The following is a 53614-nucleotide window of genomic DNA, read 5'->3' as shown; positions in this document are numbered from 1 at the left end:
TATATTCCGTTTAATCCTATCCAAACTTTTCTCTACAAACTTACGATGACAGGTAGGATAGTCAATTCGCCTTGTAATCGCCTTAAAAAATATTTCAAAAAGTTTGGATGATAAATTTATTTCTATAAATTTGGTTAACCAAATATTGGTCGACCAAAAATTAGTTAACCAAAAACCAATTGTATGAACAAGCAGAGTTTGCTTCTAGTTTCATTAATAGCGTTGTTTTTTAGCTGTAGCAAGAAGAAAACTAGCAGTACGCCAGAAATTCTAAAATCTGAGGAACAGGCTAAAACCAGTACCGATGGCCCAACGCTTAGCGCCAATGGTACTACGGATACTTATCAGCTCATCAACAGTGTGTTTGGTGGGACAGGAGACGTAATTGAAGCGCCTGATTGCAGTCATCTTGGTTTCGGTAAGCACATTACTCAAGTTTACGATAATGATTTGAAACGCAATGTATTCGCATTTTTGATACATGTGAGTCCAGACAACGATAAATGCGAAGACTCAGATCGTCAGCGTAATGAAATTAAAACATACGATAGGTCGCCAGAAAACTTAAAAGCAAGTAGAGACGAACGTGTGCTCTACCGGTGGAAGTTTAAACTAGATGCCAATTTTAAGCCCTCGAGTGATTTTACCCATATCCATCAATTGAAACCGATTGACGGCGATAACCAGCTGCCAATTATTACCCTTACTCCGCGTTATCGTGCAGCTGGAGATGTGATGCAGGTGATTCATACAGGGGAAACCGACGCCACCTCCCAAAAGTACATTGTGAGTGTACCTCTTTCTGATTTCAAGGGGCAGTGGGTAGAGGTAATAGAAAGGGCAACTTTTTCTTTCGATGGTAAATATGAAATACAAATCAATAGAATTAGCGACGGAAAGGTTTTGGTGAAACAGGCCTTTACCAATATAGAAATGTGGCGCAAGAACTGTACAAGTAGCAGACCAAAGTGGGGAATTTACAGGCGCCTACTACAAGCAGATGCGCTTAGAGATGAAACAGTGCTCTTCAATGATTTCAATATCACAGAATATTAGTGGAATAAGTGATTATGCTGGTTAACAAGGCTCCAGCAGATTATCCAGAATTAACGCTTTTCAGATTAGTAATTAACTGGAGGTTTTAAATCTCCTTAACCTATAACCAAAAATATAAAATGTATGAAAAGACTTTTACTACTATTGTTTTTTAGCTGTTTTGCGGCAGTTAGTTTTGCTCAAACTACTTATTATTGGGTTGGAGGAACTTCCGAAGCTAATATTGGAACGGCTTCCAACTGGAACACGCAATTGAACGGTACCGGCACAAGTCGATCAACCATTTTATCTACTGATGTTTTAGTGGTAGATGGAACCAACATTGGAGGTGCTGTACAAACCACTGGTACGGCGTTAATACACGTTAACGCAGCAACTACAGCGCAACTAAAAATTATCAACGGTGCTTCGGTAAATCTTGTTCGAGTGGCAAGTTCCAATGGTACACTTACCATTGCAAATAACACTTTAGGTGAGGCGGGCTTAACTATTGATGCTACGTCGTCTTTATTAGTGAACAATGCCAGTTATGTAGGTAATCTTTATATCGATTTTCCCGCTACTGCTACTGGAAGCATTGCCGGTACGTTTAAAATCACTCAAGGAGGATCCACCGTACCATCTTCTAGCCCACGTGTAACCTGCCGTACAGTAGGAGGTTTGGTGTTTACTAGTGGTGCTACATTTGACTATGATAACACGTTAAACTATCCGTTTGGCTCGGTAGGTTCAGGCACCAGTAACTCTTCAAATGGAGCGGTAGTGTTTCAAAGTGGTGCAAACCTAATATGTAATAGTGTTTTTAGTCCCTTTGGAAGTAGTTCTACTAATGCAATTGTTGATTTTAGACCAGGAAGTAACTACTATATCAAAAAAACAATAACCACGGGTTCAGTAACTAACGCAAAAACATTTGGCAACGTGTTTCTTCAAAATGGAGCTACGCTTACCACTGATGGCGCCGCAATGAACAAAATCGAGAATTTTACTATTGATGCAGGCTGTAACGTAAATGTGAATGGATCTACAAGTACACCAATTCCATTGTTGGGAAACTTAGTGGCTAATGGCAATATCAACGGTACAACTTCAGGAGCTGGGAACTTTATTTTGTCGATGTCTGGAAGTAGTCCTCAAACTATCAGTGGAAGTGGAAACATTGCCGTAACTGGCTTTGTAGTGGGTGATCACTCGACGGTTACTTTAGAAAAAAATATTACCGTGGTAGGAAGTTCTAACATTTATGGAACGCTGAATTTTGGTACTTTTCAAATAGATGGTGCAGGTAGTTTCACTTCAAGAGTCGCATTCGAATCAGCTTCTGGTACTAGCTATACTAACGCAGCTAATACAATTACCGATGGGTCTTATCAAATTACTATCCCAGTAAGTTTAGGTTTGTCATCGTTAACAGGATTGGAAATTACTGGTCCGGGTATTCAGGCAAATACAAATATCGTGTCGTATTCGAGCGGCAATGGCCAAGTTAACCTTTCTAAACCAGCTATAGCAAGTTCTGTAGGCGCAACAATTTCGTTTAAAAGCAATACATCTACTTTAATCACCAGTAACGTTAATGGACTTAGTGCAACTGGAAGCATTGCCGCAAGCGGTACCGTTAATAATAACGCCGGAACAAACGTTGTTTTTAATGCTGCAACGGTTAGTCCGTTCACAACAAGTAATAACGCATTAGGTAACGTTACATTTAATGCGGCGGCAACTACTAACAAGAACATTACAGTTACTGGCAAGCTTACATTGAATAATAGCAAACTTACTATCCGAGAAGCCGATGTATTGACTATGGGTGCTGCTGCTACTTTTGATAGTGGGCTAGGTGCCAATGCCTATGTCGTAACTTCTGCAAATACGAGTACAGGCGATGTTGGAAAAATTAAATTAACTGACATAACTACAGGCACCGTAATTCCAGTTGGTACGGCTACAAACTATTTGCCGGTAACTTTAAGTCCAACTACGGCTTCTACCTTTGAAGTTAACGTTTTTGCCGGCGCTACTGCTGATGGAACACCTAACGGAACTGCATTAACAGCGGCTCAAAAATTACGAATGGTTGATGCCGTTTGGAACGTAGTGCGCACTAGCGGCTCAGGCAATGCCGATTTAACAGTTAACTGGCCAAATGCGCTGGAAGGAGCTGATTTTTCTCTGTTTGGAAATACTTCAATCGGCATAGCGAATTATAACGCAGGTGTTTTTGGTACTTTCGCAGGACTGGGCAACGCTGTGGCAAATACAGCTGCCATTAACACAGGTAACTTCTCAGCTTTTATAGTTGGCGAAGCCAATACTACTTTGCCTTTAACGATGTTGGGCTTTTCGGCAAAACAGAACTTAAATACTGTAAAGTTAGATTGGAGGACAACCGACGAGAAAGACCTGAAAAATTATGTTTTACAGCATAAAAGAGATGGCAATTATGAAACTATTTACACTGCCAATCCAAATAATAAACCGGGCATATTTAACTACAGCTTTGTTCACCCTACGCCATTGGCTGGTACAAACTATTACCGTTTAGTGGCAGTTGATCTTGACGGAACTACTCACACATTTGATGAAGCTGTTAAGGTGAATTTAACTAATGCCATGAGTGTTTATCCGAACCCGGCAATTGGCAACAGCATTACCGTTTCTGGAGTAGTTAGGGGAGATGTGATTAAATTGCAAAATATTCAGGGCCAAGTGATTACTAGAAAGGTGGCAAATAACAACACAGAACAAATTGATGTGCAGTCAATAGCTGCTGGTACATATTTGATCTCCATAGAAAATGAAGGTAAAACTACAAGCACTAAAAAAGTGATTAAAATTTAAAATATGTTTTTGATTGCAAGTCTGAATGTTTATTTTTGGTAGACCAGTTAATTGGTCTACCAAATTAAAAATGTAAAATGAAATCATTAATAGAAAATATAACCGCTATCCGTTTAGAATCTCCAGTAGATAAAATCATCGGCCAGCTTAAACAACTGATTGTTTCCGGACAGTTAAAACCAGGTGATCGACTTCCAGCTGAAAGAGTACTTTCTGAGCGTTTTGGCGTAGGGCGAAGCTACATCCGCGAAGCGATTTTGAAATTGGAGTTTTACGGTTTGCTTAAAACTAATCCACAAAGTGGAACTTATGTAGCAGGCCTAAGCATTAGTGTGATAGATAACATCATTTCTGACATCATTAAGTTTAATAAAGATGATTTCAATGCTTTAATCGAAGCTCGTTATCACCTTGAATTGAATGCGGTAAAACTAGCTGCTGAACGTCGTACCGAGGAAGATTTGCAAAGCCTTCGAGAGGCAATGGAAGCCTACGAAAAGAAAGTGGCAATTGGTGGCGATGCAGTAGAAGAAGACATGGTATTCCATATCAAAATTGCAAAGGCAACTAAAAATTCGGTGATTGAGTCGATGATTTTGATCTTAGTTCCAGATTTGATTAAGAACATTGTGGAGAATAAGATTTGTGGCGATAACAGAGCGAAAACTGCCATTGAAGAACATAGGATGATTTATGCCGCTATCGAATCAGGTCATATGGCCAAAGCTGAAGAAGCCATGGCAGGTCACCTAGATGAAATATGGCAAATTAGTAAAGCAGGATTTGCGGCTCAAAATATCATAGAAAAAGCAGAAATATAATTCAATATAGGGATAACCTAGTTTAATCATTTTATATCAAAACAAGCGTATGAACTACTTCAAAAAAGTGGTATTAGTATCTTTTTGTGTCCTATTTTCCTCGGTTGCTTTAGCTCAGGTACATCCTAGTTTGATGCTTACCAAGGCTAATGTAGCCGCGGTAAAAAAGGGTATAGCCAGTTATCCATTATTAGGTCAATCGTATCAAACGGTTAAAGCAGCTGCTGACAAGGCATTATCAGAGCCAATTACTGTTCCGGTACCACAGGATGGTGGAGGTGGATATACTCACGAGCAGCACAAAAGAAATTATAGCAATATGCTCAATTGCGGCATCGCTTATCAAATATCAGGTGATAAAAAATATGCTGACTATGTAAGCAGGATGCTATTAAATTATGCCGCTCAATATCAAAAATGGCCGTTACATCCAAAGAGCAAAAACAAAGCCGATGCCGGTCGTATTTTTTGGCAATGTTTAAACGATTTTGTGTGGCAAATTTATACCATACAAGCTTATGATTTGGCATATAACGGAATTACCGCTTCAGAAAGAAAGACAATTGAAGAGCAGTTGTTTATGCCAATTTTAAAGTTTTTTACGGAAGATAAAGTGGAAGTTTTTAATAAAATTCACAACCACGGAACTTGGAATTTAGCTGCAGTGGGTATCACCGGTTATGTGTTAAACAAAAGAGATTATGTAGAAAAAGCATTGAAAGGATCTAACAAGGATGGTAAAAGCGGTTATCTGGCACAAGTGGATCAGCTCTTTTCGCCGGATGGCTATTATATGGAAGGCCCTTATTACCAACGTTACGCCTTGCTGCCGTTTATCCTATTTGCTAAAGCAATCAACAATTACGAACCGCAACGCAAAATTTTCGAATACCGAAATCAGTTGCTAGCCAAGGCGATACAAACTTCCTTACAAACGTCTTATACAGATAAAACTTTTTTTCCTATTAATGATGCTATCAAAGATAAAACCTATGAATCCGTAGAGTTGGTTTATGGAGTTGATTTGGCGTACGCCGATATCAAACCAGAGGTGGATTTATTAGATATCGCTCGTCAGCAAAACAGGGTAATTGTTTCTGATGCAGGTTTAAAGGTAGCCGCTGATTTGGCCGCAGGTAAAGCAAAGCCTTTCAAGTACCAATCTTTATGGATTAGAGATGGTGGTAAAGGCGATGAAGGCGGTGTTGGGATTTTGCGCTACGGCGCCAATACGGATCAGCAGGCAGTGTTGTTGAAAGCCTCTTCGCAGGGAATGGGACATGGTCACTTTGATCGTTTGAACCTGCTGTACTACGATAACACTACGGAGATATTTCCTGATTACGGATCGGCTCGTTTTTTAAATATCGATACTAAAAATGGGGGCGGTTACTTGCCCGAAAACAATACTTGGGCCAAACAAACAGTAGCTCATAATGCCTTGGTGGTTGATGAAACTTCTCATTTTGATGCCGAGTTGGATCCGGCTAGTTTAACTAGTCCTCAATTACTTTATTTCAATAATGCACCTCAACTGAAGGTAGTAAGTGCTACAGAGCCGAATGCCTATAAAGATGTGCAAATGACGAGAACGGCTGCATTAGTGAAATTGGAGGGGATGGAAAAACCACTTTTGATTGACGTGGTACAGGCGAAATCAGATAAAAACCACCAGTACGACCTACCATTTTGGTATAAAGGACAATTGGTAAATACCTCTTTTCCGATGAAGGCGGTTACCAACCAGTTGAGTGCTTTGGGCAATAAAAATGGCTACCAACATTTATGGTTAAATGCAAGCAATAAATTGGCTAGTAAAAGCGGTTTAGTTGGACTTTTGGTGAAGAAAAGATTTTACACTACGCATTTTGTATCTAACAATCCTTTAGAGGTGAAGCTGGTTTCGATTGGCGCAAATGATCCTGAAATGAATTTAGTAGATGGAAAGGCTTTTATGTTGCGCAGCAGCGGACAGCACCAAACTTTTGTAAATATTACAGAAACACATGGCGGTACTGATCCAATTAATGAAACCGTAGCTGCGGCGTTGCCCTCTATCAGCGAACTGAAACTGTTGCAGTCGGACGAGCAAAAAACAATAGTGACTTTTAAGTTTAAAAACAGAAGCTATACCTACGGAATCAATTATACAGACAAACAGAATTATATCAATTTTAAATAGGAATTAGTAGCTAGGAATTAGGAAACTAGTCGAAAAACCAAACAACCATCCAAAAAAGCAATTAACCAAACACCAATTAACCAAACACCAATAACCAAAGAGCAATTAAACAATATCAATATATGCAAAGCGAATTATTTCAAATAGAAACTGAAACAACCTGGGAAGATTTAGGAAACGGTATACAGCGTAAAATTTACGGTCACGATGATCAAATTATGTTGGTGAAAGCCAAGTTTGAGGCAGGTGCAGTGGGCACTTTACATGAGCACTACCACGTACAAGTAACTTATGTAGAAAGTGGCGTTTTTGAAATGACCATTGGCGATGAGAAAAAAATCATCAGAAAAGGAGATGGTTATTACGTGCCACCTCATGCTGTGCATGGCTGTGTTTGCATTGAGCCAGGGATTTTAATTGATGTTTTCGCTCCTCATCGTGAGGATTTTATCAAATAAATGGACCAATTTTTAGCGCTCTCATCAAATATAATCAACCAATTAAACCTAAAATATTTGAACATGAAAAAACTAATAATGAGTTGCTTTTTGATAGCAGCTGTAAGTTTTTGCAAGGCACAGGAAACCGCTGAGTTTAAAAAAGTGACCTACCCAACTGGTTATACAGAGCAATTGAATGTGGTATATGCTAAAGTTGGCGACTGGGAAGGTAAAATGGATCTTTATTTAGCTCCACAAGAGAAAGGCCCTTCGCCTATCGTCATCAACATCCATGGTGGAGGTTTCAATAAAGGCAGCAAAGAATCTCAAACGGGTTTCAACACTTTTTTCAAAAATGGCTACTCAGTAGCTAACATTGCCTACCGTTTGGTGCAAGTAGCGCCAGCACCAGCGGCGGTACAAGATGTACGTTGCGCATTAATTTATCTGATCAAAAATGCAAAATCCTTAAATATTGATCCAAATCGTATTGTAATTATGGGCGGTTCAGCAGGAGGTCACTTAGCTTTAATGGGCGGTTTACTAGGTAACGATACTAAGTTCGATAACAATTGTCCTGGCGTAAAAGATGTGAAAGTTGCTGCCATTATTGATAAGTACGGCATTACTCATGTAGGCAATTGGAAAAGTCGCTCGGCTACTTGGTGGTTAGGAGAGAGGTCTAACGATCAAGCATTTATCCAATCGGTTTCGCCGCTTTATCAGGTGAAAAAGAATAGTCCGCCGGTATTTATTGTACACGGAGATGCTGATCCGGTTGTGCCTTATCAGCAATCTGTTGACTTAAAAAATAAGTTGGACGAAATGGGGGTGAAAAATAAATTCATGACCGTACCGGGTGGTGAGCATGGCAAGTTTCCGGCAGACAAAAACTCTGAAGTAAACAAAGCCATCATCGATTTCTTGAAGGAGCTAGGTATCCACAAATAAGCCTAAGGCGATATTCAACTAATGAAAAAAATCTTCAACATATATTTGGTTATGGCTGCTATTGCTAGCTTGAGCTTAGGTTTAAGCTATGCAATACAGCCTTTTTCAACAAGAGTAGCTCAACCAATTATTGTGGCCAATAGCCTACAGCTTAAGCGAGTTTTAGCTACCGCCAAGCCCGGGGACTCAATCATTTTGAAAGATGGCACCTATGATGGCAAATTTGTAATTGAAGCAGAAGCTAGTGGTACGGCCAAACAACCTATTGTGCTTATTGGCGGCAGGGGCGCAATTTTAGATGCTGGAAATAACCAAACTGGGTACGTGCTGCATTTAAAAGCCAGTTTTTGGAAGCTTAGAGGATTTACCGTAAAGAATGCATTGAAAGGCATTGTAGCAGATGGTGCCTGCAATAATTTGATTGATGGTCTGTTGGTAACCGATTTAGGGGAAGAAGGTATTCACTTCAGAATGTTTTCCAAACACAATGTGGTACGCAACTGCGAAGTTAACCATACGGGCAAGAAAAATCCAGGTTATGGTGAGGCAATATACATCGGCTCTGCTTATAGCAATTGGCCAAAATATACTGATGGAAAACCAGATCAATGTGATTCCAACCAAGTCATCAATAATAAATTAGGTCCTTATGTTGCTGCCGAGTGTATCGATGTAAAAGAAGGTACTACAGGCGGGATCATCAGCGGAAATACTTTTGAAGCACAGGGTATTACTGGTGCAAATAGTGCTGATAGTTGGATGGACATCAAAGGCAATCATTACCTCATCATCAACAACACGGGTTATAATACGCAGCCTTCGGTACTTACGGATGGTTATCAGGTGAATTGTGCCTACGAAGGATGGGGGAGTTACAATAAGTTCGTCAATAACACTTGCCATGTAAATGCCGATGGTTACGGCATTAATGTACGCTTAAAAAGCGGCAAAGGTGAGGCTATTGGCAACTTGGTTTATGCCGATAATAAAGTAAATGGCGCTGCAAAAGGTGTCACTAATATTGATATAAAAAATAAATAAATGAAAGTAAAAGGCTTAAGGTGGTGGATTATTGCCCTTATTGGTTTAGCAACCGTAATTAATTATGTTGACCGAAGTGCGATCAATATCCTTTGGCCTTATATCTACAAAGAGTTTGGCATAGCCGATGTGGACAATAAAAGTGCGCTGGCATTAATTACCACATTTTTTATGATAGCTTATGCATTGGGGCAAACCTTTACGGGCAAGCTGATGGATGCAATTGGTACAAGATTAGGCATGGCTTTTTCTATTATTGCATGGAGTGTTTCTATCGCCTTGCATGCGTTTGCAAAATCACTAATGTCTTTTAACATTTTTAGGTTCATGTTGGGTTTCAGTGAAGCTGGAAACTGGCCTGGCGCTACAAAAAGCAACGCAGAGTGGTTCCCGGCAAAAGAAAGGGGAATTGCTCAAGGTATTTTCGGTGCAGGAGCTTCTTTAGGTTCGGTGGTTTCGGCACCAATTATTGCTGCGCTATATTTAATGTTCGGCTGGAAAATGACCTTTGTGCTTATTGCAGTTTTGGGCTTAATTTGGATTATTCCGTGGCTGTACATCAACAAAGCTACGCCTGATCAGCATCCTTGGATTACAGAAGAAGAGCGTAACCACATTTTAGCAAAACCTGAAGTAAAAGAAGTAAATGCTGCGGTAGATCAAGCGCCAGTACTTACTTGGAAAGAGCTGCTGAAGTTTAGAAATACATGGGGTATTATTACTGGTAGGTTCTTCATTGATCCGGTTTGGTGGTTGTTTGTGACATGGTTGCCAACTTTTTTAAAGGAGCAGTTCATGTTCGATATCAAACAAATTGGAGCTTTCACTTGGGTGCCGTATCTATTTGCTGCCATCGGTAGTTTATTAGGTGGTTATCATGCTTCCATGCAAATTAAAAAAGGTATCGAGCCACAAAAAGCTCGTAAAAATGCCATTGCCGTGGGCAGTGTAATTATGCTGGCTTCTTTGGTGGTTATTGTGTATCAACTTGGTACTTTAAAGGATACACCAACCTTGGCAATGGTGTTAATTGGCCTAACCTTGTTTGGTTTTCAATACCTCATTGGTAACATCCAAACGTTACCTAGCGATTATTTCAACGGTAAAAATGTAGGTACCGTAGCGGGTATGGGCGGTACTGCAGCGGTAGCGGGTACCTTGCTTACTACTTGGGCGGTTCCTGTAATCACACAAACCAGTTATGTGTCCTTTTTTGTACTGGCTGCGGTTTTAGTGCCAGTATCTTGGTTATGTATCAAATATATTTCATCTAAATAATAAAGAATTAAATAATAACAATATGCGTTTAAAAAACAAAGTTGCAATAGTTTCTGGTGGTTCTAGAGACATAGGAAGAGCAGTTTCTTTGCAATTGGCAAAGGAAGGTGCAAAAGTGGTAGTTAATTACTTTGATAATGAGCAATTAGCCCAAGAAACCTTGCAAATGATTAAGGATTTAGGAGGCGAAGCGATTATAGTAAAAGCAGATATGACCAAAGCGGCCGATGTAGAAGCTTTAGTAGAGCAAGCTAAAACTGCGTTTGGTAACGAAATTAACGTTTTGGTAAATGTTGTAGGTGGCTTAGTGGCTCGTAAAACAACTGCTGAAATGGATGAAGATTTCTGGGATTTCGTGATGAACGTTAATTTGAAGTCGGTGTTTTTAGCGGTTAAGGCCGCTTCACCTTATATGCCTTCAGGTTCTTCTATCGTTAACTTCTCTTCATTAGCTGCCAGAGATGGCGGAGGCCCGGGAGCGAGTGCCTATGCTACTTCAAAAGGTGCAGTAATGACTTACACCAGGGCTTTGGCAAAGGAGTTTGGCCCCAAAGGGATTCGAGTAAATGCTTTAGCTCCGGGAATGATTGCCACTACTTTCCACGATACTTTCACTAAAAGCGAAGTTAGAACAAATGTAGCCAACGCTACTGCTTTAAAAAGAGAAGGCGATGCTAAGGAAGTAGCTGACTTAGTAGCTTACCTAGCTTCAGATGAATCAAGTTTCCTTACAGGTAATAACATCGATATTAATGGCGGTTTGGCATTTTCATAATGCTGCTACGCCTCAACTGTTGCTGATCATCAATTGGTTAGCAACAGTTTAATACACTCATAATTTCCCCTCCATCATTTAAAAGTGCTCTCTTTTAAAGCAACCAAACCAAAATATTCCATTTAACCATCAAATATTTTTGGAATATAAATAATAATGATATATTTGGTAAACCAATTTTTGGTCTACCAATTTAAACCAAGCATTAGTTCGATATTAATGCACTAACCAATATAAAACTGATTACTATGACATTAAAAAATCGCGTTAGCAGCGTTGTTTTTTTACTGGCTTGTGTGTGGACTATTTCTGTGTGGGCACAAACAACGGTAAAAGTCAAGGGCGTTGTCAAATCTGAAGATGGACAGGGAATTCCGGGAGTTTCTGTAACTATCAAGGATTCCAACAAAGGTGTTTCCACTAACGAAAAAGGTGAATACGAAATATCCGTTCAGAAGGGCAAAATACTCGAATTCAAATCATTGGGTTACAAAAGTTTTTTTCAAGCGGTAAATAACAGCACTACCATTAATGTTACGTTGCAGGAAGATGTTAATTCCATGAGCGAAGTGCTGGTGGTAGGCTACGGAACACAGAAAAGATCTACCGTAAGTTCTGCAGTTAGCAAATTAGAGAACAAAAATCTCGATGAAATTCCGACGTCAAGGCTAGATAACGCTTTGATTGGTAAAATTGCAGGTTTAACGGTGCAAAATAACAGTTCAGAGGTAGGCTCTGATCCGACACTGCGTATTCGTGGAGCGGCATCTATTAATGCAAATGCTGAGCCTTTAGTAGTGGTGGACGGACATCCGATTGCCGATGGTTTAGCCTTTATCAATCCTTATGATGTGGAGTCGATTGAGGTGCTAAAAGATGCGGCATCGTCAGCAATATACGGCTCTAGAGGTGCCAATGGCGTTATTTTAGTAACCACCAAAAAGGGTGTTGCCGATAAGCCTAAGTTCACGGTTAAATCATTCTATGGCTTAAAAGAGGCCTATAAAGTATATCCAATTTTATCAACTTCCGAATACACCGAATTACTTTTTGCGGAAGCTAAATTGAGGGAGAATGACCCTAGTGTACCCGTTGCGTCACGAAATTTGATTACTGCTAATGAGCGTGCTGCTTACATCATCGAAAATCAAATTAGCGGGTCACCTACAGATTGGCAACAGGAAGCGCTACGTAATGCTGGTATTTACAACCTGCAGCTCAATGTTGCTGGCGGTAAAAAAGATATGCGTTATTACGTTTCTGGAAACCTTCAACAAGATCAGGGTGTGATGAAGTACAGCGAAAACAACAAAGGCAACTTGCGTGTCAAACTAGATATCAATTTATCGCCTAAATTGATGCTGAATGTGAACATTAACCCAACCTACACTAAAATTCAACGTCCATCAGAAAACTTTACCAATTATTATCGTTTTCCTTCGTTTTTGCCAGTTTTCCACTCGGCATTTACCTCAGCTTTCGTAAACCAAAATGCGCAATGGGCTAATTTAAGAGCGGGAGATTGGGCACAAGCTCGTCACTTCACCAACTTAAACTACGCAGGTACTATGCCCGATGGCTCTTTTTGGCAAAGTACAGGAGCGGTTTCCCCGTTTTCTTCTACCAACAACACGCCATTGTCGCATGCACAAAGGGAAGAAAGATATTCGGAGAGTTACCGTTTTCAGGCTGGAACCGATTTAACTTATAGCCCAACAAAAAACTTGTCTTTCAAATCATCGGTTGGTACTTATTATCTATCAAGAGAGGATAAAAACTTAATAAGAAGTGAAGCACGTAAAGATGGTGATGTGAATTCAGCCACAATTACGAACGGAACTACTGTAGATATTTTATGGGAAAATACCATGAACTACAACAAACGACTTGGCAATCATAATTTTACGGGTTTGTTAGGTTTTACCATGCAAAGTAACTCCGTAACTGGTTCGCAGCAAATTGGTTATAACTTCCCTTCAGATGATTTTACTACTTTAAATCAGGCAGCTTATTTTGACCAAGCACCTGCATTACCTGTCAATGTAAAAACAGGCTTGATTTCTTATTTAGGGCGTATCAATTACGATTATAAAGGCAAATACATTGCTACCGCAAGTTTGCGTACTGATGAGAGTTCTATTTTTGGACCAGGTAACAGGAGAGGTTGGTTCCCTGCTTTTTCTGCTGGTTGGAATATCGCAAGTGAACCATTTATGAAAGGTTCGAGAAAGTGGCTGGAAACCTTAAAATTAAGAGCAAGTTATGGCGGTACAGGTAACAACCGAATCACACCATTTTCTTACTTAGATTTATTATTCCGCTCTAATTATGTTTTTGGAGATGGAACAGGGCAGGTTAGTCCAGGCCAGTCGCCTAACAACGTAGTAACTTTCGGAAGGGATATTACTTGGGAAACAACCAACTCTACCAACATTGGTTTAGACTTGGGCTTGTTCAAAAATAAAGTACAGTTGAGTTTAGAGTTCTATCGTTCAATTACCAACAACTTATTGTTACAACAGGCGCAGCAAGCCATTACAGGTTCTGATGCTTTCTGGACAAACAACGGTAAAATCAGAAATCAAGGCTTTGAAATTGAATTTACTTCAAATAACATCGGTACCAAAAACTTTAACTGGACCAGCTCAATCAACTTTTCTGCTAATCGTAACAAGTTGCTAGGTTTAGGCGGAGATCAACCTTATCTATACAACTACGGTGAGCGTAGCGAAATTTATGCTTCCATAGTGGGCCAGCCTTACGTTCAGTTTTTTGGTTATAAAACCGATGGGGTTTGGGTATCACAAGATGAGGCCAACGCAGCACAGGCAGCAGGGCAAACTTCAATTTTGCAAAGCTACTACAGAGAAGGTGGCGTGAAACTAAAAGACATCAACGGAGATAATAAAATTGATGTGAACGATAGGGTAATTATCGGATCTCCTTTCGCTGATTTTACTTGGGGCATTACCAATGCTATCCGCTATAAAAAATTCGATCTAAATGTGTTGATCCAAGGTTCGCAAGGTGGTCAGTTAATTAACGGCGATTTGTTCTACAACGAATCTAAACGTCAAAATGCAAACTACATTAAAAATCGTTGGGTAAGCCCGGCTAATCCAGGTGATGGAAAAACGCCTTACTCAACCAATGGTATCGCTGCAGATTTGCTATTAACCGATTACGGGGTGGAAAGTGCTACTTATGCCTACATCAGAAATGTAATTGTTGGTTATACCTTACCTACAAAGGCAACCAAAAAATTGAAGATAAATAGCTTAAGGCTCTATGCTTCGGTTGATAACTTGTTTTTCCTAACGGGAAGTTCCTACAGGGGTATTAATCCGGAGTCGAGGCTAACCACGGCTGATTATGCTTCGCCGGTAATTGTTGGCTACCAACGTGGTGGTTTCCCAGTTAACCGTACTTATACATTTGGTCTTGATTTTAACTTTTAATGCCATTTTATCATGAAACAATTCAATAAACTATCAATTCGCTTCATCATAGTGGTATCTCTGGCTTTGGCATCTACTTCTTGTAAAAAGCTTGTAGATCAAGAGCCTATATCTAATGAGGTGGTTGACAACTACTATAAAAATTATAAAGAAGTAAATGTTGCCTTAAGTGGCTGTTACAATGGGATGCAGGAGCCTTTACTAACCGAATGGCAATTCACGGAACTAAGATCCGATAATGCTCGTCAGCGTTCAGTAAATAGTACCACTAACGTTAACATGGAGCTTAACGTGCTTAATTTGTATACGGCAGGTCCATCGCATCAGCAAATTTACAACTACTGGTTAGCGGTTTACAAAAATATCCGTAACGTAAACTATGTGTTGCGTAGTTTGGGCGTAAGCTATCAAAACAATCAATTGGTATTTGGTAAGCCTACGGCTGATGTAACCGATGCACAACGCAATGAATTGGCCGGACAAGCATTGTTTATTAGAGCCTATCATTATTTCAACTTGGTGCGTTTGTACGGTGGCGTTTTTATTGTAACCGAACCTGTAGATGCTGCACAAGCCCGTAAAATTAATCGCTCTTCGGTTAATGAGTGCTACAATTTAATTGTTAAAGATTTAGAAGCAGCTGTTAACTTAGCTAGCGCTAGGCCATTTGGCCAAATTCCATCTACTGATTTGGGTAGAGCCAATTCTTGGGCTGCAAAAGGCCTTTTAGCAAAGGTGTTTTTAACCTTGCCAGTGCCACGCAATGCTGATGCTTTAACGTTACTAAACGATATCATTGCCAACAGCGGTTATGGTTTAGAAAGTACTTTTCCTCGTGTTTTCGCTGTCAATAACGAAATGAATAAAGAGATTTTGTTTGCAGTGCGTTACAAAGCGGGCTTGGTTGGTTTAGGAAACCCAATGCCAAATTTATTTGCTCCTGCAAGCAGTGGTGATGCCATTATCAACGGAGATGGTAGCGGTTTTAATTACCCAAGTACAAGTATTTACGGCGCATTTACCACTGGTTCAGCTATCGCTAATGATACCCGTAGAGATGCTACTATCTCTATTTATGCTAACAGTACCACACCTTACTACGTCAACAAGTTTTTTTCAAAAGTAGTAGTGGCTGGTGATGGTGAAAATGACTTTACGGTATTGAGGTTTGCAGATATTTTGTTAATGAAAGCCGAAGCGCAAGGCTACGATGGCCCAGCAGGTTCTTCTATGGCGATTATCAATCAAATCCGTGAAAGGGCAGGAGCGGTGAATTACACCACAGGCACATTTACCTCTGCATTTTACAAATATCCAGCAAGCGGGGCACCGTCAATTGCAACCAATACCGATTTCCTAGCTGCTCTACTTAAAGAACGCCGCTTAGAGTTTGCATTTGAAAATCAGCGCTTGTTTGATTTGATACGTTTTGGTCAGGCGGTTAGCACTATACAAACACATTATGCTAATGAATATCAGGAGTACTACAGAAGATTTACGCCAGTTATTCCTTTGGCCACTTTGCAGGCAAACGTTACCAATGAAAAGTTATTATTACCTATTCCGCAACGCGAAATAGATACGAATACGGATATAAAAATTCAACAAAACCCAGGATATTAAAGAATTAAACAATGAAAAAAATCCTTAGCATATTATTGTTTTGCTGCTTAGCCATCACAATAATTATTGGTTGTAAAAAGAATGAATTTTCTGATGTTGGCGATGGAACTGTGAGTACCCAAGAGTACACGTTTAACCGGGCAACTAAAACATTTGATTTAGGTGACGAGCTGAAAAGTGATATCTCGGCAGCAGATGGAGTAAAATTTGTTTACTGCTATTTGGTACGTACCAATAAAACAGATTCGCTAATTCACGTTACTGATAACAAGGGAGCAGTTACGCCAACTTATCAATTATCCATTCCGTTAACAGCTTTTCCGGTGAATAACATGAGCGCCGTTAAAGGGGTAAAGGTTTTAGTGAAACAAGGTAACAATAGCTCGTTGGAAGGTTTTATCACTATCAAGTATTTTGATCCAACGGTACCTCAGTTTAGTGCATTTCCAGCTAGCCTCACTGCTGATTTAAACGGAGGCACTACATCAATTACTGGAAATATCACCTCTGACTATGGCATAAAACAGGTGGATATCTTAGATGATTTCCAGACTGAAAATGTGTACGTCTTAGTTAATAGCATTACTGGTATAAATAATGTAAAGCAATATGCGCTAAACTACGCTTATACTTATCGCAAGGCTGCACAACATATTAAGGTTAGGGCCACAGATATTTACAATCAAACAAGTGAAATCATTGTCAACATGCCTGTTGATGTTTCTATTTTCAAGCCTAAGTTTCTGAACTTCTCTGCTTCAATTACGCCAAACACTTCGGGTGCTACGGCGGTAAACGGGCAAATTACGTCAATTACTGGTTTAAAAAGAGTAGATATTTATGATGATAGGGATGGCACTTATAAGTTGTTGGGTTCTACAAGTAATTTAAATGCTGTGAAAACGTATACTTACAGTGGTAGTTACAACTACGCTATGAGAGCAGAGCATATCAAATTAATTGCCATAGATACAGATGATTTACAATCGGAATTAATTATACCGCTAAATGTTACTTATTTCAGTAAAGTGTACAGGGATGTAACCATGAATGCTCAAACTACTGGTACCAATACCATTTTCTTCGATACTGACGGTAGCACCAAAGGCAACTGTGAATTAAATGCAAGCGAACTAACAATGGCATTCTTGTTTTACGCTACAAGCAGTGGCCCAACATTTTATGCACCTACCAATACCACTAACGTAGCATCAAATTTTAGGTGTAACGGGGTGTCGTGGGTACTTTCACGTCCAGCTGCAGATATGCGTGCCACAAGATTTAGGGTGTTATTGCCAACTGTAACGGCTGAAAAACTAGTTTACGACGACCTAGCGGCTGGTAAGTTGGATGATCTCGCTACAAGAGTTGGAGCTTTGTCTATCAGCAGTAGCGGACCTAGATACGATGCTGCTGCAACGCCTAGCAGTTCAATTTTTAATGCTACTAACGCAAACTTAATTGCAGTGAAAATCCCTGACATCGGCAATCCGAGTTCTTCTAAATTAGCGGTAATTCATGTGAAGGAGTGTGTAGTAGCTAATCCAGTTGGAAACTCTACAATTAAATTCGATATCTACATACAGAAATAAGATTTTTTTGGTTTATATGTGCTTGCATGCATTTCGATCGGCTTGAAGATTGTTCTTCTACCGATCGATAGCGGCAGGTTAATATCCAAAATATTTAAAATGACCAATAATCAATAATCAATGATCAATAACCAATGATCAATAACCAATGACCAATAATCAATAACCAAAATCCAATACCCAAACAACCAACCAACCAAAAATGTCCAAGTTTCTTTGCTCAATCTTTTTCCTGTTCGTTGCCGCTTTTTCCCTTCATGCCGAAGAAATTTTAGTAAGTACATCATCAGAATTAAAAACAGCCGCCGCTAAAGCTAAACCAGGTGATGTGATTTTATTAAAGGATCAGGTTTGGGCCAACGTACAGTTGGTAATTTCTGGTAAAGGCACTAAAACGCAGCCTATTTGGGTAAAGCCCGAGAAAGGCAATAGCGTAAAAATTACGGGAAAATCAAACCTTAAAATTGGTGGCGAATACATTTACATTAAAGGATTTCACTTTAATAATGGCTACAGTCCAAAAGAGCATCTCATCACTTTCCGTGTGGATAACAACAATTTGGCTAATCACTGCCGTATCACGCAGTTTGCCGTAGAAAATTTCAGTCAGCTGGAGCGTTTTGCAGCTGATTCATGGGTGGCACTTTGGGGTAAAAATAATCGTGTGGATCACAACACATTTACCAATAAACTAAATGCTGGGCCTGTAATTATTGCCGAATTGAATGATGAAAGAAGCCAGCAAAACTATCATAGCATTGATTCCAATTATTTCAACGGTCGTCAACGCTTTGGTTCCAACGGTGGCGAAACTATCCGAATTGGCGTTTCTAGGTATTCGTTAACCTCATCTCGCACTCAAATTGTTCACAACTATTTTGAAAGATGCAGTGGCGAAGTTGAAATTGTGTCCATCAAATCTGGCGAAAATAACATCAGTTTCAATACTTTTTTTGAATGTGAAGGAAGTTTGGTATTAAGGCATGGCGCTAAAAATGTGGTGCAGGGTAATTTGTTTTTGGGCAATAACAAACCTTTTACTGGCGGCGTAAGGGTAATCAACCCTGGTCACAAAGTGATAGATAACGTATTTAAAGATTTAAAAGGTACTGCGTTCAGGTCGCCGCTTGCTTTAATGAACGGTGTGCCAAATTCGCTGATCAATAGGTATTATCAAGTGGTAGATGTAGAAATCACCAACAACACCTTTATCAATTGCCAAACCTTGTTGTTTGGTGCTGGTAAAGATGCTGAACGTACGCTGTCACCACAAAAGGTGCTGTTTTCAAAGAACTTGCTTGTTAGTCCAACAGTTCCAATTTACGCTGATGAAAATAACGATAGGGGCGTAGTTGTAGCTAGCAATGCACTAGGGTCAAATGGAAATGCTCCAAGTGGTTTCGCTTTTCAAAAACCGGGTTCGGTAACCATCAATGGTATGGTTTTTCCTTATTTAGATGGTTTTGGTGCGCCGCTTAAAAAAATGGGCTTCGTTCAAAAAAATGATGTTGGTGCAACATGGTACAAACAGGAGATAAAAACTACCAACGCCAATCAGAAAACGGTTCGTGTTGCTGCTAAAGAAAGTAAAAAGCTACCGCAAATGATAGCAACTTTAACAGATGGAGATGTGTTGGAGCTAACTGATACTGGCTTTTACGAACTAGAAGATGAAATCATTGTCGATAAATCCATCATTATCAGAGCCGCTGCAGGTTTAACAGCAAAACCAGTGCTGGTAAATAGTAGCACTAAAACCTTGGCCGCATTTATCACTATCGAAAATGGAGCATCGGTTAAAGTTAAAGGTATTGCCTTTAAAGGCGCTTTCGGTAGTAGTGGGGATGTTCGCTGCGGCATTCGCTCTACAGAAAAACCAATGAACAAAACTTACAAAGCATTTATTGATGGCTGCGAATTTTACGATTTTAATGAGAGTACCTTCGCTGGCTTTAAGGGAAGTAAATCAACATTGGCGGATAGTTTGGTCATCACCAATTCCTTATTTAGAAATATTTCTGGTTCGGGTATTAACTTGGCGGAAGAGAAAGATGATAAAGGAATTTACGGTTCAGAATATACCATCATCAAAAACTGTGTTTTCTCGCAAATTTTGGGAAGCGCCATCAATGTATATCGTGGAGGAAATGACGAGAGTACTTTAGGTCCTTTCGTAACCATTGAAAACTGTACCATTAACGAAGTGGATAATAGGGAACAAGGCGCTGCGGTTAAACTTTTGGGTGTACAATACGCAAGGGTAATCAATACTAATTTCGTCAATAGCGGAAAAGGTGGCAGGTCCCTAGATTTTAGGGAGTTCCGCTGGGATGATATTCTGGTGAACAATTGTAATTTTTATCAATCTGGTAAAATAGATTCGTTTTATGGCAAATTGATAGGTCCAAATATTTTTAAACTACAGCCAAACCAAAAGCTTTTGGTAAAAAGTCCTAACGGAAAAACAATTGGCGCAAATTTACTTAGCAATTAAACATGAAAAATTATAGAAGCTTAGTTTGGGGCTTTATGCTCATTAACCTTATTGGTTTTAGTTCGTGTGCAGCATCTAATGTTGATGATGCTGTTAAGCAAAAGGAGCAGCAGGTACAGCAAAATAACAATAATGTGTACACGGTGAGTTCGGCAACGGAATTAAATGCACTTAATTTGGTGGCAGGCGATAAAGTGATCATGAAAAATGGCGACTGGAAAAGTCAGCAGGTTAACTTTAAAGGTAAGGGAACAGCTGAAAAACCGATTACCCTGGTTGCTGAAACAAAAGGGTCGGTAATTCTTAGCGGCAACTCCAATTTAAAGATTGACGGAGAGTGGCTCACGGTGGATGGTTTATCATTTAAAAATGGTTTTTCGTTGAAAGATGATGTGGTGATTTTTACTAAAACCAGCAGTAATTGCCGCCTCACCAATACCAGCATCGAAGATTACAATCCTGCTGACAAAACCGTTGACTACAAATGGGTTTCCTTGTATGGTACAAAAAATCGCGTAGATCACTGCTCCATCTCCGGCAAAACTCACCAAGGTACCACACTGGTAGTTTGGTTAGATGATAAAGCAAATTATCACCAAATTGATCATAATTATTTCGGCCCACGACCAGATTTAGGCGTCAACGGCGGAGAAACCATTCGTATTGGTACAAGCACTTACTCCATGAATGATTCTTACACCACTGTGGAGAACAACATTTTTGATAAGTGCAACGGTGAAATTGAAATCATATCCATCAAATCTGGCTACAATAAAATTCTCAATAACTTGTTCTACGAATGCGTTGGTACGGTAACTTTTAGGCATGGTAATCACTCAGAGGTAAGCGCTAACTATTTTGTTGGGAATGATGTGTCGAATACTGGTGGCGTACGTATCATTGGCGAAAATCAAAAGGTATACGATAATTACCTGTACAAAATAGCGGGTACTTCGTTAAGAGCTTCGATATCTATCATGAATGCCTTTGAAAATCCGGCTTTAAGTGATTACTGGCAGGTAAAAAATGCCGACGTTCAAAGAAATATCATTGTGAATAGTAAAGAAGCCTTTGTGTTGGGAGCAGGCAAAGATTCCAAAAGGGTGGTAGCGCCAGATGGCGTTAATATTAGCGGTAATTATGTGCTTAATCCTGGTACATTAATTACCATGACCGATGAACCTGCAAATTTGAAAATACAAAATAATCAAGCTGATGGTACTAGCTTAAGCACTGGTTTTGTAAAACTGGGCACTGATTTGCAACTTTCAGATGGGATTTGGCAACGAAAATCAGCCCTTAAAAAACCTTTTTGGCTTGATGTTATTGTAGGTCCGGAGTGGAAAAAGGATAATCGCAGCTTCTTGTTTAAATAGTCAGTTTTAAACTCTCTTCAAAACTATTTTAAATTACTGTTTATCTGACTGGTAAATAATAAATAGTTTCGTATATTTACGATTATTTCGTAGTAATAGATGGAAAAACTAACACAACAAGAAGAGGAAGCAATGTTAGCCGTTTGGCAGGTAGGTCCTGGTTTTATTAAGGATTTTATGGATGCCATGCCCGAACCAAAAGCGCCATACACTACCGTAGCATCAACCGTGAAAAATTTGGAGCGTAAGGGTTATTTAAAAGGTGAGCGTTATGCAAACGCAATAAGATATAGCGCTAAAGTAAAAGAAGCCGACTATAAAAAGAGGTTCATGAATGGCTTTGTGAATAGTTATTTCCAAAATTCTTATAAAGAGTTGGTTGCCTTTTTCGCCAAAGACAAGAAAATTAGTGCAGCGGAACTAAAGGAGATAATTGACCTTATCGAGAAACCTCAAGATCAGTAGCAATGCCACAGCTTTTTATCATTCTGTTAAAAATTAATTTGGTGCTGCTTTTGTTTGCAGCAACTTATCATTTAGTACTCCGAAGGTTAACTTTTTATATCTTAAATCGTTGCTTTTTGGTGCTAGGTATTCTGTTTTCAACGGTTTATCCTTTTATTGATTTAACAGATTTTTTCCATCAGCAACAAATGGATAGCGGCGTGGTTGCTTATTTGCCTCAACTCAATCAACAGGCCGCTGATTTAATGCCAAAGGGTTTTTTCATCAATAATTGGCCTATACTAAGTGCAGTATTTTATTTAGGGGTGCTTTTGATGACTTTACGCTTGGCCGTACAGTTCTTATCATTGTATAAAATCCATCGTAAATCAAGCCCGGGTAAAGTGGCCAATTATCAAGTACGTTTATTGAAAGATAGCGTGAGCCCGTTTTCATTTTGGCAAACAGTGTATGTAAATCCAAATTTGCATAGTGATAATGAGCTGGATGCAATTTTAGCGCATGAAATGGTACACGTTAAACAGTGGCATACCCTGGATATCATTTTGGCCGAGTTAAGTGTGGTGTTCTACTGGTTCAATCCAGGAGTTTGGTTAATGAAAAAGGCGGTTAAAGAGAACTTGGAATTTATCACCGACCAGCGCATACTTAAAAAAGGCATGGATAAAAAGGCTTATCAGTACAGTTTACTGGGAGTTGGGCAATTAAATGCATCGGTTGCAATTGTCAATAATTTTAACCTTTCTGATTTAAAAAAACGTATTCAGATGATGAATTTGAAGCGTTCATCAAAAATTAATTTGGGAAGATATGCGCTAATTATTCCTGTTTTGGCGGTTACGTTGGCTTTTACGGTTTCAAAAAAGGATATCAAAACCCATATCCCAATGTTATCAAAAATTGTGGGTATAGATACCATTCCAACGATAACTAAATCCAACCTTAAAAAAGCCGAGGCAACACTAGTGAAAAGCGGTGTTAAAAAAATAGCTCATCCGAAAAGCAATAATAACGATACGGTTCCCTTCGCAAATGTTGTTGTTAACACTATCAGCATAAATAGGGATAGTTTGAAAAAAGGAATGCCTAATTTAGATGAACTGGTTGCTCAACTACGCGTAAAATTCAACATTCCTGAAGATGCGAAAATCATTCGTCATTCTTTGGAAAAAAACTTCATTTTCGTTAGAGCGGACAGCACCGGTAAAGCAAATCAAGCTGTAATTAATGATATAAGCGTTGGTTTTAGAAAGGCGAGAACAAATGAAATGCCTCCTCCAGACGGAGAAAAGAGGATTGTAATTAGAGCCGTTAAAATAAGTGATACCGCTAATATCAGTAAGCAGCAAGTGGAATATTTAGTGAATGGTAAAGTAGCAGATGTCGCTGATTTCAAAAAGATTAATCCTAACGAAATTGTTCAAGTTAACGTAATGAAGAACAACTCAAACAAGCCTCAAATTTTTATCGAAACCAAAAAGAACTAAGTTCGGAAATAAGGTTAGCGTATTTAAGGCATCAAACTAGTTTTTACTGGTTTGATGCCTTTTTTGTAGCTTTATTTTACTTCATTTAACACAACATTTCCGTTATTTGCCTTATCTACTACAATAGCTAAATTCGGTCTAATTTTATAGGATTGTTTTTCTCCAGCTACTACCTTGTAATTAAATTTAATATCGCCATTTTCAGCTTTTTGCAAGCTAAGGGGTTCAATATTGGTAGCTAAATCAGTTTCTGGCAATACAAGGGCAATCACATACTGCTTGTTGAAATCAATTTCAGTAGGCTTGCCATCTTTGCCCATAGTTGCTGCCATCCCGAAAGCGGCATTAAACTTTTCGGCAGTTTCAATTTTAGGGCTGTCCAATTTAGTGAGTGTATTATTCACGAAATAGTTTTTGGCTACCACAAACGCAATGTTTTCTGTTTTGCTTGCTTGTTGTGCTGCATTTGCATTTTTGTTTTCTCCGGTTGTTGTTGAACTGCTTTGGCAGGCCGCAAACAATAGGCCTGTTACCGCTGCTAACGTTACAATTTTTGTTTTCATTTTATTTTATGTTATTGATTTCGGGTAGATGTTCGTTGCTTTGTAGGTTGCTCAACGTTAGCTTGGAACATTGCTTCAAATATACAAAGTTTGGTCTAATTTCATATGCCTTCAAGCATCAGTACCCAAATAACTAAAGGTATCCGGGAGCAAATTATGATTGCTTTAACCAATTATACGCTTGTCTTTTGCAACATATTTAGCGTAAATCAATAATGCGCCAATAATCATTATGTTTCTAAAAATGTTGAGCATATCGTTTTCATACTCAGCGGCACGGGGAATATGTACAATAACAATCATCAACGTTACGTAAATTGCCATGAGTAGGCTTGCTAATTTATCGTATCGGCCAATTAAGCTACTGATGATAAATGCCAGTATAAGTAATCCGGTAAAGTAGTCCCAAAAAAGTGCAAATGGTATCCATGTTGGAATGAAGCTAGTTCCAACTTCGGGTTTCCCAAAATGAAGTCCAACATAAAGTAAAAACGATAACGGGAACAGGTATCTGCCTAAATTTAAAATTTTTTCCATTTCAACCTCCTTAACTAATTGGGAATGGAACCATAGCTCTAATCTCTACCGAGCTGTTTGGGTATTTTAGGATAGGGCAACTTTTGCTCCATTGCTGTACTTCTTCGAGGCTTTCGCTTTGGCAAATTAAAAAGCCCGATATTAAAACGCTATTAACCTCTTTGTATGGCTGGTCGTTTTTTGTGCCATTTGCGCTTACAATTGAGCCACTGTATTGTATTGGAGCTGTACTAACTAGCTTTCCCTTCATGGCGATGTTACCAATCCACGCTTCCCATTTGGGCATGTCTTCGGCCATATCCTGCAAAGTAGCTAAATAACCGTTTGCTGCGCTTGCATTGCGAAATAATAAAAGATACGATGTCATTGTTAAAAAATTAAATTGTGAATGATGATGCAATTTGCGAAGCACAATTTTTTTAAACGATGACAAAAGTCTACAAATTAGATTTTGGCTTTAAGTCTGCTAAAAACATCCTTATTAATACCCAAATAGGAAGCAATAAGCTTGCTCGAAACACGGGTCATTAATGTAGGGCGGTTTTGCATCAACCATTTGATGCGGTCTAATGCCGAAAGTGCAACGAAGGTATTGATTCTATAAACTGAATTTGCGTAGGAAGCCTCTAATATTTGCCGATATACTTTGTCGAACTGCGGCACAGTTTCCATCATCTCCTGAAATCCCTTCCTATCTATCGCTAGTAGTTCGCAAGGTTCTATGGCTCTGATGTTTTCTGTGGCAGGCTTTTCACTACCAAAGCTGATCAGTTCGCTACACCAATGATCTTCCGTTACAATATCCCGAGTGGTTTCACGCATTTCACTGTCGTGTGTATATACCTGTAGGCAGCCACTTGCAATAAAATAAACGTATTTGCATATTTCGCCCTCAGTGAGGATTTGCTGATTTCTAGAAGTTTTGAGCGGTTTAAACTTGGTTAATACAATATCCAAGTTGTCGATATCTTTTCCGAGCCTGTTGGTGATGTGCTGCCGTAAAACTTCTATCATTTCGTTTTTTCATTGGTCTTATCCAAATATAAAAAAGTCTTGCATAAATCAATCTAACCAATCGATGATGCAAGACTTAAAATTTGATGAAATACTAGTAGTTGAAGGTAGCTTTAAGCATGGCTACCCGACCCGGAATTTCATAAGTACCTACCGTTAACGAGTTAGCTGTTACGTTAATTGCCTCAAATCTTTTAACGTTGGCAATATTGGTGATGCCAAATTCTAAATCGGTTTTTAATTTCAGCACTTTATATCTAATGTTCGCATCGGCAAAAAGGTATTTTAAATCGGGCTGACTAGATTGATGGGTAAAAATGTGTTCGGCAGAAAGATTTAAAAATACAGATTTGAACATCGTAATAGCTAAACCACCTTGTTGCCTTAATTGTTGATAATTGGTACTTACGCCCGTACCTTTTGCCTTATTAATGCTGTTGGAAAAAGTTCCGTTGTAGGAAAAATTCATGAACTTATTCAGTTTTGCCTCAATGCCAGCTTTGTAACTGTAGGCATCACTTTCAAAAGGTAGTAACTGACCGTTTTGTAATTGTTGGTACTCACTACGGCTAAAGGCAAAGCCTGCACTAACCGTGCTTCTTAATGAAAATAGATATTTGCTCAATCCGGTATTTAAGCCCAAGCTTTTCATCTGGTTTTCTAAAGGAAGCACAACTCTCACTTGACTATTGTTGCTAATAGTGAATGATGATATGGTGTTCATATCGGTAATGTTGTAGGATAGTGATACATTGCCGAATATCATATCAATGGCTTTTTTGAAATTAAAACTTCCTGAAAAACCATGTTGCGAATTTTCCGATAGGGGAGCATTGTTAGCAAAAAATGAGCGGTAATTGCGTAAAACGATTCCGTTGTACAAATCATCAATAGTGCCTAGGTTGTTACGAAATGCATAAGCAAAATTCACGTAGTTTTCCGGGCTGGTTTGATATTTGATGTTTAAATAAGGATTTACAAAAAAACGATTCACATTTTCATCTAAATTGTGGTTGCTATCCTTATAATTGATGGTGTTATAGCTTGCCGGAATGCGTAGGCTAGCTGTTAATTTATCCGAAGTATATTCGTATACATTTTCTACATACCACTTGGAGCGAAGCCATTTTAAATCATTTAAGCTATTGGCTGTGGCAAGCTCCGTAAGCCCGCTGGTTTGAGTTTTGTTAAGCGTGCTTTCAAGAGTTTGCTGCTGTACCAAAAAACCTGCCCGATAAGTTTGTACAAATTTACCTTTCGGAAAAGCCATAGAAACAAAGTTGTTGGTATAAAACGTAGGTAAATCCAAAAATTGATTTAAACTGTTGTACGGATTTCCATTGTTTAAAATATCTTGATTAAGTCCAGGCTTGATGTCTAAATTTTCTGGCTGTGTGCTACGGCTCAATGATGAGGAAAAATGTAAAATATTACCCGATTTTAGCTTTTTGCGGTAAGCCAAATCGTTGGATAAGGTAAACATATCCTGCTTTAACGACTGGAATGCGCCTACGCCGTTAATAAATACGTTAGAATTTGTACGAACAGGTAGATATTCAGCAATAAAAGCATTATTAAAATAATAATCATCGGTGTTTCCGTTTAAAGTAAATTGTCCTCGTAGTTTCTGTGGGTTGATGTAGTTATCTTGGTTTTCCTGATAGGCAAAAGTCTGTCCGGCAAGTATCGTTTCCGATGATTTGTTGTAAACTTGCTTACGTTCGTCATACAGGTAAGAAACATTTGCCCGCAACTGCAGGTCGTTTTTGAATTTGAATAGGTTGTTGAAGTTTGCTTGCCCCGCTTTGTTAAATAAGGTTCTGTTTTGTGGGAGTACCGGCACACCTGCAGCTCCTGCAGATAAAAGGTTGGAAGGCTTCGTGTTTTCGCTTCCCAAAGGGTTAAAAGCCATTAAATCCAAACCCGGATCAATGCCTATATTATTGCCTTTGATGTTGTTTAGAAACTTCACTTTTTTATTGAATAACATGGCGTTTGCATTCCCGTCAAATCTATCTGGCGTTCCTAGGCCCGCTTTGATATCGACCATCACTTTTAGTTTTGCCTCATCTTTAATTACCAGGTTTAGCGCCACATCATCACTCGTATTGTTTTTTTGAAGCATTTTTACAGGCTGATCTTTCTCTATTACCTGAATTTTATCTACAGCACTATGCGGAATGCTCTTCGTGCCAATGCCGTATTTATCTTCCAGTAAATTATCGCCGTCAATGTACATATTGGAGATGTTTTTGCCATTGTAGCTAATTTTACCATTCTCCGCAACTTCAATACCCGGCATCTTTTTCAGCACGTCACCAATGCTTCTATCTTGTTTGTCCGAAAAATCGGAGGTTTTGTAACTTAATGTATCGCCATTGGAACTTAAACGTGGTCTGTTTTTTACCTCCACAGTTTTTAAGTTAATTTGACTTTCCGATAAAGTCACTTCTGGATTCTTGCTTAAATCAGTCAAGCTAAGATTCTTTTTTTCGTAGCCTAAAATGCTGAATTCTAAAAAAAGGTCTGTTCCCGCTTCCTCAGTACTCAGGTTAAAATCACCTTTTTCATTGCTTCTTGAAAAGCCAAGTGTGTTTCCCTCCTTATCTTTTAAACTAACCATGACAGAAGGGATAGGCTTGGCGTGTTGATCTTTAACCTTTCCTTTAATTTGTTTTTGGGCATTAGCCGATAGCAAACAAAGGCTAAATAAGCTGATGAGTAGGAACAGTACCTTTTTCATTTTGATTTGTGTGTTTGGTTTTTTTAAAAGGAGACCTAATCTTTATCTCCCTTTTGAAATGCTTGTTTATTTTTTCTCTGGTAATTCAATAGGGTTGTTGATTACCATTTTTTTAGGCCCACCAGGAGCCGTAACTACCCTTGAACTCACGCTTACATTTGAATTGATTCCACGAGCTGCCATTTGTGCATTCATAAAGCCTTGCGGATCTTTGTCTCTAGCCTCTTTAAGTTTGTCTATTTCTTTTTGGGTAGTTTTTATCGCATCGCTTGGTAACTTAATTTCACCACTCAAATACGATTCGGCATCCATTCCTCCAATTTTAACTATACCAGTAGAACCGTTCGCCATTGTTACTGGTTGCTCGCTATCCTTCGCTTTATTGTAGCTTTCAACCTTATCAATGCCAGCAAACTGGAATTTCACCTCATTTTTATCATCATGTGCCTCAATGATTAAGCCGGGTAAGCCGTTTAATTTCCAAGGCCCACTTTGGAAGGCCAAATCAGGTGCAAACCAAGCAATCCAATTTCTGCCCTTAAAACGGGCGGTTGCCTTTTGGCATTTTACCCCTGAAAAACTTGCGGTATCCTTGCTAATTTTCCAAGCGATTTTAGGTGCTTCTTCCTCAATTAAGTAGCTGCTGATGATCCTGTCCTTAGTGTAAAACTTGTTTTCATTAACGAAGTAGAAATAATCGATGGCGGTAATGGGCTTGGCGGAAGTTCTATTGATGTTGATGCTTGTTGGTCCACCTGCCTGATTTTTAATTTGCTCTTCTATTTGCTTCCGCATTTCAATGTCGCGGTTAATTTTGTCGTAGCTGGTAAAAACCGATGCATTTTTTCCCACCACTAACAACATGTTTTCGGTGTAAAAATTATCCCGCTGAGTAGTGTCACGCAGGTGCGAGAAAGTGTATCGTACCCTAGCTAAGGCTTTATCAGGGTTTTGAGCAAAAGCGCTTGCGCAAAATAGGCTCGCAATTAAAGTTGTTTTTAGCATTTTCATATGAGTCATCATTTGTTTGTATTAATTTTCTACGATTTTTTCGTAGATAAAAAGGTGTTTTTATATTACTTTGATTTGATTTTTACTTAATTTCTATGGGATTGTTTATGATGGGAGCTGGGTTGGTATTTGTAGCTACTACGTTGGTTTTAGATGCAAGCTCTGCTAATTGGGCAAATGGTGTTCCCGAAAGTTGCGCCTTTGCAAAACCCGCGGGATTTTCGTTGCTTGCCTTCACCAGTTTTTTAAGTTCTTCTTTGGTTGTTTTAATGGCTTTATTTGGCGCTTTAATTTCATTAGCCAGGGCGAAAATGTCCAAACCCTTGGTAAGCTGTTGTTGAGGTCTATCCTTTTCCGAAATGTTGGTTGCTTCAAATCCCGCGAACAAAAATTGTATGTCTTTTTTATCGTCATACGCTTCGATAATCAATCCCGGTAATCCATTCAATTTCCAAGGTCCAGCTTGAAAGGGTAGGGCTGATGCAAACCAAGCAATCCAGTTTCTGCCGCCAAACCAAGCAGTAGCTTTTTGACATTTGATGCCTGAAAAATTTGCCGTATCCTTTTTAATCTCCCAACTGATTTGCGGAATGCTGTCTTCCACTAAATAGTAGTTGATAAGTCGGGTTACTAAAGCTGTTTTATTTTCATTGAAAAAAGTAAGGTAGTCTTCGTTAAGCGTAGCCCTTTTGCGATTAGATTTTATAGTTAAGCCATTCAAGCTTCCTCCGTTAGCTTTTATTTGGCTTTCTATGCCTGTTATAAATTCAAGCTCTTGCTTAAACCTCACATTACTGGTAAACCTGCTGCTGTTTTTCCCAAGCATTAATAACATTTCTTCCTCGTAAGGCTTACTGCGGTTATTCGTATCTCGTACATGGATAAAATTATAGGTTGCTTTTGCTACTGCCAATTCGGGAATTTGCTGTGCAAAAGCGGTATCAATTAAAAGTAGTGCTATGAAAAATAGTACAAGTTTTTCCATGTAATTTTTATTTATTCGTAAATCTACGAAATATTCGTAATAACCAAGAAATGTTTTAACATAATTTAACTACCTGAGTTTAAATAACCAATGACCAATGGATCAATGACCAATGGCAAATGAACTAATAACCAATGGATCAATGGATCAATGACCAATAACCATTGAACCAATGGCAAATGAACTAATGACCATTGAACCAATGGCAAATGAACTAATGACCAATGAACCAATAACCAATAGCAAATGAACTAATGACCAATGAACCAATGACCAATGGCAAATGAACTAATGACCAATGAACCAATTAATTTTTTGATAAGCTATTGTGTATGAAAAAGAATTGTTCTATATTTGCACCTCGTTTAATAAAAATAAAAAAATATTAAAACAATGTACGCAATAGTAAATATAGCAGGGCAACAATTTAAAGTTGCAAAAGACCAGCACATCTTTGTACACCGTTTACAAGGAGATGAAGGCGCTAGTATTGAATTTGACAATGTATTGTTGGTTGATAATGGTGGTAAAATTTCTGTAGGAGCACCTGCAGTTAAAGGAGCTAAGGTTTCAGCTAAAATCGTGTCTCATTTAAAAGGTGATAAAGTAATCGTTTTCAAAAAGAAACGTAGAAAAGGTTACAAAAAGAAAAATGGTCACCGCCAATCATTCACCAAAATCCAGATTGAGAGTATCACTCTGTAGTTAACTTATTTGTAAATTCACTAATTAGCTTATTGGCTAATTGTAAAAATATAATAAAATGGCACACAAAAAGGGAGCCGGTAGTTCAAAAAACGGTCGCGAGTCGCATAGTAAACGTCTAGGTATTAAAATCTTTGGTGGTCAAGAGGCTATCGCTGGTAACATCATCGTTCGTCAGCGTGGTACAAAACACCACCCGGATAAAGGTGTGGGCATTGGTAAAGATCACACTTTGTTCGCTTTGGTACCAGGTATCGTAGTTTTCAGAAAGAAACGTGATAACAAATCTTATGTATCGGTATTACCTCCAGTAGAGGATGCTGCTCCAGTTGCAAAAAAGGAAGCTGCTCCAAAAGCTGAAGCTAAAAAAACTGCTGCTCCTAAGAAAGCTGCAGCTCCGAAAGCAGAAAGCACTGAGAGCGTTGAGAGCGTTGAGAAAGCGCCAGCAAAAAAAGCAGCTAAAGCCGAAGAAGCTCCTGCTACTGAATCTGCAGAATAATATTGTTATTCAAAATATTAGAAAGCCCTTGAGATATTTTCTCAGGGGCTTTTTGTATGATATGTTTTTATGATTATTTTCGTGTCATCAACCTATGTTAAATGAAAAAAATCACATTGCTACTAATTAGCCTATGTTGGCTTCAAGTTTCTTTTGCTCAAGAAATTACAAAACAAGAAAAGGGTTACTTTAATCTCACCGAACTAGGCTATTTTGCTGTAAATAACGACTACGAAACGCAAATTACGCCAAGCAGTTTTTCGGTTATTTACGATGGTGCCTATGCGATTAGTCTTAGAAATATTAACGGCTGGTTTGTAACCAATAAGCTATCTGTTGGCTTGGGTGTTGGTTTAGAGAATTACACACGCAAAAGCAGTAGCGCTATTTACGATAATACTTTCCAAATTTTTTTAGATGCTAGATATTATTTAAAGAATAAAGTCAATACATTTTTTGCTTACGCAGATGTTGGTTCTTCTGTAGCAATTAGTGATGTTATTGAAAAGGGACCTATGTTTAATTTGGGGCTTGGATATAAGTTAAAAATGACAAAGCGTACAGCGCTAGTAGGAAGCTTAGGTTTTATAGATCAGACTATTAAAGAAGAGGCACCTGTTTATAAAAATAGATATTATGGTTTTGCTTTCAAGGTAGGATTATTGCTTTAAAGTTATCATTATTTGACAGCTATCTCTCCAAATTAAAACGATGGAGGGATAGATGTTCTCCCAATTTCCCCTAGCTTTCCCTATCCATAATTTGCTTTGCCAAAGTACGTAGATAGCTTTTCCGTTCTTCTTGTACTGACAGTGCGTCAAGTGATTGGAACGCTATGCTAAGGTAAGCCTCCATTTCGGCACTTGCTAAATCCCGTAATCCGTAATTGTTGTATAATTGTGTAACGGCAGCTACTTTTTTTGAATCATTTTCATGGCTACCTAAAAGTACTTCTGTTTCTTCAGTATTAATGAGCTCTTTTGCCTTTAAATGCAAGAAGGTTTTTTTGTTGGAAATGATATCTCCACCAACTTGTTTGCCAAATTTTTCAGGATCTCCGTATACGTCGAGGATATCGTCTTGCAACTGGAATGCTATTCCCAAATTTTCGCCGAATTGGTACAATAAACAAGCATCTTCATTACTGGCGCCACTTACAATTGCTCCTAATTTCATTGCGCCGCCTAGCAATACTGCTGTTTTTAGCCTGATCATCTCAATATATTCACTAATACTTACATTGTCGCGGGTTTCAAATTCCATATCCAATTGTTGCCCTTCACAAACCTCTTGAGCGGTTTTGTTAAAGGTATCAAGTACAGGTTTTAAAACATCTAGAGCTACTTTTGATAAGTGTTTATTGGATTCAACCATCATCACATCGCCGCTTAAAATGGCATTGTTTACACCCCATTTTTCATGAACAGTTTGCTTACCTCGTCTTAACGGAGCATTGTCCATAATGTCATCATGCACAAGCGTGAAATTATGGAAGGTTTCAATTGCCAAAGCTACATCCATTGCGCTATTCACCTCGTCGGTGAAAAGCTCAGCGGCCATTAGTACCATTACTGGCCTAATTCTCTTGCCGCCCAAACTCATAATGTATTTGATAGGCTCGTATAAATTTGCGGGTGTAGTAGGGTAGGTGATTTGCTGGATAGCGTTTTCTATAAGGTCTTGTAGTTGTTTTGGGTTGTGCATTAGTTGGGGTTTATCATGGTTCCAAAGGCAGCTTTATTTTCCATTATTTTGGTGAAAGCCGCTTCAAGCGCATTTTGCTTTACAATAGGGTTGTCTTTCCAAAATTCAGGATTGTAAACTACTGATTCGATAGTTGTTTGATCGTTAACATTTTTGCTCAATTGAGTGAATTTTTGACTGTTTAGCTCTTTATCCATCTGGTAGATAGTGAGCATGGAGCTAATTACCGGGTTCAGTTTCATTCCGCCCACGTTCAAATTCACATATAATTTGGTAGATACATTTTCAAGTATCGGAACAGGACTATCTTTTTTGTTGAATGTTGCAATAGTACTTACCACCGGTGGCATCATCAAATTAGCTTTAGTGGTTTTAAGGGGTAAATTAAATACGCTATTTTCTAATCGATAGATGTTGTGGTCGTCCATGCCAACATAATAGGTGGAATTGACGTAAAACTGCTTTTTGTTTCCTTTAAACTTGCATGAAATCACAGCGATATCTTGATCTTTTTGTTCGATGTATTTTTCTACTGTAATTTCAAAATCTTTAAGTGTTTTCAATTTGGCCAAGTTTCCTTTTTTTTCTTCAAATAGATAACCAGCAAAGGAAAAGGTGAGGAAGGATTGATTGTTCATGCTAAAAGAAACACCTTCATTGAGTTGGGCGTATCTACTTTGTTTGGCAATCCAACCATTCACTTTGGTGATGTCAAAATTCAAGTCGTAAAACAGCTCGTAAATTTGGCTGGGTTTACCGTTAATGGCGGTCAGCTGTCTGTAGAAAGCCTTTCCATAAAAGGCCTGCTTTTCGTATGCTTTAGCTTTTTCAAGCGCTTTTTGCAATATTCTTTGGCCCAGGTAAGGATCAATTACTACAGGCTTCAGGTTAATGGCTGCTGGCTGCAGCTTAACAAGCAAGTTATTGTTTTCGGCGCTCACTTCTTGTTCAGCCAAAAAATAACTCACGTGGCTAAATCTCAGCTTTGCTGGGAAAGCAATATTTTTAAGCACAAATTCGCCAGCATCATTGGTTACTGTCGTATTGTTTGTACCTAAAATTCCAATGGAAACAAACGGAATGGCCTCGCCAGTATTAATATCAATTACTTTGCCTTGCAAGGTTTGGGCCTTGGAAAAGCTAATGGTAAATAGCAGTAGAAATGATAAAAAAAGGCGAGGCATGTTTAAAAGCCAAAATTAACAAATCAGCAACAAAATATGATACACAAATGTAAACTGTGAAACTTAATCCTGTATAAGTGTAAAATCAATTTGACGTTTAGATAAATCTACTTTTTTCACTTTAATTTTTACTTCATCACCAAGTTGGTATTTGCGTTTTTTACGCTGACCGATAATGCAGTAGTTCTTCTCATCCAACACATAAAAATCGTCACTAATATCACGTAGCCTAATCATTCCTTCGCACTTATTCTCTTCAATTTCTACATACATTCCCCACTCGGTTACGCCAGAAATTACACCATCGTATATAGCGCCAATATTATCTTCCAAATATTCAGCTTGTTTATATTTTACGGATGCTCTTTCTGCATCAGCTGCTCTTTTTTCCATCGCCGATGAATGAACGCATGCCGCTTCATATTCTTCGGCATCTGCCGATTTGCCGCCCTCAAGATAGTGCGCCAATAAACGATGTACCATTACATCGGGATAACGGCGAATAGGAGAGGTGAAGTGCGTGTAATAATCGAAAGCTAAACCATAATGGCTTGTTTTTTTGGTAGTGTAGATAGCCTTAGCCATTGAGCGGATAGCCAATGATGTCAGGATATTTTGCTCTTTCTTGCCTTCTACATCTTCCATCAAATAATTAAGCGATTTGGCAATTTCCTTGTCGGATTTGGTATTGATTTTATAGCCAAATCTTGCCGCAAACGAAGCAAAATTGTTCAAGTTCTCTAAATTAGGAGAATCGTGTGTACGATAAACGAAAGTGTATTTCTGCTTTCCTTTCCCTTTTTTCGCAATAAATTCGGCTACTTTTTTATTGGCAAGCAACATGAAATCCTCAATCAGTTTATGGGCATCTTTACGCTCTTTTACGTATACGCCAATGGGTTTTCCAAATTCATCCAGCTTAAACTTAACCTCGGTGCTCTCAAAGCTGATGGCACCATTTTTAAATTTTGCAGTTCTTAGTATGTGAGCAAGTTCATTAAGCTTTAAAATTTCTTCCGCATAATCGCCAGTTTGGCTTTCTATTACTTCCTGTGCCTCTTCGTAAGTAAATCTTCTATTAGAATGTATCACCGTACGGCCAAACCACTGATCTAAAATGTTCGCTTGGTCGTCCAGCTCAAAAACTGCTGCAAAACAAAGTTTATCCTCGTTAGGACGTAAAGAACAAACGCCGTTGCTTAAGCGCTCAGGCAGCATCGGTATTACCCTATCAACCAAATAAACTGAAGTTGCCCTGTGGTAAGCCTCTTTTTCAAGACTGGTATTTGGTAAAACATAGTGAGATACATCGGCAATGTGAACACCAATTTCGTAATGCCCATTATCCAACTTCTTGAAGGAAATTGCATCATCAAAATCTTTTGCGTCAATAGGATCGATGGTGAAGGTTACGGTATCCCTAAAATCCCTTCTTCCTTCTAAATCAGATTGGCTCATTTGCTCAGGAATGGCATTAGCTTCTTTTTCAACTTCTGATGGAAAGCTTAGCGGAAAACCATACTCCGCCAAAATAGCATTCATTTCAGTGTCGTTTTCGCCTTCTTCTCCTAAAATATGAATGATTTTTCCTACTGGATTTTTTGCTCCCTCCGGCCAATCTTCCAGTGATACCTGCACTTTTTGACCGTTTTTAGCGCCATTTAAATCGCTTAGCGGCACAAAAATATCATGAAGCATTTTCTTATCGTCAGGGATGATGAATGCAAATCTTTCAGATATTTTAGCAACACCTATGAACTCGGTTTTAGCTCGTTTAATGATCTCTACAATTTCTCCTTCGTTTTTGCGTCCACTGCGTTTTTTTGCGAATACATATACCTTCACCTTATCTCCATGAAGCGCATTGCGTAGGCGCCTCGGAGCAACGAAGATATCTTTCTCAAATTCATCATCAGGAACTATGAAGGCCGATCCATCGGCAGTCATATCCACTGTGCCGGTAACAAATGTTTTTAAATCTTTTAGTTTGAACTTGCCACGTTCAGGCCTTACAAACAAACCTTTCTCCGTTTGTTCAATTAGTACCTCTAAAATCGTATCAATAGCTGCCTTATCTGTTAGGTTTAGCTTTGATGCTACCTGTTTATGATTTAAGGCTATATTTTTATTCTTTTCAAATATGTCGCTTATCAGTTGAGTGAGAACGAGTTTGAATTGCGCATTTTTACTTTTTGCCATAATTGTTTTCAATTGTTCCTAAGATAACAAATTACACCAGTTTAAGGTGTGTTTAAAATAAAAAGAGACATTAAGATGTTGTTGCTTAGGGCTGTTAATTGTTGACTAATTTTCGTCAAATCCTGAAATGAAAAAAGGCAACCTCCTTTCGGAAAATTGCCTCAGCTATTATTGTTTAACTACTTTTTGAGTTTAAATGCGCTTGTATTAAGCTTTTGGTTTTAAAGTGAAAACGTAAGTTCCTTTAGTGCCGCAAGTAACTACCACTTTATCGCCAGTTACGTGTACGTTGTTGATTACAAAGTTGCCAGCGCCAAATGTGCTTTCGAAGTGGGTTTTAGCTAACAGTTTAAGGTGTCCATTTTCAATTGTAGCTACTACGATACTGTTACCAGCAGCGATGTAAATTTTATCGTTAACAACAGAGATTGAGTAAATCCAGCCGCCTAAATCAACTTGATCAATTAATGCATTTGTTGTTTTGTTAACATAAATTAAAGCATAGTTGTTGCCGAAAAGGAAGTTGCCGTTTGGAGCAGTTGTTAACGCACCAATCTGTACATCGTCGCTTCTTACTGGCCACGATTGTAAATTCAATAACTCCGCTGTGCTAGGGTTGAATTTAGAGTAGCTGTATGCATTAGATGCAAACAAATCAGCACCTGAAAAAGTAATTGCCCTTAAAGCACCGTAATATGCGAAACTAGTTAATGAAGGTGTTCCGTTGTTAAAAGAAATTACGCTTAAACCGCCATTTTCTGCTGATGCTGCGTACAATTTATTATTAGCTGCTGAATAATCTAAGTCGGTTACTGAATAACCTTTTAGGGGTATGTATTGCGGATTTTGAAGACCAGTATTGTTGATGTCTACCATACCTACAACTGCAGGTGCCTGGAAGTTACGTGCTTCATAATCTTTCAAATCAACACCTAAAAAGATTTTATTGCCACCAATTTTAATTTTATTGATATCTGCATTTGGAGAAGTAACGCTTGAGATTAATTCCGGATTGTTGTTGGCAGAGAGCTTGAATACATCAACACCGCCATAATATTTTTCACCTATTGTCATGTAGGCTACACCGAAATAATTATTCCCTAAAGAAGTAACGTCTAAAGCGCTTAGTGGCTTGTTTTGGTTGTCTTTAATTGGGTTAATTTTACCATTGTAAATCAACTCGTATGGATAAACTGCAGCAGTAGCCTGTACAGACTTGCTGGTGGTTTCCATTGAAGTAAATGGAACTGAGGCGCCGTCGTTAGCAATGTCTATACGATCAGTTTCGGCTTTGTTCGAGATTTGTAAAATAGGATCAGCTTCTTCAGTGTTAGTGATAGTGTCTGTGTTTTTTTTACAAGAGAAAATAGTTACCGTTAATAAAAGCGAGCAAACTACGAGAAATTTATTCTTTGACATAAAGTATTATTTATATCAGTTGTATTCCTAATAATTGTGCCACAAAATAAAACAAGCCGCTAATGTGCTCTCCTGTAATGTATTATTTGATCTTTTTGTAGAGATTTTAGTTGTGTAATGTATTATTGTGTGGAAAATGCTTTTTTAACACGTGTATAAAATTCCCCAACATTCTTATATATTCCCCGGAATAGCGTCAATTAACTTCTTGGTGTACGCTGCTTTAGGGTTGTGATAAATCTCCTCAGGATAACCAAATTCTTCAATTTTCCCCTTGTTCATGATAATCATCCTGTCGGAAATGTGCTTTACTACAGCCAAATCGTGGGAAATGAAAATGTAGGTTAATCCAAATTCTTCTTGTAAATCTCTTAGCAAATTAAGTACTTGCGCCTGTACCGATACATCTAAAGCGGATACGGATTCGTCACAAATAATAAATTTTGGTTTCAGCGCTAGGGCTCTTGCAATAACAATCCGCTGCCTTTGTCCGCCCGAAAACTCATGCGGATAACGGTCGAAATGTTCGGCGCCTAAATTTACCTTGTTGAGCAATTCAATTACATGTTCTTTCCTTTGGATGTTATTTTCGAAAATACCGTGAACTACCAAAGGTTCCATGATGGATTGACCCACAGTGATTTTAGGGTTTAGAGAAGAGTATGGGTCTTGAAAAATGATTTGGATGTCTCGTCTTAAAGCTCTCAGTTGGTTTTTGCCTAGGTGTGTAATGTCTTTTCCATCAAAAATTAACTTACCTGAACTAGGTTCCACCAAACGCAAAATGGTACGGCCAAGTGTGGTTTTCCCGCAACCCGATTCTCCTACCAAGCCCAAAGTTTCTCCAGGAAATACTTCAAAAGATACATGGTCAACCGCTTTTACGAAGTCGGTTGCTTTCCCGAACAAGCCCTTTTTTATGGGATACCAAGTGCATAAGTCCTGTACTTTTAAGATTGGATTTTGTTGGTATAATTTACTCCGTCTACTAGCTATTTCTTCCGTAGTAATACTGTTAGCTGCTAACAAATGCTGCAAGCCCACTGCTTGGTCTTCATTGAGGAAATCGGCTACTGTGGGTAGTTTTTTTAGCAAGCGTTTTGGAGAGGGCCTACAAGCCAGCAGGCCTTTTGTGTATGGATGTTGAGGGTTAGTGAATAGTTCTTTTGCTGAGCCTTGTTCTACAATATCACCTTTATACATTACCAATAATTCATCGGCTATTTCGCTCATTAACCCTAAATCATGCGAAATGAAAATCATTGCCATATTGCGCTCTGTTTTGAGGCGCAGCAACAATTGTAGGATTGTTTTCTGCACCGTAACGTCAAGTGCAGTGGTTGGTTCATCAGCAATAAGTAGCTCTGGATTGCAGCTTAGGGCCATGGCAATCATTACCCGTTGTTTTTGACCACCAGATAATTGGTGTGGATAGCTTTCAAAGATGCTTTCAGGTCGGGGCAGTTGCACTTCGTTAAAAAGTGCTATAGTTTGTGCTTTTGCGGTCTGTTTATCCACCTGTTGGTGCAGCATAATGGCTTCAAGTACTTGTTCGCCACAAGTAAAAACCGGGTTAAGCGATGTCATAGGTTCCTGAAATATCATCGCTATTTTATTGCCACGATATTTTCTAATGTCTTGGTCGCTTAGCTCAAGCAGGTTAACCGTGTCAAGATCTATTTGTCCATTAATTTCAGTGTTTTTGCTATCATGCAAACGCATAATGGAAAATGAGGTAACCGACTTCCCTGAGCCAGATTCACCAACAATTCCTAAAACTTTACCTCTTTCGAGGCTAAAACTAACTTTGTGTACGGTTTCTAACCAAACTTTGTCTTCTTGGTTATAAAATTTAACGGCTAGATCTTTTACTTTCAGCATTTAAATGGGATTGAACATATAGCAACATAGATTTTATTTCGAGATTAATTAAACTAGAAAATCAAAAGTGCTATGTGCCTATGTGTTTCATTTTTTATTTCACTAAAGTAATATTTTCTTGCGGAATTGTTGGTAGTCCTTTAAAACGTAATAGAATTTGTGCGGTTGTGATTACATCATTTTCACAATACTTAGCCAATCTATTTAAGTTCTTGTCCTGATAGTACACCTGTTTCACCTTGCTGCCGTCTATATCGCTTTTAGGAGTTGGAAGCTCAAAAATTGCTGCCAATAAGTTTAAAGAAGTATAGTTTTTATGATCACCAAATTTCCATAGGTCCATTGTGTCCAAATGGTTAACTTCCCAAGGTTTCTTGCCGTGTAACTGTAGTTGTAGCGGAATGTTGATGCCGTTCACCAACATTCGCCTGCATAGGTAGGGGAAATCAAATTCTTTGCCGTTGTGGGCGCATAGCTGTAGGTTTTTCGATTGCTTGTTCAGCAAATTTGCAAATTGTTTGAGTATGATCTGCTCATCGGTATGGCAAAAGGAACGTACTCTAAAATGTATTTGCTTACGCTCAAGATGGAAAACGCCAACGCTGATACAAACGATTTTTCCGAACTCTGCCAAAATACCAGCTTTCTCGTAGAAATCTTCTGCAGTTTGCCCGTCTTTGCGCTGATAGGCAGTTTTTTGTTCCCATAAATATTGTAAATCGGTAGGCAATTCATTGAAATTTTCCTTTTGCGGAACAGTTTCAATATCAATTACAAAGACATTGTTTAGTTTAAGGTCTTTTAGCATATGAGGATAGATGTACATCCAAATTACTAAATTTTTCTAATTATGGCGCAGCTTTTTATGATGACTGATGCGCTGGTAAACAACCCATCTAAGGCATCTAAAAAAAACTAGTTTAATACCGCATAGCTCTCCAGCGGGAATAAGTCATAGCGTAGTTAAACTGAAAGATGAGTTATTTAACATCAAAGGCATCTTAGCTTGTTTAAATAGCTCAATATTAAACGCTGGTATTGAGCTTGTTAGGTGTGTGTGTGGACTTGAAAATAAATTGATTAAGGCGTTAGTAGATGAAACAAAAAATCCCTTCCAAAGTTGGAAGGGATTTGTATTCAATCTCTTTATTCTATGCTTCAGTTAAACGTAGCCTAAAATTTTAAGTACTTGTTTACTGTTTTGTTCTTCACCAAAAACCTCAAAGTTGAAAGTTTCATCGCGGTTGCGGCGAATAATAACATGTTTAGGACTTGGTAACAAACAATGGTGAATACCACCGTAGCCACTTAAAACTTCCTGATAAGCACCTGTGTTGAAGAAACCTAAATACTGTACCTTACGGGTTTTAGGCATAAATACACTGTTCATGTGCGCCTCTTGGTTGTAATAATCCTGTCCGTCGCAAGTAATGCCGCCTAAGTTTACACGTTCATATTCAGCATCCCAGTTGTTAATTGGCAATAACACATATTTTTGGTTTAACGCCCAAACGTCGGGTAGGTTGGTAATGAACGAACCATCTAACATCAACCATTTTTCACGATCGTTTTGTTGCTTGCGGCCAAGTACTTTGTACAAAATTCCCGAAGCTTCCGCTACCGTGTATTTGCCAAATTCAGTAATAATATCAGGCTCAACTACATCGTGTTCCGCACAAATTTCTTTGATACGTTTCACAATTTCGTTCACCATATATTCGTAATCAAAATCAAATACCAAGCTATCTTTAAATGGCATACCACCACCAATATCTAAGGTATCTAATTCGGGGTTAATTTTTTTGAATTTGCAGTAAAGCGTTACATATTTCTCTAATTCGTTCCAGTAATAAGGCGTATCAGAAATACCCGAGTTAATAAAAAAGTGTAGCAATTTAACCCTGAAATTAGGGTTGGCAGCAATTTTACTGTTGTAAAAATCAATCACATCTTCCATACGTACACCTAAACGTGAAGTATAAAACTGCGAATCAGGCTGCTCCTCTGCTGCAATGCGGATACCCAAGTTACAAGGCGTATCCATTTCAATCTCATCATCGTAAAGGTTAAACTCTTCCTTATTGTCCAGCACCGGGATGATGTTTTTGAAGCCATCGTGCAACATGTCAATAATGTACTGCTTGTACTGAAAAGTTTTGAAACCGTTGCAGATAATGGTAGTTTCTTTGGTCAGGTTACCTTTCTTTTCCAAGGCCTCAATCATTGGCATATCAAAAGCCGATGAAGTTTCCAAGTGGATATCGTTTTTTAGCGCTTCTTCAACAATATGTTTAAAGTGCGAGCTTTTAGTGCAATAGCAATATTTGTAGTCGCCCCTGTAATTGTTTTTGATAATTGCCTGTTGAAACAACAGTTTTGCCTGTTGAATTTTCTTGCTCACCATTGGTAAGTAAGTGAAACGCAACGGCGTACCATAGGTTTCAATCATTTCCATCAAGTTTAAATCGTGGAAATACAATTCATCATCTATAATGCTATATCCCTCCTGAGGAAAACCAACACTTAAATCAAGAAACTCTTCGTAACTCTGCATCGTTCAAAATTTTTTGCAAAAATGTAATTTTAATTCGATAAAAATGTAGCCTAAATAACATTTTTATATTAACTCCAAAAAAGCAGTTTAGTTTTTACTTTTTTGTATGCTAAGCTGAGTTTTGCTGTCGATGTAAATATTTGATTATCTTTTTATTATCTTGATTTGGCTTCATTTGTTGGAGTTTTACTGCATAACTAAAATTGCTGATGAGTTTTGTTGTTGAAACCGTTACTTTACTGAGATAATTTTTGGAAACCAATTCCAGTAGCGTTTAGGCTACGAAAGTCCCGCTTTTTACTACAATCTTTTTGTTTTTTGGTTCTTCACCATCGTTCGCGTGAAAACAAAAAGGATTTCCGTTTCAATACGGGTTTAATTTACAACAACTTGTGCAACGCACAACCTATGTAAAAAAGCCGATTAATGAGTGGGATAGCGGTTTGGTAAAGCTTAATATCGGTCTTAAATCTTGAATTTGGGCCCTAGTTTTTGCCTTGCCTTTCAGATTAATATGCCTTTGCGTTATCTCCTAATTTATTTTTCTGCTTTGTACAAATAACCGAAAGATAAAGCTCAATAAGCCAATAAGGCGATGTAAATCCTGGCGTAGTTAATTAAGTACTTTATTTTTTCAATGGTAAATGAATTTCGGCCAACATGCATCTAGCACTACCACCGCCATTTTGCTCAATGGTATAAATTGGTGCGGTTACAATTTTAGAGAACTCAGAAAGTGCGGTAATTTGTGTGCCATGTAACGCTTTCAAGGCCTGTTCGGACATTACTAATAAGCTTTCTCCGTTTTTATTCTGCACCTCTAGCATATTGCCTGCAAAGTGATTCATTTGGTCGAAAGAAATGTCAATCACCGTTTTTTTAGTAGCTTTAAAACTCTCTAATACTTTGATTTTATCTGCCGTTGAAGCGATACTTTCCAAACAAACCACAGCAAACTTTTCACCAATGCACATCATCACGTTAGTGTGATAAATAGGGAAGCCTTGCTGATCTACAGCCGTAAAGCTAACAACCCGATAACCCGTTAGCGCTGCAAAATTCTTGAGCACTTCTTCATCAGTTCTAACGCTCAAACAAGCATAAGCAATCTTGTTAATCCTATCTAAAACCAAACTTCCCGTTCCTTCTAAAAACAGGTGCTGCTGTTCAAAAAAGCTGAGGTCCGTTACGTGGTTTACCTCAAAGTTTTGACTTAAGGTCTCAATAATATCCTTGCGTCGTTCTAATCGGCGGTTTGGTGAGTGCATAGGATAAAGAAATACACTGCCGTCGTCATGGAAAGAAACCCAGTTGTTAGGGAAAATCGAATCTGGCGTTTCTGGATCTAATGTATCCTCAACTACGGTAACGTCAACTCCATTTTCTATCAGTACTTTTACGAAGCCATCAAATTCAGCTAGCGCTTGTTGTTGCACATTGCTTTGCTCGCTAGCCACTTGGAATTTATTGTTGTCGGCAGTTTGCTGGTTGAATTTGAAATCAACCGGACGTATCATGAGGAGGTGCGAAGTGGTCTGCATTTTTTATTGTTCAATGGTTCATCGGTTCAATGGGTTTTGCCTATCGAACCGATAAAAAAATAATTTATTTTAATCCGTCTCTAAGTATCGGCAAGCTCATACAATGAAAACCGCCTCTAGCTCTTGAAAGCTCGGCAGACGGCATTAATACCAAAGTGTCCGTCAACGTTTCTGCATCTACTTTTCCACTTTCCAAATCTTGGATCAAATCCTGTACTTTCACTACGTCAAAGCCATTTTGCTTAAAAGCTTCCACCGTTTTATCATTACGGTCGTAGCCTAAAACAACGCCTTCTTTAATGGCTAGTAAGTTACATGAATCGGTCCATTGCTCTCTGCTATCGTAGGGGAAAGTGTTGCCACCGCTGTAAATAATTTTGGTAGGCGTGGTGCTACCCAAGTCGTTCTTGCTGATGTCGTTCAGCAAAGCCTCCACATGCTCGTAATATTTTGGGTTGCCGGGCTTATCTTTATGAAACTGGATAGCCGTTGTTGCTTCCAGTTTTTCGGGCTCTTTTAAAAAATGAATAGGCTCATTTGCATTGTACGCCGGACTGTGGGCAATGCTATGTAAAATTACCCAAGTGTCACGTTTTACTTGTGTAAATACCGTGTCTAAGTGCATGTAATCACGTTTTGCAGGTATTTTTACAATGGTCACCTTCTCCACTACATTCTTTTCAAACAGTAGCTTAATCGCTTCATTGGCACCCTCTTCCGAGGTACGTTCGCTCACACCTATTAGCAAATGGTTGGGTGCTACCATCATCACATCGCCGCCTTCTAGCGTAGTACGAAACGCAGGCTCATCGCCTGGGCGCAAAAAGTGCATGGTAGGATCAGGTATTTCAATAATGTTATTTTTATAGCTGGCAAAAAATGGATGGTTAAAGAAGATATAACGCATCAACATTGTTTCACGCACACGAGCTTTTTTTGCAGGTTTATTCAGCAGGATATGATCATTTACTGTGGTGCCAACGTCTCTAGTGAAAATTAGGTTAGGCACCGGCGCAAAAATCATGGTATCATCGGCCATTGTCCCCGAAATAAAAATCTCCGCCAACTTTTTCGGGTCAGTTGCCGCAAGTTTCAATTGTAACTGATAGGTACAACCCTCAATAGCACAAACAGCAGCGGTCAGTTTTTTTCTAATGTATTCGTCGGCCAAGATATCTGCCAGTAAATTCTGTACTTCTACTACATTTTCAGAGTTGTGAAACTTCGGATGATTTGGTTTGTAAAAACCTCTATTTTCTGTCTCGCTGTCAATTTGTGCAAGTTTGCCCTTAATTTTTTCAGGATCTAAAAAGTACATCAATAGCTTGGTGTAGTAATCGTACTCACCTCTTCTAATGGTGTCCAAATGTACAATATCTTCAAAAAGCCAATCTTGCGCTTTAGATGGCACCACTTTGCCCAATCCGCTATCAGGACTGTGAACCAATAATTTTCTTAAACGCCCAATTTCAGTGGAAACTCCTATGTGGAAAGGATGATTTTGCATGTTCATATCATTTTGGTGTCGCTACAAAACTATTCTTTTTTTTTGAAGTCAGAAGTCCGATATTGGAAGTGTTGAGATATAGTTTTATAGTTTTTAGAAAAGCACTTGCATTGCTGCTATGAAAATGTAGCCCTGCTTTACACTATAGCCCTCGGGCGTAAACGCTCCCTCGGGGCTGCCGTTACAATCAGGTTTAGGTAATAAATACTGTGGTAATAGTAAAATGTAAATGCCAAATTAGCCTTTGCAGTACTTTGCGAAAACTTCTAAAAACTTTGCGGTTGATATTTAACACAAAGAAAAATAAAGGCTCCGCGAAGGACGCAAAGAAGCGAAACGCTCTCGCTTGTTCGTTGGCTAAGCATTCAAGATTTAGCTATTTGAAATTTTATTTTTTGTGTTTTGAGGCTAAGATAAAGGTATAGCCTTTGCAGCGCTTTGCGAAAACTTCTAAAACTTTGCGGTTAATATTGCCGCAAAGAAAAGTAAAGGCTCCGCAGAGATCGCAAAGAAGCGAAAATGCTCTCATTCTTAATTTGTATGCGTAGCGCTTTATGACCTTAATCCGATGTGAGTCACTAAGGCGTATAAATTACAATTTCTATCAATTCAAATTTATATCTGCTTTTTTAACCCAGCCATAAACTTGTGTTGGCTGCTCTGTAAAAACATCAAATTGCGTTTGAGTAATTTTGTTTTCCTTGTTCATAAGCACTAAAGCCCATACTGTTCCATTTTCAATTCTCTCGCCAATAGCAACACCGCTTGAATGCTTTGGATAAATAGCAATCATATTTCCATTGTTCCCATACATGGGATGTTCGCCGTCATATTCAAAACTGCAATCTCGTAAGTACAGCCGATCAGCAGTTGCTTTAAAACGAATTGGAGTTTTGTATTTTGTAGCGGGCAGTTCATAAGATTTGGTATAACCTACACTGTTTCTCAAACTAAAAACTGGAGCAAGGGCAGTTTTGTAACTGACATCGTATTCATAATCAACCACACTAGCATCAGCACAACAACCTGGATTCGAAATAAAAAGTTTTACCATTTTTCCATCGACAAATTTGATGTGCGTAATGTTTTGCCTGGTTTCGAACATTTTTACAAAATGCCCATTGTTATTGATAATGAGGTGTGAAACGTTACCCTCACCAATGGTTGGACCGTCGTAAATGATGTCCTTTTGCCCATCGCCATTTAAATCAATAGCAAATAAAGATGACACGAGTTCTGAATTGGAATAATGCCACTCAGGATCGCTGTTACTGATCAAACTAATATTGTCCTTCAAAAATAGCAGTAAAAATGTTGTGTCTCTGTCTTTTTCAAGCGCAGCAACAGCACTATTTTCTTTGTCGGTATAATCAAAAAACTTAGTATGACGGCCGTAATCAAAATATCTTTCTAGCATAATAGAGTCGGCAATAGTAGTGTCAACCTTGTTGTTGAAAGTTAAGGAGTCTGTTTGAACAGAATTAGTTGTTTTGTTAGATTGGCAGGCAAATAAACTAATTACGACGCTAGCGAAGAGCAGATGTTTGAAATTCATTTTTTACGTTTTCAGGGTAAGATATTATTAGATGTAGTCTAATATATGAAAATATACAGCCTTTGCGGCGCTTTGCAAAAACTTCAAAAACTTTGCGGTTGATATTATTTGCCGCAAAGAAAAATTAGAAGTTCCGCAAAGATCGCGAAGATGAAATACTGCACTTGCCATTTAAACCCGATAGCAACGTAAAGCCCGCAAGCGAGTGCAACGAGTGCGGACTTGAAGTGAATAGCGGGACTTAAGAACAAAAGCACCTCTGTCAATGCTTTTCGAATTATCCTACCAATCCTTTTAGCATTAGTCTTTAAGCTTTCAGCATTAATCGCTATTTTTGCCGCTATGAATTTTATCGTAGCTGGCGCAATTAAAGCCGTTAAGGAGTTATACGGGCAAGAAATTGCCGAAAATGTAATCAATGTACAGGAAACACGTAAAGAGTTTGAAGGACAGGTAACCATTGTGGTGTTTCCAATTGTACGATTTTCAAAAAAATCTCCTGAAGAAACAGCTAACGATATCGGTAGTTTTTTACAAGAGCATGTAGCCGAAGTAACCAATTTCAATGTAGTGAAAGGTTTTTTGAACCTAAGCATTGCTGAAAGTTATTGGATGACTTTGTTTAACAATACTTTATTACAACCCGACTTTTTAAAAGCAAAGCCTCGTGGCGAAAAGGTAATGGTGGAATATTCGTCGCCAAATACTAACAAGCCATTGCACTTGGGACATGTGCGTAACAACTTATTAGGCTACTCGGTATCGGAGTTGCTAAAAGCTGATGGTTACGATGTGATTAAAGTTAATTTGGTGAACGATAGGGGTATTCATATCTGTAAGTCGATGTTAGCTTGGCAAAAATGGGGAAATGGTGAAACACCAGAAAGTGCCGGGATTAAAGGCGACCATCTTGTTGGAAAGTACTATGTAGTTTTTGATAAGGAATACAAAAAGGAAATAGATGCCCTAAAAGCTGCTGGGCAAACTGAGGACGAGGCGAAGAAAAATGCACCGCTAATTAAGGAAGCACAACATATGCTGCTACAGTGGGAGCAGGGCGATGCCGAAGTAGTGGCGCTGTGGGAGAAAATGAACGGTTGGGTGTACGAAGGTTTTGATGTAACCTACAAAAAACTGGGCGTTGATTTTGATAAATTTTACTACGAAAGCAATACTTATTTGCTTGGAAAAGATACGGTAGAGGAGGGTTTGGCCAAAGGCGTTTTCTTTAAAAAAGAAGATGGATCAGTTTGGATTGACTTAACTGCTGATGGTTTAGACCAAAAATTGGTGTTACGTGCTGATGGAACTTCAGTTTACATTACACAAGATTTAGGTACTGCCCAAATGAAATACGATGATTTTGGCATGGACAAATCAATTTATGTTGTGGGTAACGAGCAAGACTACCATTTTAAAGTATTGTTTTTGATTTTAGAGAAGTTGGGTAAAAGCTGGGCAAATGGCCTATATCATTTATCTTACGGGATGGTGGATTTGCCAAGTGGTAAAATGAAAAGTAGGGAGGGTACGGTGGTTGACGCTGACGACCTTATTGATGAAATGGTGGATACTGCAAGGCAAAAAACCGAAGAGTTGGGCAAAACCAATGATTTCTCGGAGGTGGACAAAGAAGAACTGTACAATACCATTGGTTTAGGTGCGTTGAAGTATTTTCTTCTGAAAGTGGAGCCGAAAAAGCGTTTGTTGTTCGACCCGGCAGAAAGTATCGATTTTCAGGGAAATACAGGTCCGTTTATACAGTATACTCATGCTCGTATCAAATCACTGCTATCTAGAGCCAATTATAGTTTCGCTGTTGCGGATGATGCCAAGATTAAATTAACTGCTACAGAGCTGGATATGATTATGCTTTTGGCGAAATATCCTACGGAAATTGAAGAAGCGGCTAAGGCCTACAGTCCGGCGTTTATTGCCAACTACTTGTACGAAGTAGCTAAACTGTTTAATAAATTTTATCATGAAGTGCCTCCAATTATTAAAGAAGAGGATGCTGAGGTGAAACAGCATCGCTTGAACATTTGCAAAATTACTGCGGATGTAATTAAAGCTGGAATGGGCATTTTGGGTATCAAAGTTCCTGAAAGAATGTAATTTTAATTCAAAAGTTAAAAGTAAAAATTCAAAAATCGGCACAAACCCATTCTCGTTTTTACTTTTGAATTTTTACTTTTAACTTAATCTACGTGAACGAAATTCTAACCTTTTTAAGTTTGCATGTCAATGAGTTGGCGTTGCTTTGTTTAGCTGCATTTGGCGCTGGCTTTATTGATGCCATTGTAGGTGGCGGGGGTTTATTGCAAACACCTGCAACGTTGTTGATTTTGCCCCAATATCCAGTGGCTAGCATCTTTGGAACGGTAAAAATTCCATCGTTAATGGGCACTAGCGTAGCTGCTTATAAATATGCTAAACAAGTTAAGTTTAACTTTAAAGTTTTGGCAATTTGTGTTGTCGCTGCTTTCCTTGCCTCGTTAATGGGTGCCTACTCGGTGAGTATGATTAACAATAAGGTGATTAAGCCAATTATTTTAGTGGTGCTTGTTTTGGTGGCCATTTACACCTATTTTAATAAGCAATTTGGCATCCATCAGCATAAAGCGCATTCGGTAAAGAAGCAACTGTTATTAGCTGGCCTTTTTGGGTTAATTATAGGATTTTATGATGGCTTAATTGGCCCTGGCACCGGTTCTTTTCTTATTTTGGTTTTTATTGGAGCTTTAGGTTTTGATTTTGTTGGTGCTAGTGCCCACGCTAAAATTGTGAATATTGCCACCAATTTGGCAGCATTAATTTATTTCAGCTCTACAGGGCATGTACTATTTCAATATGCTATCCCAATGGCGATATTCAATATCTTAGGTTCATTTTTAGGTGCTAAATTAGCCTTGCTGAAAGGCAATAAATTTATCCGTATTTTCTTTTTAATTGTAGTTTTTGGTACAATTTTAAGGTTTGCTTATGATGTTTTTTTTAGGAGTTAGGTTTTAGTGGTCAGGTACTAGTGGTCAGGAATCAGGAATTAATGCCAGTAAATAATTAACAATTAACCATTAAGCATTAACCATTAACAATCAACCATTGAACTAATGAACTAAATAAAACTATCTAATCCTCTTTTATAGTGCCCGACTTAGTTTTTACACCGCTTTTTCGTCTGTAAATGGCAAAACTCATTGGGCTTTTTGCTGGTCGCTCGTCACCGAATAGTACTCCCCAATGTTTAAAGGCATCGCTTCTATCGAAAATTACTTTGAGTACCGCAATAATTGGCATCGATAAGAACATTCCAGAAATACCAGCTATGGTTCCGCCAATTACCACGCCTAAAATAGAAACCAGTGCATTGATTTTAACTTTAGATCCTACAATACGTGGCATCAAGATGTTGTTATCAAAAAACTGAACCACCGCAATTACCACCAATACCGTAATTACCGGACTGATTTGTTGAGATGAGGTAAGCGTAATAAGTACCCCCATGATGTTGCCAATCAGTGCGCCAACATAAGGGATCAAGTTAAGGATGGCGAAGATTACGCCAATTAACAAAGCGTGTTTAATGCCAAACAACATCAATGCGCCACCTAAAAATATGGTCATATAGGTAATTTGAATTAACAACCCAACCAAGTAGTTTTTGATGATTGCTTCTGCTTCGTAAGCTGCTTCTTTCACTTTTGGATGATGATCTGTTTTAAACCACATGAACACAAAGCGAAGTAGGATATCTTTATAGAACAGAATCAGATAAATGTAGATAGGAATCAGTCCTAAGAATACAAAAATGCCGCTTAAGGTTACCGCTGCACCACTTGCTGCTTTACCAGCCATGTTGAGCATATCGTCACTTTTTTCGGTAATAAATTGCTTTTGTTTAGCAATAGAGAAATCGGTGAAACTGCTGATCCACTCCTGTAAAGATTGAAGGTGCTTGGCCACGTTTTGCTTTATCTGGGGGAAATCGTTCACCAAAACACCAATCTGTGCCGAAAAAAACCAAATGATTCCTGCTAAGAAAATAAAAACCAGTAAAATTGGTAGTATAATCGCCAAAGCTTCAGGTACTTTATATCTTCTTAAAAAACGATAAATGGGCAGTAGCAATATGCTAATAAAAAATGCCATGATTACCGGCATAATGATATCGCTGGCAACAGCAAAAATTCCGATGCAAAGGCAAAGTCCTAATAATTCAATGGAGCGTTTAACGGTTAATGGCATTTGATTCATATAAAGATGGGCTGAATTTTAAGCCTAACACTAAAGTAGGTAAATTGTTTGGTTGATTTAGGGATTAGGGGTTAGTAGTTAGGTATCAGGTATCAGTGGTCAGTAGTTAGGGATTAGGTATTAGTAGTTAGGTATTAGTAGTTAGTAATTAGTTAGTAATTAGCTTTAAGGTTAGTGGCTTTCTCGAAAATCTTTGACCTTCAACTTAAGGTAGGTGATGGATTGCTACCTACTGGACATGAAAACTGTTAACATAAAACCGTATTTTTGCAGCATGTTGAATAATGATACCATCATTGCATTGTCTACGCCGCCGGGTAGTGGAGCCATTGGCGTAATCCGACTTTCAGGTCCTGAGGCAATTAGCTTAACCAATCAAGTTTTTTCTGGTAAAGATTTAGCGAAACAAGCTACGCACACTTTGCATTTTGGGTTAATCAAAAACAACGATGTGGTAATTGATGAGGTGGTAGTTTCCTTATTTGTGGGGCCAAAATCTTACACCAAGGAAAATGTGGTGGAAATTTCTTGCCATGGCTCCAACTACATTATTCAGCAGATTATCAACCTTTTGATCAACAAAGGCGCTAGAGCCGCTAAACCAGGCGAGTTCACTTTAAGAGCATTCATGAATGGCGCTTTTGATTTAAGTCAGGCAGAGGCCGTTGCCGATTTAATTGCTTCCGATAGCAAAGCCTCACATGAAGTAGCTATGCAGCAAATGCGTGGTGGCTTTTCTACTGAGCTAAAAGATTTGAGGGAACAGCTAATTCACTTTGCTAGTATGATTGAGTTGGAGCTGGATTTTGCTGAGGAAGACGTAGAGTTTGCCAACCGTGATCAGCTGCGAGAATTGATTCAGCGCATCAACAAGGTGCTGCAACGTTTAATTCATTCCTTTGAAGTGGGTAATGTGATTAAAAACGGTGTTCCTGTGGTTATTGCTGGCAAGCCCAATGTGGGCAAGTCTACCTTGCTAAATGCCCTGCTTAACGAAGAACGTGCCATTGTGAGCGACATTGCCGGCACAACCCGCGATACCATTGAGGATGAAATCAACATCAACGGCGTAGTTTTCAGGTTTATCGATACGGCTGGAATTCGTGAAACTGCCGATGTAATAGAGGCTAAAGGTGTAGAACGCAGTTTGGAAAAAATGAAGCAGGCCAAGCTGATCATTTACATGGTTGATGCGCAAGAGGAGCAGGCGGAGGTGCTGAAGCAATTGGATGAGCTTTCGAAACAAGCCACGCCATTTCTGTTTATCGTCAACAAAGCGGAGCTACTTACTCCAAGCCAAAAGGAGTTTTATACCGATCATGAAGCTTTATTGATTTCGGCAAAGGATAAATTAGGGATGGATGTGTTGGAACAGCGTTTATTGGACAAGGTGAACCTCAGTAACATCAACACAAGCGAAACTTTAGTGACTAACATTCGTCATGTGGAGGCGCTAAAGCAAACGCAAAACTCACTTAACCGCGTATTAGAAAACGTCAACAACCCTATCACTTCCGACTTTTTAGCAATGGATATCAAGCAGGCGCTCCATTATTTGGGTGAAATTACGGGTACAGTAACTACTGATGATTTATTGGAAAATATTTTTACGAAGTTTTGTATTGGGAAATAGGACTTGTCATTTAGTGTCTTTTAAATTCTTAAGATGTTGAATTTCAGTATTGCTGTGGAGAAGTGACTCCTTTCCGTTTCTTTTAGCTTCTTCATATTTGGTGTCAAATCAATAAATGACATCAGAATTTTTGATGTCAAAGTTGATGTCAACAAATGTTTGAAATATGAAAGTTAAATTAAGAAAGCGTTTAAGTGTAGATTATTCCAAAACTGGCCACTCCTTTTTTTGCGAACTGGCCACATC

40 protein-coding genes are annotated in these 53614 nt (G+C 38.6%); 22 read left to right on the top strand and 18 right to left on the bottom strand.

What is annotated here, in order from left to right; all coding sequences use genetic code 11:
• Window positions 1-183: 183 nt before the first annotated feature.
• From DUT68_RS17950 to DUT68_RS17875, 16 genes are all read left to right on the top strand, one after another.
• Window positions 184-1056, top strand: a complete 873-nt coding sequence (locus tag DUT68_RS17950) for a heparin lyase I family protein (RefSeq protein ID WP_113639616.1) — start codon at window positions 184-186, stop codon at window positions 1054-1056.
• Window positions 1057-1179: 123 nt separating this feature from the next.
• Entirely contained in the window at window positions 1180-3897 is a 2718-nt protein-coding gene (locus DUT68_RS17945) for a T9SS type A sorting domain-containing protein (protein ID WP_113639615.1), read from the top strand.
• 77 nt (window positions 3898-3974) lie between these two features.
• Window positions 3975-4718 (top strand): FadR/GntR family transcriptional regulator, encoded by a 744-nt coding sequence (locus DUT68_RS17940; protein WP_113639614.1) that lies wholly within the window; start codon window positions 3975-3977, stop codon window positions 4716-4718.
• Window positions 4719-4767: 49 nt separating this feature from the next.
• Entirely contained in the window at window positions 4768-6900 is a 2133-nt protein-coding gene (locus DUT68_RS17935; RefSeq protein ID WP_113639613.1) for a heparinase II/III domain-containing protein, read from the top strand.
• Between the two features lie 122 nt (window positions 6901-7022).
• Complete coding sequence (locus DUT68_RS17930) at window positions 7023-7358, top strand: cupin domain-containing protein (RefSeq protein WP_113639612.1); 336 nt, start codon at window positions 7023-7025, stop codon at window positions 7356-7358.
• 63 nt (window positions 7359-7421) lie between these two features.
• Entirely contained in the window at window positions 7422-8291 is an 870-nt protein-coding gene (locus tag DUT68_RS17925) for an alpha/beta hydrolase (protein WP_113639620.1), read from the top strand.
• 21 nt (window positions 8292-8312) lie between these two features.
• On the top strand, window positions 8313-9332 hold the full coding sequence (locus DUT68_RS17920; protein WP_237088377.1) for a right-handed parallel beta-helix repeat-containing protein: 1020 nt from the start codon (window positions 8313-8315) through the stop codon (window positions 9330-9332).
• Window positions 9333-10610 carry an MFS transporter gene (locus DUT68_RS17915; RefSeq protein WP_113639610.1) on the top strand — a complete coding sequence of 426 codons (1278 nt, stop codon included), beginning with the start codon at window positions 9333-9335 and terminating at the stop codon, window positions 10608-10610.
• 22 nt (window positions 10611-10632) lie between these two features.
• On the top strand, window positions 10633-11385 hold the full coding sequence (locus DUT68_RS17910) for an SDR family NAD(P)-dependent oxidoreductase (protein ID WP_113639609.1): 753 nt from the start codon (window positions 10633-10635) through the stop codon (window positions 11383-11385).
• 248 nt (window positions 11386-11633) lie between these two features.
• A complete protein-coding gene (locus DUT68_RS17905) occupies window positions 11634-14843 on the top strand; it encodes a SusC/RagA family TonB-linked outer membrane protein (protein ID WP_113639608.1) in 3210 nt (1069 codons plus the stop codon).
• 12 nt (window positions 14844-14855) lie between these two features.
• Window positions 14856-16466: a RagB/SusD family nutrient uptake outer membrane protein gene (locus DUT68_RS17900; protein WP_113639607.1), complete on the top strand. Its 1611-nt coding sequence runs from the start codon at window positions 14856-14858 to the stop codon at window positions 16464-16466.
• Window positions 16467-16477: 11 nt separating this feature from the next.
• Window positions 16478-18058, top strand: a complete 1581-nt coding sequence (locus tag DUT68_RS17895; RefSeq protein ID WP_113639606.1) for a hypothetical protein — start codon at window positions 16478-16480, stop codon at window positions 18056-18058.
• A 202-nt stretch (window positions 18059-18260) separates the two neighbouring features.
• A complete protein-coding gene (locus DUT68_RS17890; RefSeq protein WP_113639605.1) occupies window positions 18261-20552 on the top strand; it encodes a chondroitinase-B domain-containing protein in 2292 nt (763 codons plus the stop codon).
• 2 nt (window positions 20553-20554) lie between these two features.
• Complete coding sequence (locus DUT68_RS17885; protein WP_237088376.1) at window positions 20555-21928, top strand: polysaccharide lyase 6 family protein; 1374 nt, start codon at window positions 20555-20557, stop codon at window positions 21926-21928.
• A gap of 99 nt (window positions 21929-22027) precedes the next feature.
• Window positions 22028-22393 (top strand): BlaI/MecI/CopY family transcriptional regulator, encoded by a 366-nt coding sequence (locus DUT68_RS17880; protein ID WP_113639604.1) that lies wholly within the window; start codon window positions 22028-22030, stop codon window positions 22391-22393.
• Between the two features lie 2 nt (window positions 22394-22395).
• Window positions 22396-23880, top strand: coding sequence for a M56 family metallopeptidase (locus DUT68_RS17875; protein WP_113639603.1), 1485 nt, complete (start codon window positions 22396-22398; stop codon window positions 23878-23880).
• A 71-nt stretch (window positions 23881-23951) separates the two neighbouring features.
• Here DUT68_RS17875 and DUT68_RS17870 read toward each other — a convergent pair whose 3' ends face one another.
• From DUT68_RS17870 to DUT68_RS17840, 7 genes are all read right to left on the bottom strand, one after another.
• A complete protein-coding gene (locus DUT68_RS17870) occupies window positions 23952-24443 on the bottom strand; it encodes a hypothetical protein (RefSeq protein WP_198659638.1) in 492 nt (163 codons plus the stop codon).
• Window positions 24444-24608: 165 nt separating this feature from the next.
• Entirely contained in the window at window positions 24609-24980 is a 372-nt protein-coding gene (locus tag DUT68_RS17865; protein WP_113639602.1) for a DoxX family protein, read from the bottom strand.
• Between the two features lie 10 nt (window positions 24981-24990).
• Entirely contained in the window at window positions 24991-25347 is a 357-nt protein-coding gene (locus tag DUT68_RS17860; protein ID WP_113639601.1) for a YciI family protein, read from the bottom strand.
• Window positions 25348-25424: 77 nt separating this feature from the next.
• Window positions 25425-25994 carry a Crp/Fnr family transcriptional regulator gene (locus DUT68_RS17855; RefSeq protein ID WP_113639600.1) on the bottom strand — a complete coding sequence of 190 codons (570 nt, stop codon included), beginning with the start codon at window positions 25992-25994 and terminating at the stop codon, window positions 25425-25427.
• A 94-nt stretch (window positions 25995-26088) separates the two neighbouring features.
• Window positions 26089-28737, bottom strand: a complete 2649-nt coding sequence (locus DUT68_RS17850; RefSeq protein WP_113639599.1) for a carboxypeptidase-like regulatory domain-containing protein — start codon at window positions 28735-28737, stop codon at window positions 26089-26091.
• A 66-nt stretch (window positions 28738-28803) separates the two neighbouring features.
• Window positions 28804-29760, bottom strand: a complete 957-nt coding sequence (locus DUT68_RS17845) for a GLPGLI family protein (RefSeq protein WP_113639598.1) — start codon at window positions 29758-29760, stop codon at window positions 28804-28806.
• Between the two features lie 70 nt (window positions 29761-29830).
• Window positions 29831-30733 (bottom strand): GLPGLI family protein, encoded by a 903-nt coding sequence (locus DUT68_RS17840; RefSeq protein ID WP_113639597.1) that lies wholly within the window; start codon window positions 30731-30733, stop codon window positions 29831-29833.
• 393 nt (window positions 30734-31126) lie between these two features.
• Between DUT68_RS17840 and rplU the strand changes: the two genes are divergently transcribed.
• The 3 genes from rplU (at window position 31127) to DUT68_RS17825 (ending at window position 32608) form a co-directional block, all read left to right on the top strand.
• A complete protein-coding gene (rplU, locus tag DUT68_RS17835; protein WP_113639596.1) occupies window positions 31127-31438 on the top strand; it encodes a 50S ribosomal protein L21 in 312 nt (103 codons plus the stop codon).
• 58 nt (window positions 31439-31496) lie between these two features.
• Complete coding sequence (gene rpmA, locus DUT68_RS17830; RefSeq protein ID WP_113639595.1) at window positions 31497-31937, top strand: 50S ribosomal protein L27; 441 nt, start codon at window positions 31497-31499, stop codon at window positions 31935-31937.
• A 101-nt stretch (window positions 31938-32038) separates the two neighbouring features.
• Window positions 32039-32608 (top strand): hypothetical protein, encoded by a 570-nt coding sequence (locus DUT68_RS17825; RefSeq protein WP_113639594.1) that lies wholly within the window; start codon window positions 32039-32041, stop codon window positions 32606-32608.
• 70 nt (window positions 32609-32678) lie between these two features.
• Here DUT68_RS17825 and DUT68_RS17820 read toward each other — a convergent pair whose 3' ends face one another.
• The 10 genes from DUT68_RS17820 to DUT68_RS17775 form a co-directional block, all read right to left on the bottom strand.
• Window positions 32679-33641 carry a polyprenyl synthetase family protein gene (locus tag DUT68_RS17820; protein WP_113639593.1) on the bottom strand — a complete coding sequence of 321 codons (963 nt, stop codon included), beginning with the start codon at window positions 33639-33641 and terminating at the stop codon, window positions 32679-32681.
• Entirely contained in the window at window positions 33641-34825 is a 1185-nt protein-coding gene (locus DUT68_RS17815) for a carboxypeptidase-like regulatory domain-containing protein (RefSeq protein WP_113639592.1), read from the bottom strand. Before DUT68_RS17815 ends, DUT68_RS17820 begins: the two co-directional genes overlap by 1 nt.
• A 63-nt stretch (window positions 34826-34888) precedes the next feature.
• The gene (rnr, locus tag DUT68_RS17810) at window positions 34889-37024 is read right to left on the bottom strand and encodes a ribonuclease R (protein ID WP_113639591.1); all 2136 of its coding nucleotides are present in this window, start codon (window positions 37022-37024) and stop codon (window positions 34889-34891) included.
• A gap of 207 nt (window positions 37025-37231) precedes the next feature.
• Complete coding sequence (locus DUT68_RS17805; RefSeq protein ID WP_113639590.1) at window positions 37232-38443, bottom strand: LVIVD repeat-containing protein; 1212 nt, start codon at window positions 38441-38443, stop codon at window positions 37232-37234.
• 174 nt (window positions 38444-38617) lie between these two features.
• Window positions 38618-40324: an ABC transporter ATP-binding protein gene (locus DUT68_RS17800; RefSeq protein ID WP_113639589.1), complete on the bottom strand. Its 1707-nt coding sequence runs from the start codon at window positions 40322-40324 to the stop codon at window positions 38618-38620.
• Window positions 40325-40418: 94 nt separating this feature from the next.
• Complete coding sequence (locus DUT68_RS17795; RefSeq protein ID WP_113639588.1) at window positions 40419-41132, bottom strand: 3'-5' exonuclease; 714 nt, start codon at window positions 41130-41132, stop codon at window positions 40419-40421.
• Window positions 41133-41486: 354 nt separating this feature from the next.
• Complete coding sequence (locus DUT68_RS17790; protein WP_113639587.1) at window positions 41487-42878, bottom strand: arginine decarboxylase; 1392 nt, start codon at window positions 42876-42878, stop codon at window positions 41487-41489.
• Window positions 42879-43504: 626 nt separating this feature from the next.
• On the bottom strand, window positions 43505-44419 hold the full coding sequence (gene ctlX, locus DUT68_RS17785; protein ID WP_113639586.1) for a citrulline utilization hydrolase CtlX: 915 nt from the start codon (window positions 44417-44419) through the stop codon (window positions 43505-43507).
• Between the two features lie 64 nt (window positions 44420-44483).
• Complete coding sequence (locus DUT68_RS17780) at window positions 44484-45926, bottom strand: arginine deiminase family protein (protein WP_306419628.1); 1443 nt, start codon at window positions 45924-45926, stop codon at window positions 44484-44486.
• Window positions 45927-46530: 604 nt separating this feature from the next.
• Window positions 46531-47481, bottom strand: coding sequence for an FG-GAP repeat domain-containing protein (locus DUT68_RS17775; RefSeq protein ID WP_113639584.1), 951 nt, complete (start codon window positions 47479-47481; stop codon window positions 46531-46533).
• 342 nt (window positions 47482-47823) lie between these two features.
• Here DUT68_RS17775 and argS point away from each other — a divergent pair, with 342 nt between their 5' ends.
• Window positions 47824-49596, top strand: coding sequence for an arginine--tRNA ligase (argS, locus tag DUT68_RS17770; RefSeq protein WP_113639583.1), 1773 nt, complete (start codon window positions 47824-47826; stop codon window positions 49594-49596).
• A gap of 92 nt (window positions 49597-49688) precedes the next feature.
• The gene (locus DUT68_RS17765) at window positions 49689-50486 is read left to right on the top strand and encodes a sulfite exporter TauE/SafE family protein (RefSeq protein WP_237088375.1); all 798 of its coding nucleotides are present in this window, start codon (window positions 49689-49691) and stop codon (window positions 50484-50486) included.
• 124 nt (window positions 50487-50610) lie between these two features.
• Here the strand turns inward: DUT68_RS17765 and DUT68_RS17760 are convergent, their stop codons facing one another.
• Window positions 50611-51735, bottom strand: a complete 1125-nt coding sequence (locus DUT68_RS17760) for an AI-2E family transporter (RefSeq protein ID WP_113639582.1) — start codon at window positions 51733-51735, stop codon at window positions 50611-50613.
• A 274-nt stretch (window positions 51736-52009) separates the two neighbouring features.
• Here DUT68_RS17760 and mnmE point away from each other — a divergent pair, with 274 nt between their 5' ends.
• A complete protein-coding gene (mnmE, locus tag DUT68_RS17755; protein ID WP_113639581.1) occupies window positions 52010-53368 on the top strand; it encodes a tRNA uridine-5-carboxymethylaminomethyl(34) synthesis GTPase MnmE in 1359 nt (452 codons plus the stop codon).
• Window positions 53369-53614: the final 246 nt, after the last annotated feature.

It is taken from the genome of Pedobacter zeaxanthinifaciens (assembly GCF_003313335.1).
In the GTDB taxonomy this organism is placed as follows: domain Bacteria; phylum Bacteroidota; class Bacteroidia; order Sphingobacteriales; family Sphingobacteriaceae; genus Pedobacter; species Pedobacter zeaxanthinifaciens.
This window is presented reverse-complemented; position numbering and strand designations above follow the sequence as displayed.

Coding starts and splice junctions, on each gene's coding strand:
- DUT68_RS17950 (WP_113639616.1), top strand. CDS start 184: ATGAACAAGCAGAGTTTGCTTCTAGTTTCATTAATAGCGTTGTTTTTT.
- DUT68_RS17945 (WP_113639615.1), top strand. CDS start 1,180: ATGAAAAGACTTTTACTACTATTGTTTTTTAGCTGTTTTGCGGCAGTT.
- DUT68_RS17940 (WP_113639614.1), top strand. CDS start 3,975: ATGAAATCATTAATAGAAAATATAACCGCTATCCGTTTAGAATCTCCA.
- DUT68_RS17935 (WP_113639613.1), top strand. CDS start 4,768: ATGAACTACTTCAAAAAAGTGGTATTAGTATCTTTTTGTGTCCTATTT.
- DUT68_RS17930 (WP_113639612.1), top strand. CDS start 7,023: ATGCAAAGCGAATTATTTCAAATAGAAACTGAAACAACCTGGGAAGAT.
- DUT68_RS17925 (WP_113639620.1), top strand. CDS start 7,422: ATGAAAAAACTAATAATGAGTTGCTTTTTGATAGCAGCTGTAAGTTTT.
- DUT68_RS17920 (WP_237088377.1), top strand. CDS start 8,313: ATGAAAAAAATCTTCAACATATATTTGGTTATGGCTGCTATTGCTAGC.
- DUT68_RS17915 (WP_113639610.1), top strand. CDS start 9,333: ATGAAAGTAAAAGGCTTAAGGTGGTGGATTATTGCCCTTATTGGTTTA.
- DUT68_RS17910 (WP_113639609.1), top strand. CDS start 10,633: ATGCGTTTAAAAAACAAAGTTGCAATAGTTTCTGGTGGTTCTAGAGAC.
- DUT68_RS17905 (WP_113639608.1), top strand. CDS start 11,634: ATGACATTAAAAAATCGCGTTAGCAGCGTTGTTTTTTTACTGGCTTGT.
- DUT68_RS17900 (WP_113639607.1), top strand. CDS start 14,856: ATGAAACAATTCAATAAACTATCAATTCGCTTCATCATAGTGGTATCT.
- DUT68_RS17895 (WP_113639606.1), top strand. CDS start 16,478: ATGAAAAAAATCCTTAGCATATTATTGTTTTGCTGCTTAGCCATCACA.
- DUT68_RS17890 (WP_113639605.1), top strand. CDS start 18,261: ATGTCCAAGTTTCTTTGCTCAATCTTTTTCCTGTTCGTTGCCGCTTTT.
- DUT68_RS17885 (WP_237088376.1), top strand. CDS start 20,555: ATGAAAAATTATAGAAGCTTAGTTTGGGGCTTTATGCTCATTAACCTT.
- DUT68_RS17880 (WP_113639604.1), top strand. CDS start 22,028: ATGGAAAAACTAACACAACAAGAAGAGGAAGCAATGTTAGCCGTTTGG.
- DUT68_RS17875 (WP_113639603.1), top strand. CDS start 22,396: ATGCCACAGCTTTTTATCATTCTGTTAAAAATTAATTTGGTGCTGCTT.
- DUT68_RS17870 (WP_198659638.1), bottom strand. CDS start 24,443: ATGAAAACAAAAATTGTAACGTTAGCAGCGGTAACAGGCCTATTGTTT.
- DUT68_RS17865 (WP_113639602.1), bottom strand. CDS start 24,980: ATGGAAAAAATTTTAAATTTAGGCAGATACCTGTTCCCGTTATCGTTT.
- DUT68_RS17860 (WP_113639601.1), bottom strand. CDS start 25,347: ATGACATCGTATCTTTTATTATTTCGCAATGCAAGCGCAGCAAACGGT.
- DUT68_RS17855 (WP_113639600.1), bottom strand. CDS start 25,994: ATGATAGAAGTTTTACGGCAGCACATCACCAACAGGCTCGGAAAAGAT.
- DUT68_RS17850 (WP_113639599.1), bottom strand. CDS start 28,737: ATGAAAAAGGTACTGTTCCTACTCATCAGCTTATTTAGCCTTTGTTTG.
- DUT68_RS17845 (WP_113639598.1), bottom strand. CDS start 29,760: ATGATGACTCATATGAAAATGCTAAAAACAACTTTAATTGCGAGCCTA.
- DUT68_RS17840 (WP_113639597.1), bottom strand. CDS start 30,733: ATGGAAAAACTTGTACTATTTTTCATAGCACTACTTTTAATTGATACC.
- rplU (WP_113639596.1), top strand. CDS start 31,127: ATGTACGCAATAGTAAATATAGCAGGGCAACAATTTAAAGTTGCAAAA.
- rpmA (WP_113639595.1), top strand. CDS start 31,497: ATGGCACACAAAAAGGGAGCCGGTAGTTCAAAAAACGGTCGCGAGTCG.
- DUT68_RS17825 (WP_113639594.1), top strand. CDS start 32,039: ATGAAAAAAATCACATTGCTACTAATTAGCCTATGTTGGCTTCAAGTT.
- DUT68_RS17820 (WP_113639593.1), bottom strand. CDS start 33,641: ATGCACAACCCAAAACAACTACAAGACCTTATAGAAAACGCTATCCAG.
- DUT68_RS17815 (WP_113639592.1), bottom strand. CDS start 34,825: ATGCCTCGCCTTTTTTTATCATTTCTACTGCTATTTACCATTAGCTTT.
- rnr (WP_113639591.1), bottom strand. CDS start 37,024: ATGGCAAAAAGTAAAAATGCGCAATTCAAACTCGTTCTCACTCAACTG.
- DUT68_RS17805 (WP_113639590.1), bottom strand. CDS start 38,443: ATGTCAAAGAATAAATTTCTCGTAGTTTGCTCGCTTTTATTAACGGTA.
- DUT68_RS17800 (WP_113639589.1), bottom strand. CDS start 40,324: ATGCTGAAAGTAAAAGATCTAGCCGTTAAATTTTATAACCAAGAAGAC.
- DUT68_RS17795 (WP_113639588.1), bottom strand. CDS start 41,132: ATGCTAAAAGACCTTAAACTAAACAATGTCTTTGTAATTGATATTGAA.
- DUT68_RS17790 (WP_113639587.1), bottom strand. CDS start 42,878: ATGCAGAGTTACGAAGAGTTTCTTGATTTAAGTGTTGGTTTTCCTCAG.
- ctlX (WP_113639586.1), bottom strand. CDS start 44,419: ATGCAGACCACTTCGCACCTCCTCATGATACGTCCGGTTGATTTCAAA.
- DUT68_RS17780 (WP_306419628.1), bottom strand. CDS start 45,926: ATGCAAAATCATCCTTTCCACATAGGAGTTTCCACTGAAATTGGGCGT.
- DUT68_RS17775 (WP_113639584.1), bottom strand. CDS start 47,481: ATGAATTTCAAACATCTGCTCTTCGCTAGCGTCGTAATTAGTTTATTT.
- argS (WP_113639583.1), top strand. CDS start 47,824: ATGAATTTTATCGTAGCTGGCGCAATTAAAGCCGTTAAGGAGTTATAC.
- DUT68_RS17760 (WP_113639582.1), bottom strand. CDS start 51,735: ATGAATCAAATGCCATTAACCGTTAAACGCTCCATTGAATTATTAGGA.
- mnmE (WP_113639581.1), top strand. CDS start 52,010: ATGTTGAATAATGATACCATCATTGCATTGTCTACGCCGCCGGGTAGT.